The following is a 57671-nucleotide window of genomic DNA, read 5'->3' on the forward strand; positions in this document are numbered from 1 at the left end:
GTCCTGGTCCAGAGCGGCGAGGGTCTGGGCCAGCTCGCGCCAGGCGACCTCGTCGTAGAGCTGGAGGCTCACCATGGTCAGCAGCGTGTCACCGTTCACCGGCCAGCCCTGGACGATGGGCGGATCGGCGTCGAGCCGGTCGAGGAGGTCCCCCATCCGGGCGTCGGCGGTGGCCGCGTCGTCGAACGGGCAACTGGGGGCGTACCCGCACTCCTCCACGAACAGGTCCCATGCGCCCTGGAAGGCCACTGCCTGATCGGCGGCGACCTCCACGTTGGGGCGCTCGGTCTCCACCGCGCCGTCCAGGACCAGCGCGCGGGTGTTCTCCGGGTACGTCTCGGCGTACAGGGCACCGATGTAGGTGCCGTAGGAGAAGCCCGCGTAGGTCAGCCGCTCGTCACCCAGGGCGGCGCGGATCAGGTCGAGGTCGCGGACCACGTTGACGGTCCCCATGTTGGCGAGGAACTCCTCCCCCGCCGTCTCCGCGCACGCCTCGGCGTAGGCGCGGGCGGTGTCCGCCAGGGCGGAGAGTTCCGCGTCGGTGACGTTCTCGGGGTCGGCCACGGCGCGGCGGGCCTCGTCCATCGCGTACCAGTCGCCGCAGGCGAAGCCCTCGCTCTCGCCCACCCCGCGCGGGTCGAAGCCGACCAGGTCGAAGGCATCCTGGATCGGTGCGTCGAAGAGCGGGTGGTCGAGCATGTTCACCCCGGACTCTCCAGGGCCGCCGGGGTTGATCACCAGGGAGCCGATCCGCTCGTCTGCGGGGCCGCTGGCGGGCCGTCGGGCCAGGGCGAGGTCGACGGTGTCCCCGTCGGGGGCGGCGTGGTCGAGCGGCACGGTGAGGGTGCCGCACTCCAGCGTCTCCAGCCACTCCGGGTCGCCGTCCCAGTCCGGTGCGGCCTCCAGTTCCTCCTCACTCAGGCAGGGCGCCCAGTCGATGGTCCTCGGCGCCGACACGGGCGCGGCCTCGGCCTCCCCGTCGTCCTGCGCGGTGCACCCCGCGAGCAGGAGTACGAGCACGCCTCCCAGCGCGCCCGCCCGAACCCGACCACCAGTGATCCCCATGCCCTGTACGTCCCGCCGTCGCCACCCGCACGACCGGTCGGCCGCGACCCCATAGTGGAGCACCGGATGGGACGCCGCGAAACGGGCCCCGGTTCGGGAAGGGGACGTGGATCACCGCGGGGTCAGAGCCTGCTGACGTCCGTGGCCAGTGCCCCGGTCGGGTCCGTCACGCCCGCCGGATCCACTTCGAGGACCAGGGGGCACAGCGGCTCCCCGAACCGGAGTCCCGTGGCGGCGCCGCGTCCCGGGGCGGGCTGGGAGATCCAGTCCACCAGTTCACCGGCGCGGCTCACGTCCCGCCCCGGCCTGGTCAGGGCGACCACGGTGCCCGCCACGTCACAGCGCACGTTCAGGTGCGTGGTCGCCGCGAACACGCTCTGGGCCCAGGACCCCGGGCTCACGTCCCGCAGGGGCCCGTCCGGTGTGCGTCGGCGTTGGCGGGCCGGGGCCGCCAGCCCCACCGCGCGGTCGTCGAAGGTCAGGACCAGCCCGGGCCGTTCCTGCGCGGTGAGGAACCCCTCCGGGTCGGCGAGGGAGACGTCCCACCACACCCCGGTCGATCCCGAGGCGGCCGCGCTGAGCTCGGTCCTGGCGCGTTCCAGCAGTTCCACGTCCACCTGGTCGCGGGCAGCTCCGGTGACCACTTCCCCCAGTGGTGCGCTGAGGGGGGCGTACCCGGACAGCACCAGTGACCAGTCGATCCGGGCCCGGCCCTGGAGTTCGCGGCGGCCGTGCGTCAGGCACACCACGGCACGGTCCCGGGGCAGCTGGTAGGTGGCGCAGGCACCTCCGTGCCGTGCGGCCCTGGCCAGCCCGAGACTCATCGCCTTGGTACCGGTGGTGATGTCGACGACCACGGGTTGCCCGCCCTCGCGTTCGTGTTCGATCCAGCCCTGCACGGCCCGCTGGACCGCCGCGGAGTCGTAGCCGTCCACCGGGTCGGCGGCCAGCCGGACCCGGTCGCGGTAGCCCTCGGCGCGCAGGGTGGCGGCGTCGGCCGGGGGCGCGTCCGGCTGCTCGGCGGCGCGCAGGGCTCCGGCGGCGGCCTCCCGCACCCGGGCCCGCAGGCTCTGCCGGGAGGGCAGGACCAGCGCGCGGGCGGGACGGTGCGCGTGCAGGGCCGCGAGGGCGCCCAGGCGGCTGCCGCCCAGGGGTGTGACCAGGAGCGGACCGTCCCCCGGGCCGGGGTGCAGGGCTGGTGGCGTGGGACCGGGGATCGCACCACCAGCGGGGTCGGGTGTCACCTCGGACCGGGGGATGACGGCGGGGACGGCGGGCCGCGGGGAGTCGGCCAGGCTCGGGAAGAAGGCGTCCCGTGCGGCCGCGAAGGTGGTGACGCGCTCGGTCAGGGCCTCCAGGTTCCACACGTGGACGTGGCGGGCGGTCAGCGCCGGGTTGTACGCGGTGACCTGTTCGCGCAGGTTCTCGACGACGGGGCCGGAGTAGACGAACAGCACGAGGGTGGCCCCGCCGAAGACCCGGCGGGCCTTGGCCACGGTCCAGCCGGCGCGGGCCACCACGTCCTCGGCCCGCGTCTTGGCCTCCACGCACAGCACCCGGTGGCGATGGCGCACCAGGATGTCGAAGTCGGCCACGGACCCGCCCGGGCGGTAGGGGTCGGCGACACGGCGGGAGCCGAGGACCTCGGTGTCGGGCCGCCCGCCCAGCAGGCGGCGCAGGTGGGACAGAACCCGGGCCTCCGCCGCGATCCCGTTGCGTTCGCTCTCGGGCAGGTTCGGATGGGCCCTTGCCAGGGCGGTGTCCCCTCCGCTCAGGAAGCGGCGCACCGGCTCCGGGTCGCGGTCACTCAACCAGTGGGCGCCGTGGACCCCGGCCAGGGTGCGCAGGTCGACCCCCTGGCAGCTCACCGGGTGGTCCGGGCGCGCGGTGTCGGCGGTGCGCAGCAGGTCGCTGTGGGAGTCCAGGTAGAACCGCCAGGCGCGGGCGTGCGACGGCAGCGCCTGCTCGTGGTGCAGCGCGGCGGCCACGCTCATCACCTTGGTTCCGCCGGTGTAGTCGAGGTACCAGGGTTTCCCGCCGAGTGCGCGGCGGACGGTGTCCAGGAGCCCGGTGACGCTGGCGGGGTCGTGCGGGTCGGCGCCCACGCTGAGGACGCGCACGGAGCGCTCCCCCGCGATGCGGCCGACCGCCTCGGCGACGCGGCGCGCCACGGGCAGGGTTCCGTCGCTACAGACCAGGAGCAGTTGGTCGACCGGCAGGGTCAGCGACGTGAGGAGGGCGGGGGTGGGGTTCTGGCCCACGAGAACGACGGCGACTCGGGGTGCGTCCACGCTTTTCCTTTCCGGACGCACCGTTTTCGGACGTCTCCCGACTACAGGAACGGGACCACAGTACTCACCCGTTCCCGAAATGGATCAGGGAAGTGAGTTTCCCACCCGGCACGCGGGGCCGCACTGGTAACCGTGCGCGCGCACCGGAACGGAGGTGAGGACGAAGGAGCGGCATCCGGTGACCACCCCCTTGTCGTCCCGTACGAGGTCGGAGGGGACGAGCAGGTCGTCCCGTTCCGGATGCGCCGAACTCACCACGGAGGAGACGATGAACCAGACCCCCTCGGCGGGCGGCGGCAGGCGTGCCCTGGTGCGTTCCTCCGCCAGCAGCGGCACCCCCTCCACCTCGCTCAGCGGTACCCGTACCGCCTCGACTCTCGCTGGTTCAGTCGATCCGCGCCAGGTGCGGATCACCCGCGCGTGCTCGTCGACGACCGTCACCTCGTGCGGAGTCAGATTGACCACGGACATCCGGCGACCTCCCGTAACACTCGATCCATGTCGGCCGCCCTCCACTCCGGGACGGGCGCGACGCACCCCGATCCGAGGTCCTCAACGCCATCTCTCGGACACCTGCAAGTTCCCTGGCGAATACCTTCACGGCCCTTTCTGGGGCCACTGTTACTCGTGACCGTTTCAGAATGGCCCCCAAGCACTTCCTCCATTCGGATTCCCCGCCGACAATTGACAGCGCGCACCCGGTGGCCATATTTTGTTGTTTGACCTCCCGTTGACGCAGGAGTGTCACCACCAGTCTCACGTCTCGACAGCGCGTTTCCCCGGAAGGGCTGGGGGAGCGTCCCAGCCCCGGCACACCCGGGGAGAAGAGTTCGTGAGCAAGCATCACTGCTCCGCCGTGGAACTGTTCGGTTCGGCCGCCTTCCTGCGCGTGTTCACGCGTGTGTTGGGGTGTGGGCCCTGCTCCTCGGACGGAACAGCGCAGGGCTGCGCCGGTCACTCCGAGCAGTTCTTCGACTACGTCGACCTGTGCTTCGAGCACTGCCCGTGCCCGCGGCACCGGGGAGAGCCGACCAGCGTCATCGCCACACGCATGGCCAGCGTCTCGAACGGCGCGGCGGGTGGCCGCGGCGTCCTTCCGGACGCTGACGCGGTTGGTGCCAAGGCCATGCCCGGGAGCGGGCGCACGGCCGAAGGCGCCTTCGGCGTGCGCGCGGTCGCCTCCGTGGACCGCACCGCCGCCCACCGGCTGCGCGACGCCCTGGACGACGTCCGCCGTGACCGCTCGTACAAGAACCTGCGGCGCGTCTACCCGCAGCCCGCTCCCAACGGCAAGGTCCGCTGCGCCTTCTCCGAGCGCCCCCGGCGCTGGGCCCAGCGCCGCGACGTGGCCCGTGTCGCCACCGACATCGTGGAACAGGAGGCGCTCGCCCTGCTGGTCCTGACGGCCGGTTGGGGCAACCCCGCCGCCGACCTGCCCGAGGACGTCCATCCCGGGGAGTCGGTGTCGTTCACCGAGGACGGCAGCGCGGTCCCCGTCGCCGACCTGCACGGGCGCTCACTCACGGCGGTCAGGGAACCCCCGATGGTCTCCACTGCCACCGGCGACTACCTGCTGCGCAAACTCTCCGAACTGGCCGGAGGGCGCGACGCCGACGCGGGCCGCACCCCGGACCAGCGCCGCCGCCTGCACCTGCGCCGACTGCTGCCGAACCTGACCGGCGAGGACGTGGCCCGGCGGCTGACCGGCGTCCTGGGGCGGATGGCCGTCACCATGCCCGGCCACTTCGAGCTGGTGCAGCGCGCCCGGGGACGTGCCCGCAGCGCCCCCTACACCCCGGTCCCGGACCTGCCGGACGAGGAGGACGCCGACGCCTACGGAGACGGGGACCCGGACCCGTACGGACCCCGGCGCGACGTGCCCCGCCAGGCCGAGCGGGCGTGGCTGGGCTGGCTCGCCCGTGAGCTCGCCGCCGAGGCTCAGGCCCACCGGGCGGCCTTCGACGCCGACCCCCGTGGTTCCCTGGACGCCCTGCTGTGCCGTCTGCTGGAGGAGGGGCCCCGGGTGCCGGTGCCGTGGCGGGGAGCCCAGGACGACCCCGATCGCCGCGCGGACCTGCTGGAAGCCCTGGCGGACGCGGTCGACGACTGACGGCGCGGATGACGGCCCGTCGGCCCGATCAGCCCGCGCCCGCCGCCGCGAAGCGCTCGGTGAGCGGAGGCAGCACCGGATACTCGGCGAACTGGCGCAGGGACATCACCGCCGTCTCCTCCCACGGCAGGCGCCCCCGCCAACGGCTGGCCAGGAGCACGTCCACCACCTGGTCCACCCCGCGCCAGTCGTCGGCGGAGCGGTCGCGCGCGATGGCGGCGGAGAAGGCGTCCAGGAAGTCGCTGACCAGGCCCGGAGTGGCGCGGGTCACCCCGGAGGCCGGGTCCAGGGACAGGTCAGCGGCGCGGGCCCGGCGGTCCACCAGGTGGAGTTCGGGGCGCAGGTGCACGCTGCCCATCCCGAGGGACTTGCCCATGCCGACCTTGTGCGCGTGCTCGGGATCGTGGGGATCGCCGCCCTCCACGGGGTTGTCCAGGAGCAGGGCGCGCAGGAGGGCGCCGAGTTCGGCGTCGGTCAGGTTGGTGAAGGTGACGCGTGAGCGCAGGACGAGGCCGTCGCGCAGGGGCACGATGTCGCGCTGGGTGTCCTCGGGTGGCGGGACGCGGGCGCCCCGGGGCAGCACGGTGATCCCGAGGTCGGCCTGGGCGCGTTCGTCGTAGCGCACAGGTGAGCCCAGCCGGGAGTCGTGCCGGTGCAGGTAGGTCTTGTAGCCGCCCAGGCGGATTCGACCCTCGTGGGACCACGTGACGACGTCGGAGCGCTCCCCCGACACCTCGGAGCCCTGGACCAGGTAGTTGGCGAAGCAGCCGCGCTGCGGGGACAGGAGCCGTACGCGCAGGGCGGCGCCGTCCGGGTAGTCGAAATCGCCGTCCCCGCCCACGGCGTCGCCGAAGGACACCCGGCCCTTGAGCGCGCCGGCCTCCCCCGCGAACACGTCGGTGTCGCCGAACAGCGCGCGGCACACGTCCACGGTGCGGCCGGCCCGCTCCGTGCGGTCGGGGTCGCCGTGCTGCGGGCCGAGCACGTCGGCGGGGACGGCCCGGCGGATCGGATCGTCGTCGCTGACCGCGACCCGGTAGCCGCCGGAGCGGCCGAAGGACACCACCCGGCCCGAGGGGTCGAGGTCGAACCAGACGGGCTCCAGTCCCCGGCGGGGCAGCCCCCCGCCACCGGCTCCGGCCACCGGCGGGCGGGCGGGCCGGTCGTCCCCGGTGCCCAGGGTGTCGGGGAAGGCGGCCCGCTGGTATCCGGTGATCTGCGCCGCCGACTCGAACAGTTCCACCAGCGACTCCGGTACCGGGAGGCGACCGGTGCGCGGGTCCGGGGGCCGGGGGAACAGGTAGGCGTTGCGCCGCTCCTGCGCGGCGCTCCCGGTGAGCACCAGCAGGGCCGGGATCACGCCGCCGGAACCGTCGTGGGCGGCGAGGTAGGAGCGCGCCTCGGGTTCGTCGGGGGCCACGGCCGCGATGCCGCGCCGTCCCCTCAGGTGTACCGCGTACACCCAGCGGTGCTGGAGGTGGCCGTGCTGTTCGTGGACGGTGGGCACGTAGGTGCCGTCCCGGGGCGGGTCCGGGAAGTCGGACACCCCGAAGTCCCAGGTGCGCAGGCTCTTGCGGAGCACGTCGAAGGTCACCTTGAGGGCCCGTCCGGGTTCGGGTTCCAGGATGGTGGCGGGGACCTCCACGGCGTACCAGCCCCCGTCCCCGGAGTCGCGGTAGAGGAAGCCCTGTCGGGTGCGGTGGCCCGCGCGGCGTCTGCGGTAGTGGTCGTGTCGCCTGGCCATGACCCGTCGGGCGCGGGCCGAGGGGGAACCGTCGGCGGCCCCGGCGTCCACGCGCACGGGTGCGCGGAAGAACAGCATGGGCGTGTTGACCGGGCCGCTCTCACCGCTGGTGAGCATGCGCAGCGTGTTGCGGACCAGGCCGCGCAGGGTGGAGCCCGGGACCAGTGGGAGGGAGCGGTCACCGTGCGGGAGTCGGGCGGAGGAGCGCGTGCGGCCCCGTCCCGGTGTCTGGCCGACGAACGTGGGGGTGAGCGTGGTGAGGGCGAGGTCGATCCAGCCCGAGTGGGTGCCCTCCACGGTGCGGTCGTGCGAGCGGAGCAGGGACGCGGTGTCGTGGTCGGGGTGCAGGGCGGTGGCGGGGACGGGAGCCTCGGCCAACCGGACCAGGCCGTAGGGGGCCGTGGCGCGGTGCGGATCCGACATCAGAGCGCCCCGTCCCGGTCGCGGCCCCGGGGTTCGACCAAGGCCCCGGTGCCGACCTCGAACTCGGGTCCGGTCGGCTTGCGTCCGGACGCAAGCCCGGTCAGCCGGTGGAAGGCCACGCCCACGGCGCCGGTCACGGGGTCGGCGGCCCAGTACTCCCGCACCGTCAGCCAGGTCCCGGTGCTCTCCAGCGCGCCCCGCCCCGGCTCCGGCAGGGGGCGCACCCGGCCGGAGAAGTCGGTCCAGGCCACCGGGAGCACCGCCTCGGAGCCGGAGGGCTCCCGAGTGACGGAGAAGGCGACCGGCCCCTTCAGGGTGCGGCTGGCTTGGGGTCCGCTCCATCCCTGGAGCAGGAGGGAGCGGTCGCGGGGGCGCATCCAGTCCGGCGGGCGGCCGGGGGCGTCGGTGCTGATCCAGCCCGCCTCCGTGCCCTCGCCCAGACGAATCTGCGCGTGCGGGCCGAACACGAGCACCTCCAGGATGCGCCACCGGTCGGTGTCGGGGTCCACCGGCGCCGCCGACAGGTGTCCGGTCGGCGGTTCGTCCGACCTCCGCCACCGCGCGTGGGGGCACGAACCGGTGATTCGCCCGTCGCCGAGTTCGGCCAACAGCCACTGGGGGCCTCCGGGCGGGCCCGCCGCGTCGAGGGCGCGGCAGCGCCGTCCCCTGACGAAGACGTCGTCGAGGACCTCGTCGATGGTCCGCTCGGAGAGCCGCCGCACGTCGACGCCGACCGGGTCGGGGGGTTCGTGGGGATGCGGGTTCATGGGAGGTCCCCCTCGTCAGTCTGCCCGGGTTCCGGGGCCGGGGTGATCTGTCGGTGCAGTTCGGGAAGCCACTCGCGGGCGGTGGCGGCGTCCGGGCCGTCCGGCTCCGTGAGGGCGCGGAGCAGGTCGACCTCGCGGGGCGCGGACCCGTCCCCCTCGTGGCTGGTCAGGACGGCCCGGGTGGCCAGCAGTCGACCGCTGCCGGTGCCCGCCCCGGCCCCGAGGGTGTCCAGGGGGACCGTGGCCAGTTCGCGTACGACCAACGCGAGCAGCCCCCGCACGGCGTCGTCGGGCTCGGAGACGTCGAGGACGACCGTGGCCGAACCGCCGCAGTGGAGTTCGGTGGTGAACAGGTGACCGTCCACCTCGTCGCCGAACAGGGCGTCGACGGTCAGACGCGTGGTGGTCACCGGGGCGCCGCCGGTCAGGGTCGGGGTGGCGCGCAGGCGGACCCGGGAGGCGGCGGACCGGGCGTCGGGCCACCGGCCGGTGTCGTCGCCCCACCAGTGGCCGTGCCACTCCCGCCAGCGGGTCCCCTCCCCCGCCAGGTGTTCGGCCGCGTCCCGGACGAGGCGTCGACCGATCCGCTTGAACAGGGCGAACAGGGCGGTGTCACCGAGGACCGGGCGCAGCTCCACCTCGCCGTCCGCGGATCCGATGCCCGCGGGGCTTCTCCGGTGGGCGCGGTCGGCCGTGCCCGATCGGTCGTCCACCGGGGCGTCGCCGATCAGCAGGGTGGCGGGGCGCGGTTCCCGCTTCGAGGACGCGGGGTCCGAGTCCGTGCGCTCGGCCACGTGCAGCTCCATGCGCAGCTCGGCCCGGCGCCGCCGGTCCACGACCCCGGCCCCGTCTGACGGAAGCGCGAGGGTCGCGGCACCGCCGTGTTCTTCGAGGACGGAGCGCATGACCTCGACCAGGTCCGTCCCGGTGCGGGTCGCGGAGGGGTGCCGTTCGGCGCCTGGGGCCACGGCGGTCCACTCGTCGGCGCGGGGCGGGCCGACCCAAGCGGGAGTTGTGGGCGCGGCGGCCTTAGCGGGCACGGCGGGCTCAGGGGGCGCGGCGACCTTGGCGGGCGCGACGGGCTTGGCGGGTGCCGCGACATCAGCGGGCGCGACGGGCTCAGGGGGCGCGGCGACCTTGGCGGGCGCGACGGGCTCAGGGGGCGCGGCGACCTCGGCGGGCGCCGCGACATCCGCGGGCGCGGCGACCTCGGCGGGCTCAGCCGACTCCGCGCAGGATGGACCCGCGGGTCCGGTCTCGGCGGCGGACAGGGCCTGTTCGGCCTCCCGCCAGCGGGTCGGCCAGTCACGCGCGTGGTAGGCGAACCATCCCTCCTCGTCGGTGAGGTCGTGCCGGCGGGCGGACCAGCGGGTGGCCCGGACCGCTCCGTGGCCACGGCCCGTACGCCCGCCGATCCGGATGCCCGGCCCCTCGTCCGCCAGCCCACGGGCGGCCAGGGCCACCAGGGCGAGCAGGCGGGCCTCCTCGACGGGGTCAGCGGCCCTCAACCTCAGGTGCGCGGTGAACACGGTGCCCGCGGGCAGCACCTCCCACTGCCACATGCGGCCGGGGCGCACGCTGCCGGTGGCGGGATCCACGCGGGTCCCCACCCGGACCGGTACCGCTCCCCTCCCGGGGAGTACAGCGTGCGCGTCGTCCAGGTCCAGGGCGCTGGAGCGCGCCCCCGCCCCCGGTGTGTCCGCCGACCCCAACAGCGCTGCGGCGCTCTCCGGGTCCGCGGTGCGGGCGAGGAGTTCGTGGCGGAGCAGCCCGGCGAGGGTGGTGGCCCGCAGCCGGGGCGCCCCACCGAGCGGGTCCCGGTCCAGGCGCAGGTCCACGTCGCTCTCCGCGACGTGCCTGGGGGTGGCCCGGGCCGCCCCCACGTGAGCGTCGGTGAGAAGGCGGAGTCGGACCGCGAACTCCCAGACCAGACCGGTGGGGCCGGGCCCGTGCGGGTCGGCGTCGTCGTCGGACGCGGAATCGGCGGTCAAGTCTGGTCCTGTTCGGCGCGCAGTGTGCGGGCCGCCTCGGCCAACCAGGACGAGACCAGCAGGAGGGACAACCGTGCCGAAGCGCGGAGCTCCCAGTGTTCGGCTCGGGCGGAGAGCCCGCTCGCGCGGTTGCTGGGCGGCAGCCCGTCCGGGGCGGTCAGGTCCACGGCCGCCAGGGCCCGGGCGTAGGCGGGGTCGTGGGCGAACCGGGGCCGGTTCTCCTGCCACCAGACGGCGGGCCCGGCGGAGAGCCCGCTCAACCACGCGTGGACGGTGAGCGGGCGGCCCTGCCCCGGACGGACCAGCCGGGCGCGTCGCAGGGCGCGCACGGCCCTCTCCCGCAGCACCTTGTGGACCGGATCGCCCTCCTGGTCCGGCCCGTCGAGCGTGTGGCCGAGCGCGTCCAGGGCCGCGTCGGGGGTGTCGTGGGGGTGGGTGACCACCTCGCGGAGCCTCCCGAGCAGGCTGGGGGTGAGCGGGGCGAGCCTGCCCGTCGAGGCGAGGCCGCGCGCGTGGTCGCGAACGGAGGGCGCGGCCGCGTTCCACAGGAGTTCGTCGTAGAGGGTGTCCAGCTCCGCGTCCCGTCCGGGGTCGAGCGGTGTGGGGTCGGGCAGGACCCGGCCGTCGGACAGGGTCACGGTGCCCGCCGCGCGGGCGGGGAGCGGGGCGGACGGCGGCACCAGCGGGACGGGGACGCGCGGTGGCGGGTCGACCAGGACGAACTGGCCGTGGCCGTCCACAAGGCGTTCGCCCAGGGGGTGGGCCTCCAGGTCGCGGACGTGGGCGGTCGTGATCCCCCCTCCGAGGCACAGCCGCACCACCGACCCCGGGGCCGCGGCCCACCGCTGGGCCATCGGTCCCCGGTAGGCACGGTGGTAGGCACCGACCAGGACGGGTTCGACGTGCGCCGCGACCACTGAGAACGGTGTGTTCGGCAGGCGCCGGGCGAGGAGTTCGCGTACCGCCGGGACCAGGGCGTGCGGGCGGTCCTGCCCCTGTTCGCCCGTCAGGAGCGCCGGGGAGAGCAGGACCAGGTCCATCTCCTGGCCCGCGCGTCGGGACCGGTCCGGGCCCGGCCGCTCCACCCGGTCCGGGGACAGCAGACGGTCCGGGCGCACCGGTTCCACCGTGACCCCGCCGTGGGCGCGGGTGCCACCGGAGCCGAGAGTGAGCGTGCCCTCGGCGTCGGAGAGGACCTCGACGATCCGTTCCGCGAGCCCGCGCAGGAAGGCGTGGTCGGGGCCGCGCAGTTGCCAGCGGGCCTCGAAGACCTGGCCCGGGTCCATGCTGGTGGTGAAGAAGGGGGCACCCCGACCCAGGTAGCGCTCGGAGGTGGTGCGCACCGCGGCGCGCAGGGAACGGTCGGGGGTGAGCGGGTCCCGCACGGCGCGGTGAGGCGTCCCGGGCCGATCGACCCCCTCGGCGAACAGGTCCACGAGCGTGTCGCCGTCCTTGCCCGGTGAGTACAGGTACGCGGGCGGCGGATGGGCGACCACGGGGACGCCGGGGCGCGCGTGCTGCTCCAACCGGGGATGGGCGGCGGCGAAGCGGACCCGGTCACCGCGCGCGACCCAGGCGTGCAGTTCGTCCCGCAGGCCCGCGCGCTGGAGGACGGCGGCGAGCATGCCGCGCTGGGCTCGGCCGCTGACGGTGGTCTCCGTGTCGACGTGCAGGGGGTCGAAGGCGGTGCGCACGGCGAGGGAGTCGGTGAGCACGTACCGCAGTGGCAGGTAGGCGCTGACGGGCTCGGAGGGCGGGCTCGGCGCGGGGTTCATGTCCGGGTGTCCTCCTGCCCGGGCGCGGAGGGCCCCGGTTCCCGCCCGTTGGTCGTCGCGCGTTCCGGGGGTTCCTGGTGGGGGCGTCGTCCGGGTGGCCGCGCCAGGGCCAGTGTGGTGGCCCGGGGGTCGGGGTCGTCGGGGAGGGCCAGGTACACGTCCACCCGTCCCCGACCACGGGTGGAGCGCAGGCCGATCTGGTCCGTGGCCAGGCAGGCGCGGGCCAGGCAGCGCCAGTCCACAGCCCTTGGGGGAACCGACCAGGTCAACGGCGCGATGAGCACCAGACCGGGCAGGAGCGCCCGGTGGGTGCGCAGACGTCCGGGTTCGGGTGCGCCGTCGGGGCCGATCTCCACTCCCGACTCCAGTGTGGTGTGCGCGTCGGTGACCGCGCGGCGCAGCGTGGCGCGCGCGGGTTCGCCCCGGCCCGCGAGGGCGTGGGCGACGGCGGCGCGCACCGTGTCCGCGGGGCGGGCGTGCCCCACCCTCAGCGCGCGGTCGGCGTCGTGCGAGCGCTCCCGGCCGAACACCCACCGCACCGCCTCGGCCAGGTCCGGTGCGACCGTCGCCGCGCCGACCGCCGCCGCGCGCAACCGGGCGGCGAGCCGGTGCCGGGGCAGGTGGGGCAGCCCGTGCGCGTCGGTGACCACATCGGTGTCGGCGCCGGTGCCGTCCGCGCTGGCGCCCACGAACAGCGCCGGGGAGGCCAGGCGCACCACGATTCGGTCGGGCTCGCTCATCGGACTCCGCCCTCCGCCAGTCCGGGATCCAGGTACAGGTCACGCACGTCGACCGCGTCCAACAGTTCCCCGTGGGTCCATCGCTCGGGCAGGGTCACCGGGTGCCCGGTCGCGCGGGCACGGCGGTCCAGTTCGGGTCCGGGGTCGGCTCCGGACTCCAGCAGGGGGACCAGCGCCGAGACGAGCCACCCCCGGTGGCGGGCGTCCCCGTCCGAGAACAGGCCGCCGTCCGCGGACAGGTAGCGGTCCAGGAACCGGGTGAAGTTCGTACCGGTCATCGGCAGCGCCGTGCGCGGGGGCACGGCCGTTCGAGCGGACTCCATGCGGCTCAGGACACGGTCGACCCCGTCGAATCGGGTGGTCCAGGCCACGGCGTGCTCCTCTGCGGCGGTGGGGTCGGTGGCCACAGCCGAGCGCCGCCGTGCCTTGGCCAGTCCGCACATGGCCTCGCAGAGGTCGTAGCCGAGCGCGAGCGGGGCGCCCACCGGCTGCACCGCGATCCCCGCCCCCACCGTGGGCACGCGGGTGACGTGCGCACGGGCGTCGGCAGGGGTCACGGTACGGCCCGGGAGGCGGACCCGGGTCAGCGCACGGTGCAGGGCCACCCTGGGGTCGGCGGGGTCGCTGATCCGCGCCGGGTCGGCGTCCAGCCACTCCAGGGCGAACCGCACCAGGCTCAGCGCCAGCCGGGCGTCGCAGAGCACCGTGAGGTCGTCCCCGGCGACCACGATCGGCCGCAGCGGCAGCCGGATCGGGCCGGGCGGTTCGTGGTCCAGGGTGAGTTCCCCGCCCGCGCCGGCGGCCGGAACGAAGGGGGGCCGCCCCGGTTCGGTTCGGACCCGGGCGGCCACCGCGTGCACCAGGGCGCGGGCCAGCCCCTCGGTGAGCCCGGCGATGTGGGTGGACAGCTCCCGTTGGGCCAGCGCCCCGGAACCGGGCACACCGGGGGCCCCGGCCCGCTCGCGGTACTCCCCGAGCAGCTCCCCCAGACCGTTGACGTCGACGTGCACCACCGCGACCCTGCTCACGTCCCCGTGGTCGCGACCGAGCCGGTCCACCTCCATGGGCAGGGCCAGGCCCGCCTCCGGGCCCGAGAGCCAGGAGTCGCTGTGGGCGCGGTGCCAGCGCCGGCCGATCCCCCGTGCCCGGGCGACGTCGGCCGCCACCCGTTCGTGCACGCGTCGACCAGTCCCGGTGGGGTCCTCCAGGGGCCTGCTCCCGTCCACGGACTCGGCCGGGGCCCCGCTGACCGAGCACACGGCCGTGATCCCGTATCCCGGAGCGGGGGTGTGCAGCGCGGACATGTGGCGACGGGCACGGCGCAGCCGGACGGGCAGCTCGGCCAACGCCGCGTCCAGACCAGGCGCGACCGGTTCTCCGGGAACGGGGACGGCCCCGGGCCCGTAGGGGACGAACGCGACCACCGGTGTCAGTCCCCCGGCCCGGTCCCGCAGCCTGCGCGTGTACCGCCCGGTGAACAGCCGGGCCGCCGCGAGGTCGGCCAGGACCAGGGTCAGGGCTCCGCCCGCGTCCCGCAGGACGAGGCAGTCCTCGGGGACGAGGTCGGCCACCCCGTGGACGGGGTCGGAGGTGTCGGTGAGTTCGGCGACCAGTGCCGCGCGACCCACAGCGTCCAGGATCCGTCTGCCGCTGTAGACGAAGGCCTGGATTCCACGCAGGTCGACGCCGACCAGCACCCCGGTGGCCGGGGTGCGCGGGTCGTGACTGGGCGGGTGGGGCTCGGTCGGTCGGTGCTCGGAGGCCTGGGTCACCGCGACGGACTCCTCGTGGCCGGGGGACGGCGGGAACGGCGCGACGCGCCGCACGGGAACGGGTGTCCTTCAGACATCTCTCGGACGGTGACGCCGTCATCACCACCGATACCAGGAGCCGCCACCCCGCGTCACCCCCTTGGCCCCATCCGGTCACTCCTTCCCCCGCACGCACCCCGTGCCCGGAGGGCCCCGCGCCCTGTCCGAGAGAGCACAGTGCATGGACCGTCCCCCGCCCGACAGCAGAAAGGCCCTTCCATGGCGACGCCCAGCAGACACGACAGGCTCTCCCGATCCGAACGCGACCGCCCCTCAGGAGGCAAGCGGACCGGCCCCGCGCTGACCCCGGAGGACCTCGTGCCGCACCTGCTCGGGCTGGCCCGGACACTGCGGGAGGGCGACGGGCGAACCCCACCGGAGCCGATACCCCACCAACGGACGGCCTGACGCCCCGACCCGGGTGACCATCCGGGTCAGGGCGCGGGCGGGGACGAGAAGGGGCTCCCACCCCGTCCACCGGGTGGGAGCCGCGAAGGGCGGCCGTGGCGGCCGCCGGGGTGGGGCACCGGTCCCCGCCCGCCGTCCTCGGGCGGGAACCGGCGGTCTGTGGGTCAGTCGAACAGCGTGCCCCCGAACTCCTCCGCCTCGGCCACCGCGCGCGCACGCGTGTCGATCGGCCGGGGGCGGCTGTGCCGGATGCGGTGGGCGACCCGGCGGCCCGAACGCGGGGCGGGGACCCGCGACGCGAGCACGTTCCGGGTGACCGTGTCCACTCGCACCGAACCGAAGCCCTGCGCGGTGTACTTGCCGATCCCGACCAGTTCCAGGAGCTCCAGCAGGACCGCGAAGGTCGCGACGTCCCGGGGGTCTCCGTCGACCACCTCCAGGCGCAGGCCGCCCTGCCAGCCCAGCACGGAGCGCTTCTCCGCGTGCTGGTGCTCGGACAACCCCACCTCCTCGCCGGGCAGGTTCGAGCGCCGGACCCGGGCCAGACCGGCCAGGGCCTCCTCCAGCCAGGGTGCGGCGAGTTCGGCAGGCGCGAATCGGGCCACGGCTCCCACGGCTCCGCTTCCGCCGACGATCCCCCCACCGGAGCGGTGCACGGCGCCGAAGAGCCGCCGGGGGTTGGGCCACACGTGCGGAACGCGTTCGCCGGTGGAGTCACGCGTGGTGGTCACCACCGGGGTTCGGGTGCGTACCTCGGCCGCGCGCACGGCGGCGGGCCGGTGCGACCCGGTGAGCATCTCGGAGTAGGGGGTGTCGAAGGTGCGTGTGACGGAGAGGGGTTCGAGCAGGTGGTCGCCCACTCTCTGGACCCGGCCGAGCAACTCCCCCGGGTCCACGGGCGGCGGCGACTCGTCGTCCAGCCAGGTGAGCGTCCAGTGGTGCAGCCGATCGCCCAGGGGGGTCGGCCACCCGTTCATCGCCCAGCGCTTGGGCGCCGTGTGCTCGGACTCCGACTGCGGCCACCAACGGTTGAGCAGTCCGTGGCAGTCCTCGGGCCGGATCGGCCGCGCGGCGTCGGCCCGCTCCCTCAGGATCACGGTCCACCGTCTGGGCACCGCACACCACCCCTCCCCTGGTCGGGACGGCGTACTCCTCGCCGTCCTCGTTCCTCCCACGACTACTCTCGGACAGTCCCCCGAACCCCGGTCTCCGGGGGTCTCAGCCGCCCTCCGCCATCTCCACGAGGCGCAGCACGGTGCGCCAGTTGCGGGCGGTGACCTCCCCCGGACAGTTCCGGGCGACCACCGCGGGCAGGCGCGCCGCGCGCACGCCGAGTTCGTGGTGGGTGAAGACCTCGGTGGGGGTGACGGCGATGCGCTCGCGCGGGTGGGTGGCGGGATCGATCGCGGTGAGCGCTGCGGTGTCCACCGGTTCCGAGCAGAACAGCACCATGAACGCGGAGGGGTTCTCCACTGCCAGGGGGTTGGCGGCCACCGCCGCGCGGAGCTGATCCAGCGTGCGCGTCACCACCGCGACGTCGAGACCGAACCGCTCGAGCAACGCGGCGCGCACGGCGGCGCCCACCACCCCGGGGTCGGGTTCCGCCGAGGTCAGGACCGCGTTGCCGCTCTGGATGTAGGTGGACACGTCCGTGTACCCGAGGCCGGTGAGCAGCGCGCGCAGGTCGGCCATGGCCACCTTGCGGTGTCCGCCGACGTTGATGCCGCGCAGCAGCACGATGTGTCTGGTCATACCGGCCATGGTGCCCCAGGCCGACGACGGTTCGCCGGTTGTCCGTCCGGCGCGTGGGGACCACAATGGCCTGGCCAGTGTTGACCCACGTCGAAGCGGAGGGCCCATGCCCCTTCTGAGCCACACCCTCGCCCTCACGGCCCTGGGCCGGGAGGACCTCGCACGGACGGTGTCCTCGGCGTACGGGGTCCTGCACGGGGCGCGCTTCGGCGAGGACGGCCTGCTGCTCCTGCCCTCCGAGGAGGAGTCGCGGCGCCTTGAGCACAGGGCTCGGGAGCTGGGCCTCTTGCTCACGGAGGAGGAGAGGGCCGCGTACGGTCGTCGGGTGGGGGACCCGTTGGACGGGGCGAAGGTCACCGGGGACCCGGCGGGCTCCACCGAGCGGGAGGTGACCGCCCAGGACCTCGCGGACGAGGTCGTCGTGAGCGAGGCCGAGCTCTCCCTGCGCCTGCTGTCCGGCGAACACCTGGCCCCGGGCAGCACCTACCTGGCCACCGAGGTCGACCCTCAGGGGCGGCCGGTCTTCGCGCCGGACGGTGAGGGCTGGGTGGGCACCGACCTGACCGTGGCCTCCTGGGACGAGTCCGGGGTGTGCTCGGTCGACTTCGCCATGCGGGAGGACGCCGGGACCGGCGGCGCCACGGAGAACGGCGCGGAAGGCGGGGAGGGAGCCCCGTCCACCACCGGCACGGTGGTCCACGACCACGCGGAGGAGACGCTGACCCTCGAGGCGGACCTGCGCTTCCCCGTGGAGAGCGCCATGGCGCGCTGGGGTTCGCGCCTGTTGCGCGCCCGCGTGCGCGTCCGTGTGGACCTGCCGGGCTGGTTCGCGGCGGCTGACGGCACCGCGACCGCTCCCCCGGTGACCCTGGAGGTGGACCACCGGCTGGTCCGGGCGCGCGGGCAGGCCGTCCCCGCCCCGGGGCCGGACGGAACGTGGTCGGTCTCGGGCCAGCTGGACGTGCGCGGTGTCGGGTTGTCGCGCCCGATCGTGGCGGTGGCGGCGTGGGCGATGGGCCGTTCCCTGCGCCGCTCCGAGCAGTGGTCCGTGGAGTCGGGCACCGCACGGTTCCAGGAGGGCTGGGACGACGTCGCCCGCGCGCTCCCCTCGGTGCCGGGGTTTCTCGACGACGTGGCCCGGACCTGCGCCAGCGCCCGTCCGGACGACCGCCCCCGTACCCCGGACCTCTGATCCCAGCCGTCCCAAAACCCAGCCGTCCCGAACCCCGCGGGCCGGGTGTCCCGGCTCCCTGACGGGTCAGTCGCGTTCGGCGCCCCAACCCGTGAGCGACCGGACTCGCAGCTCCGTGAAGCGCGCGCTGTTGCGCTCCCGCGAGAGCAGACTGCCCACGATCGCGCAGGCGAAGCCGATCGGTACGGCGACCAGCGCCGGGTTCTCCATGGGAAAGACCTGGATGTCGATCCACGCGGGCAGCACGGACAGGTTCTGACCGGTGACGGGGTCGGTCTTGCCGGACATCACCGGTGAGAACAGCATCAGCAGCAGGGTCGCGGACAGCCCGCCGTAGATCCCCCACTCCACACCCCGGGTGTTGAAGCGGCGCCAGAACATGGTCAGGACGATGACGGGCAGGTTGGCGGCGGCCGCGATGGCGAAGGCCAGCCCGACCAGGAACGCCACGTTCTGGGCCTGCGCCTGCACCGCCAGTGCGATGGAGACCGCGCCGATCACGCACGCGGACAAACGGGCCACCCCCACCTCCTGGGACTCGCGCGGGCGCCCCCACATGAGGATGTGGCCGAACAGGTCGTGTGCGATCGAGGAGGACGAGGCCAGGGTGAGACTGGCGATCACCGCGAGGATGGTGGCCAGCGCCACCGCCGAGATCAGGGCGAGCAGCACGGCGGCGCCCACCGGCCCGGCGGTCTGACGGCCCACCTCCTCGGCGAGCAGTGGGACCGCGGAGTTGCCCGAGGGGTCCAGGGCCAGGATGCGCTCGGACCCCACCAGGGCGGCGGCGCCGAACCCCAGAGCGAGGGTCATCAGGTAGAAGGCGCCCACCATGGCGATGGTGTGGTTGACCGAGGAGCGGGCGGCCCGGCCGTCGGTCACCGTGTAGAAGCGGATCAGGATGTGCGGCAGGGCGACGGTGCCCAGGACCAGCGCCAGTCCCAGGCTGACCAGGTCCATCTTGTTGAAGAGGGTCCGTACCGGGTCTCCGGGGACCTCGGCGCCGAAACGCAGACCGGGCTCGAGGAAGGCCTGTCCGTGGCCGCTGGCCTCGGCCGCGCCGCTGAGCAGGGCGCGCGGGTCGAAGGAGAACAGGGCCAGCACCAGGACGGTGAGCACGCCGGTGGCGGTGAGCAACACCACGGTCTTGATGATCTGGAGCCAGGTGGCCGCCTTCATCCCGCCGAACATGACGTAGACGATCATCAGCACGCCCACGAGCACGATGGCGCCGGTGCGGGCCTGGGCGGCGTCCAACCCGAGGAGGGTACCGCCGTCGTGCAGGCCGAACAGGACCGAGACGAGGGCGCCCGCCCCCACCATCTGGGCCACCAGGTAGAAGAGGCACACGGTGACCGTGGACACCGTGCAGGCCAGGCGCACCCGCATCCGACGCATGCGGAAGGCTGGCAGGTCGGCCATGGTGAAGCGGCCGGTGTTGCGTGTGAGCTGGGCCATGGGCAGCACCAGCAGCCAGGCCACCAGGAAGCCGATGGAGTACAGGAAGCCGTCGTAGCCCTGGAGGGCGATCATCCCGGCGATGCCGAGGAAGGAGGCGGCGGACAGGTAGTCGCCGGTCAGCGCGAGGCCGTTCTGAGTTCCGGAGAAGCCGCGCCCACCGGCGTAGAAGTCGACGGTGCCCTTGGTGGCACGCCGGGCTCGGACGGTGATGGCCAGGGTGACCAGGACGAACACGGCGCACAGGCCGATGGTCCAGGCGTGCGCGGCCTCGATCGGACCGTCGGGGACGAGGGCGCTGGTGAACGGGGGCGGGGCCGTGGCGTCCATCAACCGACCACCCGTCCGTCGAGGGCGTCCTCGGCCCGCGCCCGCTCGCGGATCTCCTCGGCGAGGGGGTCGATGGAGCGGGCGGAGAGACGGCCGAAGGCCCAGGCGAGCACGAAGGTGAGCAGGAACTGGCCGATCCCCATCGCCAGAGCGACGTTGACGGGACCGATGATCCGCACACTCATGAAATCGCGCGCGAAGGCGGAAAGGAGAAGATAGGAAAGGTAACCCAGCAGGAAGGTGCCGACCAGGAACCCGGCCTGAAGTGCGAATCTCCTTCGGAGTTTCACGAATCGAGGATCGACGGACATGCGTTCACAGGCGTGCGCCATATCCGCCTCGGTCCGGCCGTGCGCCGATCCGGTCCCGCTGGCGCGGTACGGCTCCCCCGAGCCGCCGCCACGCCTTCTTGACGTGCCTTCCATGTACTCGACCACGGCCATCCCCCCGAACACGGAAAATCCCTCCCCGCGCACGCGGGGCCCTTGTGTGTGGCGCCGAATCCGCTCCCCCACGGGCTCGGCCTTTCCCTCGGCGCGCGCCGCCTCGGGCGCGTCGGCCGTTTCCCGGGGTGATCCGTCCTCTTCCTGGAACGGCCCCTCTCCCCCGTTGGGAACTCACACTAACCAGGGCCCGCGCGCCGTGTTCACCAAATACACAAATCGGCTGGAACATATGCCGACGACCGGAACGGGAAAGGGGGAGGAGCATTGTGGAACAGCGCGGAAGGACGCGACACTCCGTGACGGAGACCGGGATCACGAACCGTCACCCCGAATGGACCGCCTGGTCATCCGGGCCACACGCACCGCCGGACGGCGCGATGACCCCTCCGACTTCGCTAGGCTTCGGGGCGACCCCGACCCATCACGGAAACCGGTCTCATCACCCGTTTCCGCGTTCGTACACGTGTATGATTACAGGGGTCCGCACAGTTCACGCGATACCGAAGGGAAATCCCCGCCGTGGTCACCGAGGTCTTCACGCGCAAGTACTGCGATCCCCACGCCGTCCGCGAGGAGAAGGTCGAGGCGACTGAGGTCATCCAGTTCGCCTGGGAGGGCGCCGTCCGTGAGGTCGACGCCTGCGACGAGTGCTTCAAGGAGCACGAGACCCGCTACGAGCCCCTCGTCGACTACTCGCGTTCGGTGAAGAAGCGCCGCGTCACCAAGAAGGCCGCTTCCTCCACCACCGAGAAGCCCGAGGGCTCCGACAGCGACGCGGACAGCGACGACGACAACTAGGTCGTGCGAGCGCGCCGGGGGGCCACCCCCCGGACCACTCCCTAGGTTCACCCGGGCGGTCCCACGGGAACGCCCGGATCGACCTCATCGCGTCAACCGCGAAACGGGGGTCGGTGGGCACCACGGTGCCCGCCGGCCCCCGTTCGCGTGCGCCATCCGGGCCACCGCCCGCCCCGGATGGCGGCCGGGCGGCCGCGATGTCGGTCAAGGAGAGGGCGGCGTCGCTCTACTGCCACCGGAACACGGTGGTCAACCGCCTACAGGCCTTCCGTGAGGCGACCGGGCTGGACCTGGCCGTTCGCCGTGAGGGCGCGCTGGCCCTGGTCCTGTTCTCCGACCCCGACGGTGTCGACGGGCCCTGACGTGAGGTGGGCCCGTGAAAGCGCGTTCGTACCCTCCGGGAGGGGGTGCACCCTCCGCCGCGTCACGACGCTGGGCCGCGACGGAGGGACGCGCACCGACACACCTCCACTGTGGGGGCCGCGGGTTTCACCGAGGTGAGGTCCCCGTTGAGTTCCGGGTTCGTTTCGTTTCCCAGGGCCCCGGCGACGCGGGAGACGCCGGAGTGGCGCCACCCGCGTCGGCGCTCGGGGGATCAGGTACGGCCGGAGACCAGGGCGCCGTCCTTCCACACCGCCGCCACCTGGGGAACACCGGGTCGGTAGGCCAGGTAGAGGTGGTTCGGGGCGTCGAGCAGGGTCAGGTCGGCACGGGCTCCCGGGGAGAGACGGCCCACGTCGTCACGGCGCAGCGCCAGAGCGCCGCCCCTGGTCGCCGCCCACACCGCTTCGTCCGGGGTCATCCCCATGTCCCGCACACCCACGGCGATGCAGAAGGCCAGGCTGGACGTGAAGCACGAACCCGGGTTGCAGTCGCTGGCCAGGGCCACGACCGCGCCCGCGTCGATGAGGGAACGGGCGTTCGGGTACGGCTGGCGGGTGGAGAAGTCCACACCGGGCAGCAGCGTGGCCACCGTGGGTTCGGGGCGCTTCGCGGCCTGGGCGAGGGCGTCCACGTCCTCGCCGGACAGATACGTGCAGTGGTCGACCGAAGCGGCTCCCAGCTCCACGGCCAACCGGACCCCGGGCCCCTCGCCCAGCTGGTTCCCGTGCACACGGGGCAGCAGCCCCCGCTCCATCCCGGCGGTGAGCACCCGGCGGGAGGCCTCCTCGTCGAAGGCCCCGCGCTCACAGAAGACGTCCACCCAGCGGGCGTGCGGGGCGCAGGCGTCCAGCATCGGCCCGGTGACCAGGTCCACGTAGGCGGCCGGGTCGTCGGCGTACTCGGGGGCCACCACGTGGGCGCCGAGGAAGGTGACCTCGTCGGTGACCCGACCGGCGACCTCCAGGGAACGGAGCTCGTCCTCGACGGTGAGCCCGTACCCGGATTTGACCTCCAGGGTGGTGGTGCCCTGCGCGTGCGCCTCACGGACGAACCGCCGCGCGCCCGCCAGGAGTTCGGCGTCGCTGGCGGCACGGGTGGCCGCCACCGTGGTGCGGATGCCGCCCGCCGAGTACGGCGTGCCGCTCATCCGGGCGGCGAACTCGCGGCTGCGGTCACCGGCGAAGACGATGTGGGAGTGGCTGTCCACGAACCCGGGGATCACGCAGCGTCCGGCCGCGTCCACCCGGGCGTCGGCGGCGGGCGCCTGCGCGCGCGGCCCCGCCCAGGCCACGCGTCCGTCCTCGATCACCAGGGCGGCGTCACTGATCTCACCCAGCCGCCCCTCCCCCAGTTCGGGGTCGTTGGTGACCAGGGTGCCGATGGCGTCGACGAGGATCGTGCCGGGCGTCGCGGGCCCGTTCTCGGTCTCGGTTCCGGGGCCGGTCGGGGTCACAGCAGCTCCTTGATGGCGGCGTCGAGTTCTCGGGCGATGTTGGGCAGGCGGACGTGCACACCCTCGCGGACGGTCCAGCGCCCGTCCACCATCACGTGCCGCACGTCGGCGGCGGTGGCGGCGAAGACCACGGCGTCGGTGGCCCGCGCGGGATCGGCCCCGGCCAGGCGCACACCGTCCAGGGACACGTTGACCAGGTCGGCGCGGGCTCCGGGTGTGAGGGTCCCTGCGTCGTGCCAGCCGAGTCCGGCGTGACCGTCCGCGGTGGCGGCGCGCAGCAGTTCCCCGCTTCCCAGGGTGCCCCGGCGGTGGGTGCGCAGACGTTCGTGCAGCTCCACGGCGCGGGCCTCCTCGAACAGGTCCAGCTGGGCGTGCTGGTCGGTTCCCAGGCTGATCGGGACCCGACGCGGGGCGGCCACGAGGTCGCCGGTGCGTGGGAGGCCGTCCGCGAGGTCGCGCTCGGTGGTCGGGCACAGGCACACGGCGGACCCGTGGGCTCGGACCGTGTCCACGTCGGCGTCGGTGAGGTGGGTGGCGTGCACCAGGGTGGTGCGTTCGGTGAGCGCCCCCGCCTCGGCCAGCACGCGCACGGGGGTGGTCCCGTGCGCGGCCAGGCAGGCGGCGTTCTCTGCGGGCTGCTCGGAGACGTGGACGTGCAGCGGCAGCTCGCCCGCGTCCGCGAACCGGGCGACGGAGGGCAGGTCCCCGACGGGTACCGCGCGCACCGAGTGCGCGGCGGCGCCCACCCGGGCGTGCCTCCCCCGGGGGGCGAACTCACTCACCCTGGCGGCCCAGGCGTCGGCCGTGCCGTCGCCGAAGCGCAGCTGCGGTCCGGTCAGGGGCAGCTGGGACCCGTCCTCGCCGAGACCGCCGGAGAGGTAGCACACGTCCAGCAGGGTGATCCGTACCCCGGCGTCGGCGGCGGCCGCGACCAGGGCCTGACCCATGGCGTTGGGGTCGGCGTAGCGCTGGCCCTCCGGGCCGTGGTGCAGGTAGTGGAACTCTCCCACACACGTCACTCCGGCCAGAGCCATCTCGGCGTAGGCGGCCCGGGCCAGGCGGTGGTAGGAGTCCGGGTCGAGGCGATCGGCCGCCCGGTACATCACCTCGCGCCAGGTCCAGAAGGACCCGCCCCCGGCGTGGGTGCGGCCGCGCAGCGCCCGGTGGAAGGCGTGCGAGTGCGCGTTGGCCAGGCCGGGCAGGGTGAGTCCGGGCAGACGCTCGGCGCCGTCCGGGGCGGAGCCCGAGACCACCGAGGCCAGGCGTCCGGCCGCGTCGACGGTCAGGAGCACTCCGGGTTCGGGGGCCGCGCCGCCGAGCCACGCCCACTCGCACCAGTACCGGCCCTCCCCCGTCACGGTGTCCCCCCGGGGACCGCGAGCAGGTCGGCCAGGACGTCGGCCAGGGCGACGACCCCGGCATGGCAGTCCTCGGGACGGGCCCACTCCTGCGGTGAGTGGGAGATCCCGGTCGGGTTGCGCACGTACAGCATCGCCGTGGGCACATGCGCGGAGAGCACCCCGGCGTCGTGCCCGGCCCCGGTGGGCAGGACGGGGACCGGACCGGCGGACTCGGCGGCGCGGGTCCCCACGATCCCGGCGAGCCGGTCCCGGAGGTCGTGGGAGAACTCCACCAGCGGCGTGGTGGACTCGGCCGACACCGCGAGGGCGACCCCGTGGTCGCGGGCCGCCCGTTCGGCGGCCTCACGCACACCCCCGACCACTGAGGCCAGGGTGTCCTGGTCGGCGGCCCGGGCATCCAGCCAGGCGCTGACCAGCGAGGGGATCGCGTTGGTGCCGTTGGGGGTGATCAGGCCCTTGGCGACCGTGGCGCGGGCGTCGTGCCGCTCGGCCAGCGAGCGCGCGGCCAGGATCGTGTGGGCGAACGGGAGCATGGGGTCCGCCCGGTCCTCCATGCGGGTGGTGCCCGCGTGGTCGGCCCGGCCCCGGAAGTCCATCCGCCACCGGCCGTGCGGCCAGATCGCGCTGGCCACGCCCACGGCGTGGTGGGTGTCCTCCAGTACCCGTCCCTGCTCCACGTGCAGCTCGACGAACACGTCCAGCCAGGAGAGGAGTTCGGGGTCGGGTCCGATCGCCTCGGGGTCCAGTCCCACCCCCTCCATGGCCCGCTCCCAGGTGACGCCGGAGGCGTCGGTGAGGGACCGGGCGCGGTCGGGGTCGATCTCCCCGGTGCTCAGGCGGCTGCCCAGGCAGGGCACACCGAACCGGCCGCCCTCCTCCTCGACGAACACCCCCAGGACCAGGGGTCGCGCGGGGGTGAACCCCCGGGCTCGCAGCTCGTCCACGGCCGCCAGGGCGCTGGCCACTCCGAGGGGGCCGTCGAAGGCCCCGCCGTCGGGCACCGAGTCCAGGTGGGAGCCGGTGGCCACGGCTCCCGGGCCGGGCGTGCCCCACCAGGCCCACAGGTTGCCGTTGCGATCGGTGCGCACGTCCAGGCCCCGGGCGGCGGCCGCCTCGGTGAACCAGGCGCGGGCGTCGGTGTCGGCGCCCGCCCAGGAGTGACGGTGGTAGCCACCGCTGTCGGCCGAGCGCCCGACGGGGTCGAGGTCGGCCCAGAGCCGGTCGAAGCTCACTCGCCCTCCTTCATGGGCACGCGGATGCCGTGTGCCTCGGCGACCCGCTCGGCCTCCTCGTATCCGGCGTCCACGTGGCGGATGACGCCCATGGCGGGGTCGTTGGTGAGCACCCGCTGGAGCTTGGCCGCGGCCAGCTCGGTGCCGTCCGCCACGCTCACCTGACCGGCGTGGATGGAGCGGCCCATGCCGACCCCGCCACCGTGGTGGATGGACACCCAGGAGGCGCCGGAGGAGGTGTTGACCAGGGCGTTGAGCAGCGGCCAGTCCGCAATGGCGTCCGAGCCGTCCTTCATGGCCTCGGTCTCGCGGTAGGGCGAGGCCACCGAACCGGTGTCCAGGTGGTCGCGGCCGATCGCCAGCGGAGCGGTGATCTCTCCGGAGGCCACCAGCTCGTTGAAACGCTGACCGGCGGCGGCCCGCTCGCCCTGGCCCAGCCAGCAGATGCGGGCCGGCAGGCCCTGGAACGCGACCCGCTCCCTGGCCATGCGGATCCACCGGGCCAGGTGCTCGTTGTCGGGGAACAGGTCGAGGATGGCGTCGTCGGTGCGGGCGATGTCGGCGGGGTCGCCGGACAGCGCGGCCCACCGGAACGGCCCCTTGCCCTCGCAGAACAGGGGCCGGATGTAGGCGGGCACGAACCCCGGGAAGTCGAAGGCGCGGGTGAACCCGCCCTCGCGGGCCTCGTCGCGGATGGAGTTGCCGTAGTCGAAGACCTCCGCTCCCGCGTCGAGGAAGCCGACCATGGCCTCCACGTGCGCGGCCATGGACTCGCGGGCCCGGACGGTGAACTCCTCGGGCTTGGCCGCCGCCAGGGCCTTCCAGTCCTCGAAGGACACGCCCAGCGGCAGGTAGGCCAGCGGGTCGTGGGCCGAGGTCTGGTCGGTGACGATGTCGATCGGAGCACCACGGGAGAGGAGTTCGGGGAAGACCTCCGCCGCGTTGCCGAGGACGCCGATGGACAGCGGCCGGCGCTCGTCGCGGGCGCGTACGGCCAGGTCCAGGGCCTCGTCCAGGCTCTGCGCGCGCACGTCCAGGTAGCGGTGCTCGATACGCCGGTCGATCCGGCTGCCGTCGCACTCGACCACGATCGCCACGCCGTCGTTCATGGTGACGGCCAGGGGCTGGGCGCCGCCCATGCCGCCGAGTCCGGCGGTCAGGGTGATGGTCCCGGCGAGGGTGCCGCCGCTGTGCCCCCTCGAACCCAACTTCGCGGCCACGGCGGCGAAGGTCTCGTAGGTGCCCTGGAGGATGCCCTGCGTGCCGATGTAGATCCACGAACCGGCGGTCATCTGCCCGTACATGGTGAGGCCCTCGGCCTCCAGTCGGCGGAACTCGGGCCAGTTCGCCCAGTCCCCCACCAGGTTGCTGTTGGCCAGCAGCACGCGCGGCGCCCACTCGTGGGTGCGCATGATCCCCACGGGGCGGCCGGACTGCACGAGCAGCGTCTCGTCGTCCTCCAGGTCGCGCAGGGACGCGGTGATGCGGTCGAAGCTGCGCCAGTCCCGGGCGGCCTTTCCGGTGCCGCCGTAGACCACGAGGTCCTCGGGGTGCTCGGCCACCTCGGGGTCGAGGTTGTTGTGGAACATGCGCAGGGCCGCCTCCTGCTGCCAGCCCTTGGCCGACAGGGTGAGGCCTCGGGCCGCGCGGACGGTGCGTGGGTTGCTCATCGTGGTCTCCTCAGGGGGCTAGGCGAGCGGGGTGACGGTCTCTGCGGCCTCGACGATCGAACCGTCGGCGACCAGGGCGGCCACGGCGGCGATCTCGGGGGCCAGGTAGCGGTCGGGGCCGGGACCGGCGACCCTTTCGCGCACGGTGCGCAGGACCGCGCCGGTGGCGGGACCGGGCTCCAGCGGGGAGCGCAGGTCGAGGGCGCGTGCGGCGGTGAGCAGCTCCACCGCCAGCACGTTGGTGAGTCCGTCCACCGCGCGGCGCAGCTTGCGGGCGGCGGCCCAGCCCATGGACACGTGGTCCTCCTGCATGGCCGAGCTGGGGATGGAGTCGACGCTGGCGGGCACGGCCAGGCGCTTGAGCTCGGAGACGATGGCGGCCTGGGTGTACTGGGCGATCATGTGGCCCGAATCCACTCCGGGGTCGTCGGCGAGGAAGGCCGGAAGGCCGTGTGAGCGGGAGACGTCGAGCATGCGGTCCGTGCGGCGCTCGGCGATCGAGGCCGTGTCGGCCACGGCCACGGCCAGGAAGTCCAGCACGTAGGCGACCGGCGCCCCATGGAAGTTGCCGTTGGACTCCACCCGGCCGTCGTCGAGCACGACGGGGTTGTCGATGACGCTGTCCAGCTCGCGTCCTGCCACGAGCAGGGCGTGGGCGAGGGTGTCGCGGGCGGCTCCGGCCACCTGCGGGGCGCAGCGCAGCGAGTAGGCGTCCTGGACCCGGTTGCAGTCCGGGCCGCGGTGGGAGGCGACGATCGGCGAGTCCGCGAGCATCGCGCGCAGGTTCGAGGCCGAGGCTGCCTGGCCCGGGTGCGGACGCAGTCTCTGGAGCTCCTCGGAGAAGACCCGGTCGGTGCCGAGCAGGGCCTCGACGCTCATGGCGGCCGTGACGTCGGCGACCTTGAGCAGGCGCTCCAGGTCCATGCAGGCGATGGCCAGCATGCCGAGCATGCCGTCCGTGCCGTTGATGAGGGCCAGGCCCTCCTTGGCGCCGAGTTCCACGGGCGCGATGCCCGCCGCGGCCAGGGCGTCGGCGGCCTCCCGGAGCTCACCGTCGGCGTCACGGACCTGCCCCTCGCCCATCAGGGCCAGGGCGACGTGGGACAGCGGCGCCAGGTCGCCCGAGCAACCCAGGCTGCCGTACTCGTGGACGACGGGGGTGATCCCGGCGTTGAGCAGGGCGGCCAGGGTCTCGACGGTGGCGACCTCGACCCCGGTGTTGCCCGAGGCGAGCGTGCGCAGACGCAGCAGCATCAGCGAGCGCACGACCTCGCGCTCCACCTCGGGTCCGGCCCCGGCGGCGTGCGATCGGATGAGGGAGCGCTGGAGGCGGGCGCGCAGGTCGGGGGCGATGTGCCGGGTGGCCAGCGCACCGAACCCGGTGCTGACACCGTAGGCGGGGACCTCGCCCCGGGCGAGCGCCTCGACCCGCTCGCGGCCGTGGCTCACGGCCTTGCGGGTCTCCTCGGTGAGAACGACGTGGGCGCCCTCGCGGGCGACGGAGAGGACCTGGGCCGGGGTGAGCGGTGCACCGCCGACGGCAACGGAAGGAACGGCTGTGGACATGCCCCCATTCGACCGTGTCCGGAGGCCCGCCGAAAGCGCCAACACGACGGAACCGTCCGAGATCCCAGACACCCCACCCGGTGGCCTTTCCCTACCGGATCACCCGCACCTCACATCTGAGCCCCGGAGCGGCGGCGAGCCGCGCGTCCGCGGTGACCAGCGCACAGTTCAGCTCTTCAGCGACAGCGACATAGACCGCGTCATAGGCGCTCAGATTGTGCCGAAGCTCCCACGCCCGGTGGAAGATCGACCCGGTGGCGTCCACATAGCTGATGGCCTGCATCTCATAGAGCTTCAGTGCCGCTTCTGCATCAGCCTGGGGGAACTTCCTCCCCAGCACGAGGCCACGCATGGAACTGAGGAACTCGGCCGGTTGATGACTCGGCGCGTACCACTCCGGGTCACTGCCAAGGACTCTTTGGGCCACCCCGGCACCGTGACCGGTCACGCCAAGGTAGAGGTCGACCAGCGCCGACGTGTCAACAACGATCACGCGACTTCACTTTCCGGCTTGTCACCACCATCGCCTCGGGCCTCACGCACCACGGCAACGATTTCTTCCACAGTCAGCTTCGCCCCCGGCAAGGGGGTCTGCGCAACGATCTCCCGGTTGCGCGCGAACCGTGCCTCCTTCTCCAAGAGACCCAGTAGATAGGCCTGGAGGGATTTGCCCGACCTCTTGGCCTCCGCCGCCAGGGTATCTCTGACCTCGTCCGGCACGTCCTTGATCTGAATAGCAGCCATGACCCCATCGTACCTACAATTTCCCGCAATTGTGTGCACTTTGGCGCCAGAACATATGCATTCTAGCACCACATAAGGTAGAACCGCATGCCGTGGGACCATCGGGGCATGAGTGTTGTTCCGGCTGCCACGCGCGCGCTGCGGCTGCTGCGCTTCCTGGCCTCGCGGCCGGGGCCGGTGTCGGCCACGGCGATCGCCACCGGGCTCGGCCTGCCCCGCTCCAGCGTCTACCAGCTGTTGGAGGCGATGGCCGAGGAGGGGTTCGTGACCCACCTGCCCGAGGAGCGGAGGTGGGGTCTGGGGGTCGCGGCCTTCGAGATCGGCTCGGCCTACCTGCGCCACGACGGGATCGAGCGGCTGGCCCGGCCCCTCCTGCACCAGCTGACCGAGACCACCGGGGCCACCGCGCACCTGGGCGTGCTCCACGGCGCGGACACGCTGTACCTGCTCAAGGAACAGCCGCCGCACGCGCCCACGCTGATCACCGGGGTCGGGGTGCGCCTGCCCGCTCACCTGACGGCGTCGGGGCGGGCGATGCTGGCCCGGCTCCCCCGCGCCCAGGTCCGGGCGCTCTACCCGGACACGGCGGCCTTCACCGACCGCACCGGGCACGGGCCCACCACTCCGGGGGAACTGCGGGAGCTCCTCACCGAGGAGCGCCAACAGGGGTGGTCGATCGAGAGCGGCCAGGTCACCGAGGGGTTCCTCTCGGTGGCGGCGGCCGCCTCGGACCACAACGGGCGCCCGGCGGCGGCGATCAGCCTGACCGTTCCGATCGCGCGGCCGGTCACCCCGAGGGCCCTGGCCGGGCGGGTGCGGGACGCCGCGGGTGAACTCACCCGCAGGCTCAGCGGGCGCTCCGGCTAGCGCGGCGCTCACGCAGCGGCGGCGTCCGCTCCACGATCGACGGCAGGGGCGCGGTGCGCTCCACCATCTTCAGGATGTGCTCCTTGCGGTCGCGCGGCACCTGCACGTAGAACTGCGTGGCGGCCCCGGCGTCGACCTCCAGGTCCAGGCTCTCGGGGGTCTCGGCCCAGCTGGGCAGTTCGGGGTCGGTGCGGTGGGTGTCCAGCGCGAACTCGATGAAGTAGGTGACCCTGCGCCCTCCGGTGTGCACCTCGCGGATGCGGCGGATCTCCGACCAGGCGATGAAGGTGCCCTCGCCGGGGAACCACCACTTGCGTTCCTGGAGCACGGTGACGCCGTCGCTGTCGGCACTGATTCCCTGGCGGGTGATGCGCTGGGGCAGCCCGCGCACGAGGAAGACATTGCTGCCGGGGCCGATGAAGAACATGACCAGTGCCGCGAACGCCCACAGCGACACGGAGCTGACCGTGGTCTCCTCCCGCATGACGTGCCAGAGCATGGAGCCCACCACCACCACGAACCCCAGGGTGAGACCGCCGGAGAAGTAGGCCGCCGTCATCCACATGCGGGTGTTGGGGCCGCGCAGACTGACGTAGCGGCGCAGGTGGGACACGCTCGCGGGCGACTGGGTCAGGTCCGAGGGGACACCCCGTGTCTCAGGGGGGACGTCCGGTGGTTCGGGGGAGGCCATGCCCCCATTCTTCCAAGCTTCCGGGGTGCTTGGGGCGGTGCCTCACCCCGCTTTCCCGTCCATGTGCGGCCAATCCCGGCGAACGCCTGATGTCCGCCCCTCCCCGGCACTACAGTCCTGTCCCATGAGGCGGAGCACACGAGAGTACGAGACCGCACTCCTGGTGGACGGGGAGGTCCTGGTCATCGAGGGGGTCGTCTACCGGGGGCGGACCATGCTCGACGAGGAGGGGACCGAGCGGTTCGCGCCGTTGGAGCGTTGGGCCACGACCGTGGCCGAGAGCCTTGGGGGGCCGGTGACCTGGAGGGCCGAGGCCAAGAACGAGCCCGAGGCTCGTGGCACCGTGTGGCCCGGGGAGGTCCTTCAGAACCGCCTGGCGCTCTGAGCTCCGCACTTGGCGCACTGGAACTTGCGGTCGTCGCCGAGAATCCAGTCGTGGTCTCCGCCGGTGGGGCACGCTGACATCGACACCAACTCCTCAGGAAGGGGGCTTCGGGGGTGTGTGTCGGTATCGTAATTCCCACCAGCCACATCAGTCTCCGGAATGAGAAGATATGTCATTCCCTCATGTCTGAAGGTGCTCCTGACATACGTCGGGGCCCGCGACCGGTCTGTGACCGGTGGCGGGCCCCGACGGAACCTGCGCGGCTGGGACACGGCCAGCCGAGGAACTCTAGTTCTGGGAGGCCTTCATGTGGGCCTCGACCGCGGCGCGGTCGGCACGGAGCTTGGCCAGCGCCTCGTCGAGGATGAGCTTGCCCTCCTCCTCGCTGCGCCGCTCCTTCACGTACGCCAGGTGGGTCTTGTACGGCTCGGTGCGCGGCGGCGACGGCGGGTTGGCCTTGTCCTTGCCCGCGGGGAAACCGCAGCGCGGGCAGTCCCACTCGTCGGGAACGGCGGCCTCGCTGGCGAAGCTGGGAATGACCTCGTGCAGGTTCGCACAGTAGAACGGGACCCGGACGCGGGGAGCGGCCTCGCCCCGCTCCGCCTCGCCCATAGGGCCAGCTCCGACTCGGCTGCCACGGATGGCGCTGCCACTACCCACGAAAAACTCCTTCAGCGAACTCGCTGCCTGACTTGGGCGAGATTGTCTTGGACGAGGGGTCTGCGGCCGGTCGGCGCGCTACATTCCCCGGTTGATCAGCAGACCGAGGATGACGATCGTCACGATCCACGTGATCCCGATCCCGATGGTCATCCGGTCGAGGTTGCGCTCGACCACGGACGAACCGCCGAGCGAGGACGTGACACCGCCGCCGAACATGTCGGACAGGCCACCGCCCTTCCCCTTGTGCATCAGCACGAGGAGGACCAGCAGCACACTGAGAAGCATCACGAAGATGGACAGACCGAGGATCACACGCTCACCCGTAGCTCGACCCCGCAGCAGGGGGGAATGGACACCTCGATCCCCCTTTTCCCGCCCGGACCAGGACCGACGGGAGGCGTCGGTCCGGAGCGGGTCACGGAAGGAGGAGACCGGGGACGTTTTCGGATTTTACCGTGCCGGTGTCGGCACGGGTGGGGAAACCTCAGGACAGGGGGATCCCCACAGCGAAGTCTAGCCCGAACAGGGCACCCGTCGGGCACCCGGCCCGTCACCCCTGGACGTCGGAGAGTGACGGGCCCGGTCCACGAGACGTTTGGTCAGCCGTTCTCGCCGAAACGGATCACCTTGGCGAATTCGTCGGCCTTCAGGCAGGCACCGCCGACCAGGGCGCCGTCGACGTCGGCCTTGGCCATGATGCCGGGGGCGTTGTCGCCCTTGACCGAACCCCCGTAGAGCACGCGGACGGCGTCGGCCAGCTCGGCGGAGTACAGCTCGGCCAGGCGGACGCGGATCGCGGCGCACACCTCCTGGGCGTCCTCGGGGGTGGCGACCTCGCCGGTGCCGATGGCCCAGACGGGCTCGTAGGCGATGACGATCCGCTCGGCCTGCTCGGCCGGGATCTCCTTGAGGGCGCCGTCCAGCTGGGCGAGGACGTGCTCGACCTGCTGACCCGCCTTGCGCACCTCGAGGCCCTCGCCCACGCACAGGAGCGGAACGATGTCGTTCTTGTAGGCGGCCTTCACCTTGGCGTTCACCAGGGCGTCGTCCTCGTTGTGGTACTCGCGGCGCTCGGAGTGGCCCACCAGCACGTAGGAGCACTCCAGCTTGGCGAGCATCGAACCGGAGATCTCACCGGTGTAGGCGCCCTTGTCGTGGGCGGAGATGTCCTGCGCGCCGAACCGGATGCGCAGCTTGTCCCCGTCCACCAGCGTCTGCACGCTGCGGATGTCGGTGAACGGCGGCAGGACGACGACCTCGGCGTTGTCGTAGTCCTTGTCGTTCAGGGCGAAGGCCAGCTTCTGGACGAGCGCGATCGCCTCGAAGTGGTTGTTGTTCATCTTCCAGTTGCCCGCGATGAGCGGCTGGCGCTTGGTCATCCTTGACTCACTTCACAATCGTCGGAGAGGGCTTGTGTGTGCGCCGCCGCAGCCGGGCGGAGGCGCGAGGGGTCTTCGTTCGGGCGCCGAGAGGGTTCCTGCCTCTCCGGGCGCCCGAACACGCGCCACAGCGAAGCGGAGGCGCAGGGCGATCACTCCACTCAGGCGAGGGCGTCGATGCCGGGGAGGTCCTTGCCCTCCAGGTACTCCAGGCTGGCGCCGCCACCGGTGGAGATGTGACCGAAGGCCGCCTCGTCGAAGCCCAGGGAGCGCACGGCGGCGGCGGAGTCGCCGCCACCGACGACGGTGAGGGCGTCCGAGTCGACGAGGGCCTGGGCCAGGGCCCGCGTTCCGCCCGCGTAAGGGGCCATCTCGAAGACGCCCATCGGGCCGTTCCAGAACACGGTCCTGGCGTCGGCCAGCTTCGCGGCGAACAGTTCCTGGCTCTTCGGGCCGATGTCCAGACCCATCCGGTCGGCCGGGATGGCGTCGACGTCCACGTCGGCGTGCGGAGCGTCGGCGGCGAACTTCTCTGCGGCCACGACGTCCACGGGCAGGACGATCTCCACGCCCTCGCGCTCGGCTCGCTCCAGGTAGCCGCGCACGGTGTCGAGCTGGTCGGTCTCCAGCAGGCTGGAGCCGACCTCGTAGCCCTTGGCCTTGAGGAAGGTGAACACCATGCCGCCGCCGATGAGCAGGCGGTCGGCGGTGCCCAGGAGGTTGTCGATCACGGCGAGCTTGTCGGAGACCTTGGAGCCGCCCAGCGCCACCACGTAGGGGCGCTCGGGGTTCTCGGTGAGCCGCTTGAGCACCTCGACCTCGGTCAGCACGAGGCCGCCGACGGCGTGCGGGAGCTTGCCGGGCAGGTCGTAGACGCTGGCGTGCCTGCGGTGCACGGCGCCGAAGGCGTCGCCCACGTACAGGTCGGCGAGCTCGGCGAAGCGGTCGGCGAGTTCGCCGCGCTCGGCGTCGTCCTTGCTGGTCTCTCCGGGCTCGAAGCGCACGTTCTCCAGCAGCGCGACGTCTCCGTCCCCGAGGGCGGCGGAGGTGGCGCGGGCGGACTCGCCGGCGGTGTCGGCGGCGAAGGCCACCTCCGTGCCGAGCAGCTCGCCGAGCCGGGCGGCGACGGGGCGCAGGGAGTACTGGGGGTCCGGGGCGCCCTTGGGGCGGCCCAGGTGGGCGGCGACGATGACGCGGGCGCCGCGCTCACGAAGCTTCTCGATGGTCGGCAGGGCCGCGCGGATGCGCCCGTCGTCGGTGATGCGGTCACCGTCCAGGGGCACGTTCAGGTCGGCCCGGACGAACACGCGCTTGCCGGAGACGTCGAGGTCGTCGATCGTCCGCATGCTGGTCTCCTCGTTGGGGTGTCGAAGTCTGGGGCTGGAGGGGTGCGCACGCGACGGCACCCCCACCGCGCCTGGGCGGAAGGGGTGCCGGGTCACGCGTGCGCGGCCACGGGTCAGGACCCGTTGGTCACAGGTTGGAGCCGACCAGCTTGGCCAGGTCGACCAGGCGGTTGGAGTAACCCCACTCGTTGTCGTACCAGCCCAGGATCTTGACCTGGTTGCCGGCGACCATGGTCATCCCGGCGTCCAGGGTGCAGGAGGGCGAGGTGCCGACGATGTCGGAGGAGACGATCTCGTCCTCGGTGTAGACCAGGACGTTCTTGAGCGGACCCTCGGCCGCGGCCTTGAACGCGGCGTTGACCTCGTCCTTGGTGACCTCACGGTCCACGGTGACGACCAGGTCGGTGGCGGAGCCGTCCGGCACGGGGACGCGCATGGCCATGCCGTCCAGCTTGCCCGCGAGCTCGGGGATGACCAGGGCGGTGGCCTTGGCGGCGCCCGTGCTGGTCGGGATGATGTTCTGGGCGGCGGCGCGGGCGCGACGCAGGTCCTTGTGCGGGAAGTCCAGGATGACCTGGTCGTTCGTGTACGCGTGGACCGTGGTCATGAAGCCCTGCTGGACACCGAAGTTGTCCTTGAGCACCTTCGCCATGGGCGCCACACAGTTGGTGGTGCAGGAGGCGTTGGAGATGATGTCGTGGTTGGCGGCGTCGTACTTGTCGTCGTTGACGCCCATCACGATGGTGATGTCCTCGCCCTTGGCCGGGGCGGAGATGATGACCTTCTTGGCACCGGCACTGATGTGCTTGCGGGCGTCCTCGGCCTTGGTGAAGATACCGGTGGACTCGACGACGACGTCGACGTTCAGCTCGCCCCAGGGCAGCTGGGCCGGGTCGCGCTGGGCGAGGACCTTGATGTTCTTGTCGCCGACGCGGATGAAGTCGTCACCGACCTCGACGTCGCCCTCGAGGGTGCCGAGCACGGTGTCGTACTTGAGCAGGTGCGCGAGCGTCTTGGTGTCGGTGAGGTCGTTGACCGCGACGATTTCGATGTCGCTGCCGCCAGCGGCGACCGCGCGCCAGAAGTTGCGGCCGATCCGACCGAAGCCGTTGACGCCTACACGGATGGTCACGGAACCAATCTCCTCATATGTCGCACAGCAGTTTCACCCGAGCGTGTGGCTGTTCCGGGGCACCGGACCTGTGGGGCCGGCGCGACCGTGTTGAACAGCGTGAACGCGTAACAGGTGTTCACAAAGAGCCTATCGGAGTGTCGGCGGGGAGCCGTTCTCACCCCCGTCCGGCGACCCGTCGTCCCCTCGCGGATTCGCGACCATCCTGGCACCGCAAAGCTGAGAGGTCTATACCATTTTCGGAAGTTATCCGGGAGTTTTCCCAGTTAACAAAGCCGAACATCGGTGTGACGGTCGTGTTCCGGCGTGGTTGTGCCCCACAACCGGTCAGGGAACCAGCATGTCGGGAGTGAGGTTCGCCTCCGTGCCCTCGATGCCCAGGTCACTGGCCCGCTTGTCGGCCATCGCCAGCAGCCTGCGTATGCGCCCGGCGATGGCGTCCTTGGTCAGTGGCGGAACCGAGAGCTGTCCCAGCTCCTCCAGGGAGGCCTGCTTGTGGGCCAGCCGCAGCTGACCGGCGGCCACCAGGTGCTTGGGGGCGTCCTCCCCCAGGATCTCCAGGGCCCGCTCCACCCGCGCCCCCGCGGCGACCGCCGCCCGGGCGCTGCGCCGCAGGTTGGCGTCGTCGAAGTTGGCGAGCCGGTTCGCGGTGGCCCGCACCTCCCGGCGCATCCGGCGCTCCTCCCAGGCCAGGACGCTCTGGTGGGCGCCCAGCAGGGTCAGCAGCGCGCCGATGGAGTCACCGTCGCGCACCACCACGCGGTCCACACCGCGCACCTCACGGGCCTTGGCGTGCACCTTGAGCCGACGGGCCGCGCCGACCAGGGCCAGCGCCGCCTCCGGACCGGGGCAGGTGACCTCCAGCGACATGGACCGGCCCGGCTCGGTCAGGGAGCCGTGCGCGATGAAGGCGCCGCGCCACGCGGACTCGGAGTCGCAGGCCCCGCCCGCCACCACGTGACGGGGCAGGCCGCGCACCGGGCGGCCGTTGTTGTCGACCAGACCTGTCTGGCGGGCCAGGGACTCACCGTCCTTGATCACCCGCACCACGTACCGGTTGCCCTTGCGCAGTCCGCTCGGGGAGAGCACGACCACCTCGGACTCGTGTCCGAAGACCTCCGAGATGTCCTTGCGCAGCCGCCGCGCGGCCGCGCCCGTGTCGAGTTCGGCCTCGATCACGATCCGGCCGCCCACGAGGTGCAGGCCACCGGTGAACCGCAGGATGGTGGACACCTCCGCCTTGCGGCAGCATGGCTTGAGGATCGCCAGTCGGCTCAGCTCATCCTTCACCACGCCGGTCATCGCCATCGCTGCGATCCTCCCCTTGAACTGGCAGAACACCGGCGCCGCACACCCGGGCGCCGGGGCGCCGCCCAGGGTCACCCCCGGGCGGCTTTCTCGGTGCAGACTACGTGACGCGCGCCTTTACGCCGACCCCCGCACGGCGTGTCGCACTTCCTCAAGCCCAGCTCACAGGCGGCGTGTCGCCCTTCGTGACGGTGTGCGGTCAATTGCTCCCCGACCCCGAGGAGGGGTCCAGGAGCGACTCCAGGTGGTCCCTCAGGACGACGGCGTGGTTGTGCTCGGTGTCCTTGGCCGCGTACAGGAGTGTGACGGGCCCCTTCCGGGCCGCGTCGAGGAGGGGTTCCAGGACCTCCGGGTGGGCCTCCAGTTCGGCCCGGTAGCGGCGGGCGAACTCCTCGAAACGGCTCGGGTCGTGCCCGAACCAGGTGCGCAGGTGCGGACTGGGCGCGGCGTCCTTGACCCACTCGTCCCCGGCGACCGCGCTCTTGCTCACCCCTCGGGGCCAGAGGCGGTCCACGAGGAACCGCGGCCCGGGCGGGGGTTCCTCCCCCTGCCCGGGGTGCTCCTCGGCGCGGACCTCGTCGTAGACGCGTTCCAGGTGGATGCGGTGATCAGCCATGCGACCACCCTTCCCCGTCCCCGGTCACGGGGACCCCAGCACGGCACCAACAACACGGGCGGCCGTACTCCGCGCGTGCGGGTCAGACCTCCAGGACGCGTTCCAGGGCGGCGGCCAGCTTCTCGGCGTCGTGGCGCGGGGAGCCGTCCCCCCGGCTCAGGTCGGCCAGTTCGAGCCGCCCGCCCAGCTGGTGGGCGGCGGACAGGAGCGGGCCGACCTCCTCCACCGTTCCGGTGTCGGCCAGGACCACGTCCACCCCCAGCTTGGGCGCGTGCTCGTTCAGCACCTCAAGGTAGGTCTCGGGACGGAAGTCGTCGGTCTCCCCTTGCTGGGGCGACAGGTTGAGCACGACCAGCCGCTTGGCCCGAGTGGTGACCAGGGCGTGGGCCAGTTCCGGGACCAGCAGGTGCGGCAGCACGCTGGTGAACCAGGAACCGGGGCCGAAGACCACCCAGTCGGCCTCCCGCACGGCCTTGACCGCCTGCGGGCTGGCCGGGGGGTCCTCGGGGATCAACGAGATCGAGCGCACCCGGCCGCTGGTGCTGGCGCACGCCACCTGCCCGCGCACCGTGGTGAGCGCGTCGGGCTTGTCCGGGTCGATCCCGGACACCTCCGCGGAGATCTCCAGCGGGACCGACGACATCGGCAGTACCCGGCCGTGGGCGCCCAGCAGCTGCCCCACCCAGTCCAGACCCGCCACCGAGTCACCGAGCAGTTCCCACAGGGCGACGATCAGCAGGTTGCCGACCGCGTGGCCGTGCAGGTCCCCCTCCGAACGGAAGCGGTGCTGGAGCACCTGGCTCCAGGTGTGCCCCCACTCGTCGTCCCCGCACAGCGCGGCCAGGGCCATTCTCAGGTCCCCGGGCGGCAGCACGCCCAGTTCCTCGCGCAGACGGCCGCTGGAGCCGCCGTCGTCGGCGACCGTCACGATGGCGGTGACATCCGTGGTCACCCTGCGCAGCGCCGACAGGGAGGCGTGCAGGCCGTGCCCGCCCCCCAGCGCGACCACCCGGGGCGGCCGCGAGGCGTCGTCCCCGTCCGGAGCGGTGCTGTTCGACATGCCTTTGGCCTGCCCCCTCGTCCCGTGTCCGGCGGACGCGTCGGCCCGCCCCGGAGTGGAGGCGTGCGAACGGCCGGCCCACGCCCCCGGCCCGCCGTGTCCCGGCCCCTTCGCGGACCGGCACCAACAATGACCGGGCCAATGTAAGGGAAGACGCCATTATTGGCGATTCGGTTCACCCGGGGGCCGGGCGCGTGTCAGTGGGGACCAGGATGTCAGCGGGACGCGCGTCCAGCCGTGAGCGGCCGGAGCACGAGCGTGTCGGAGGCGTGGGTCACATGGGATCGGTGCCCTGGGCTCCCCGTGCGTTCGGGAGACGTCCGGGTGGAGGGCTCCCCCGGGGATCCGATCAGCCCAGGAGCCGGGCCCGGATCCGGTCCAGGTCCTCCTCGTCGGTGCCCGCCTCCAGGAGACGGGCCCGCACGTCCAGGCCCCGCAGGACGTCGAGGACGCTGCCGCGCGGCGTCAGTCCGCGGTCGGCCAGCAGGGACGCGATCACCGGCCCCTGGTCTTCCTGGCCCATCGCGGCGAAGAGGGGCACGAGAGCGGCGGTGGAGAGTTCGTAGTCGTCGGCTATCGCGTCGGCCTCGACCTCCGCCAGGGAGAGCAGCAGCAGGGCGACCAGCCCGGCGCGGTCGCGTCCGGCCCCGCAGTGGAACAGGACGCCGCCGGGTGCGGACCGTGCCAGGGCGGTGACGACCGCGGCACACCGTTCGGCCTTGCGGGCGAGGAAGGGCCGGAAGTAGAGGGGGCTCCCGTTCAGCTTCCTGCGGTTGACGTCCTTCCAGAACTCCACGTCGTCGACATCGTCCAGGGGCACCTCCAGACGCCCCATCCCCTCGGGGAGGGGCGTCCGGGCCGACACCGCGGGGAACGCGGCGGACCCTCCCCGACGTGTCGGGCCCTCACCCGGGGTCGGCCGAATCTCGTCCGGGTTGCGCAGGTCCACGACGGTGCGCACACCGGCGTCGTGGGCGGCCCGCCATCCCTCGGCGGTGACGAAACGCGGGTCGGCGGATCTGACGAAGGCCCCGGACCGAGTGGTCCGGCCGTGGCGGGTGGGAAGGCCGCCGAGGTCACGGGTGTTGAAGAACCCCTGCCACGTGATCCGTCTACTGTCGCTCATGGACGCCAGGGATACCCGCACTCGCCGGGAAGGAAAAGTTCCTTGGTCCCGATCCGGTCAGTACGACGGTCCGACGGTCCGCTGACGGCCGGGGTCGCTGGGGTCGCTCTCCCCCTGCCGGGGCCCGGCCCACAGCCACACCGCACGGAGGCTCGGGCCCGGGGGCGCGAACCCCCGGGTGCCGCCTCGAACGCGCGTCACTCCCGGCCCACGTCCCGGTGGACCACGTGCACGTCCACGCCCTGCGCGCGCAGCCGGTCGCCGAACTGCTCCGCCATGGCCACGCTGCGGTGCTTGCCACCGGTACAGCCCACCGCGAGGGTCATGTAGTGCTTGCCCTCGCGCTGGTAACCGGCGATGGTCAGCTTCAGGACCTCCGAGTACGCCTCCAACATCTCCTGGGCGCCGTCCTGCGAGAGGACGTAGTCCCGGACCGGCTCGTCGCGGCCGTTCATCGGCCTGAGCTCGGGCACCCAGTGGGGGTTGGGCAGGAAACGGCAGTCCAGGACGAGGTCGGCGTCGACCGGGAGGCCGTGCTTGAAGCCGAAGGAGACCACGTTGGCACGCGGGCGCACCTCGTCGCTCTCTCCGAAGAACCCGATCACCCGCGCCTTGAGCTGGTGCACGTTGAGCTGCGAGGTGTCGATGACCAGGTCGGCCTCGCCCCGGATGGCGCGCAGGGTCTCGCGCTCACGGGCGATGCCGTCGGTCAGTCGGCCGTCACCCTGGAGGGGGTGGGGTCGGCGGACCCCCTCGAAGCGGCGCACCAGGGCGTCGTCCCCGGCCTCCAGGTAGAGCACCCGCGCGGTGATGTCGCGCTTGCGCAGCTCCTCCACCGTGGACAGCAGGTCCTCTGTGAAAGCGAGTGAACGCACGTCCACCACCACCGCGACCCGGGGGACCGCCCCGTGGGTGCGGCCGGCGAGCTCGATCATCGTCGGCAGCAGGCCCGGTGGCAGGTTGTCCACCACGAACCAGTCCAGGTCCTCCAGGGCCCTGGCCGCCGTGCTGCGACCCGCACCGGACATCCCGGTGACGATGACCACCTCGGGCGGAAGCTCCCCACCCAGTTCGACCGTCATGTGTCTCCTCCCCCGTCTGTGCCTTGCCTTGCCGTCGCCCCGTCACCCTCCCCATCCCTCCGGCCGGGGCCACCGGACAGATGTGCGTGCACGGACTCGGCCAGTTTGGGACCGATCCCGGGTACCTCCGCGATCTCCTCGACGCTCGCCGAGGCGAGTCTGCGTACCGAACCGAACTCCTTGATGAGGGCGGTCCTGCGCGCCGGGCCCAGCCCCGGGAGTTCGTCCAGACTGCTCCCGGTGAGCGCCTTGGCGCGCTTTTGCCGGTGGTACTGGATGGCGAAGCGGTGGGCCTCGTCGCGGACGCGCTGGAGGAGGTAGAGCCCCTCGCCGGTGCGCGGGAGGATCACCGGATCCTCGTCGTCGGGCAGCCACACCTCTTCCAGGCGCTTGGCCAGACCGCAGACCGCCACGTCCTCGATGCCGAGTTCGTCCAGCGCGCGCCGCGCGGCCTCCGCCTGCGGGCGGGCACCGTCCACCACCACCAGGTTAGGCGGATAGGCGAACTTGCCGGGCGCGGGCTCCTCGGAGGCACCGCTGCCGCCCGTCACCTCGTGCACCTCGGGACCGTTCTCCGCCGCGTGGTCCTCGGGTCCTCCCATGCGGGCCACCTCACCGGTGCGCGAGCTCTCCTCCAGGTAGCGGCGGAACCGGCGTTTGACCACCTCGTACATGGCGGCCACGTCGTGCTGCTCCGCTCCCCCGGCCCCGCTGCCGCGCACGGAGAAGCGCCGGTACTCGGACTTGCGGGCCAGGCCGTCCTCGAAGACCACCATCGACGCCACCACGTGCTCGCCCTGGAGGTTGGAGATGTCGAAGCACTCGATGCGCAGCGGTGCCTCGGACAGGTCCAGCGCCTCCTGGATCTCGTTGAGGGCGCGGCCCCGGGTGCTCAGGTCACCGGCGCGGTGGGTCTTGTGCCGGGCCAGCGCCTCGCGGGCGTTCTTGTCCACGGTCTCCATGAGGGACTTCTTGTCTCCGCGCTGGGGCACGCGCAGGTCCACCGCCGAGCCCCGGTGCTCCGACAGCCAGCTCGCCACGGCGTCGGGGTCGTCGGGCTCGTGGGAGACCAGGACCTCGCGCGGGATCGACGTACCGGTTCCCTCGGTCTCCTCAGCGCCGTCCAGCGCGCCGTAGAGCTGGCGCAGGAAGGTCTGCATGAGCTCCCCGGGACTGGCGTCGGTCACCTTGTCCACCACGTACCCGCGCTGACCGCGGATCCGGCCGCCCCGGACGTGGAAGATCTGGACCGCCGCCTCCAGGGGGTCGTCGGCCATCGCGATGACGTCGCAGTCGGTGGAGTCGGGCAGCACCACCGCCTGCTTCTCCAGGGCGGCGCGCAGGGCCTCGATGTCGTCACGGATGCGCGCGGCCCGCTCGTACTCCATCTCCTGGGCGGCCTCGGTCATGCGGCCCTCCAGTTGGCGGATGAAGCGACCGGTGTCCCCGGCCAGGAACGAGCAGAAGTCCTCCGCCAGTTCGCGGTGCTCCTCGGGGCTGGCGCGGCCCACGCAGGGCGCCACGCACTTGCCGATGTAGCCGAGCAGGCAGGGGCGGCCGCTGTTGCGGGCCCCCCGGAAGACCCCGGCCGAGCAGGTGCGCACCGGGAAGACCCGCAACAGAAGGTCGACGGTCTCGCGGATGGCCCAGGCGTGCGAGTAGGGGCCGAAGTAGCGCACGCCCCGGCGCTTGGCCCCCCGCATCACCTGTACCCGGGGGAACTCCTCGTTGAGGGTCACCGCCAGGTAGGGGTAGCTCTTGTCGTCGCGGTACTTGACGTTGAATCGCGGGTCGTACTGCTTGATCCAGGAGTACTCCAGCTGGAGGGCCTCGACCTCGGTGCCGACGATCGTCCAGTCGACGTCGGCGGCGGTGGAGACCATCTGCTGGGTACGGGGGTGCAGTCCGGCGAAGTCCCGGAAGTAGGAGGACAGCCGCGATCGCAGGTTCTTGGCCTTGCCCACGTAGATGACCCGGCCGGAGGCGTCCCGGAATCGGTAGACACCGGGCTCGGTCGGGATGGAACCGGGGGCGGGGCGCAGGTGAGGAGTCGCAGCCATACCCCCATTCTGGTCGCTCCCGGGGACAGACGGCCACCTGTCCGTGCGGAGCGCCTCCGTGGAGCGGGTCACTCCGGCACGATCAGTCCAAGCAAACGTCACGATTGGATATCTGCATGGTCTAGGTTGGGCGAGTACAGCCGAACTTCCCGACATGAACGACAGGGGGGCACTTCGTCGTGAATCCGTCCCAATGGATCGCGATCGGCGTCACCGTCGCGGTCTCGATGGCCCTGGTCTTCGTACTCCAGTGGCTGCTCAACCACAAGTTGGGCAAGGTCTGGCCGATGGCCCGCTACGTGGTCTCGCGCTCGGCGGTCACCGCGTACACCGCGGCGGCGGTCGTCGGTGCCAACCTGGCGCTCCCCAGCCGGGGGGACGTGCCCTGGAGCACGTTCCAGACCATCGACCACGCGATGACGATCCTGATGATCGGTACCCTGACCGCTCTGGGGATCAGCCTGGCCTACGCGGCCACGGACATGGTCCTGGAGCGGCTCTCGGTGCGCAACGGCGACGCTGACCGCCGGGCCCGCCGCCTCCAGACCCAGGTGCGCCTCCTGCGCCGGGTGATCACCTCGGTCATCGTGATCCTCGCCATCGCATCGATCCTGTTCACCTTCCCCGAGGTCCAGGCGCTCGGAGCCGGGCTCCTGGCGTCGGCCGGTGTGATCGGCATCGTCGCCGGTGTCGCCGCCCAGTCGACCCTGGGCAATCTCTTCGCCGGGCTCCAGTTGGCCTTCAGCGACGCCCTGCGCATCGGCGACGTCGTGGTGGTCGAGGGCGAGTGGGGCCGCGTCGAGGAGCTCAGCCTCGTCAACGTCACCATCAAGATCTGGGACGAGCGCCGCCTCGTGGTCCCCGTCGCCAACTTCACCACCACCAGCTTCGAGAACTGGACCAAGGCCGGGACCAACATCACCGCGAAGGTCCAGCTCCCCCTGGACTGGGAGGTGCCCATCGGCGACCTGCGCGAGGAGACCGGCCGCCTGATCACCGCGAGCAGGTTCTGGGACGGGCGCAGCTGGTCCTGCCAGGTCGTGGACATCACCGAAACCGGTGAGGTCATGGTCCGGGTGGTCGCCACCGCCTCCGACACCGGCAACCAGTGGAACATCGCCTGCGAGATCCGCGAGCACCTGATCACCTGGCTGGCCACCAACTACCCCGAGTCCCTGCCGCGCAAGCGGACGGAGTTCGTCGGTGGCGCGGACGACGAGTCCGACTACGCCGCGCGGTTCCCGACCTCCGCCTTCCGTCGCACGGCCGCCGCCTCCGGCGCCGTCCACGACAGCGGCAACGGTTCGGCGCAGTCCGGCAACCCCGAAGAGGTCTGACCCGCCGAGCACACGACGGAGCCCCACCGGACGCTGTCCGGTGGGGCTCCGTCGTGTGTGACCCCGGTCAGTCGAGGACGATGTCGGTCCCGTCGATGGTGACGGTGAACTTCTCCAGGGGCTCCTGGGCCGGTCCCGTCACGACCTCACCCGAGGCGATGTCGAACTCGCTGCCGTGGCACAGGCAGCGGATGAGCTCGTCCTCCACCTCCTGGACCGTGCAGCCGCCGTGGGTGCAGGCCGCGCTGAAGGCCCTGTACTCGCCCTCCTCGGGCTGGGTCACCACCAGCTTGCTGTGGCTGAACACCGCCCCGCCGCCCTCGGGGACGTCGGTGGTCTGACCGACCACGTGCCCTCGGCGCACCTCCTGTGGGCTGGGAGGCTCACCGCAGGCGCTCACGGCGGTCACGGCGGCGGCCGCCCCCGCCGTTCCGAGCAGACGACGCCTGCTCAACCCGCACCCGCATGTCCTCGTTCCAGCCACGACCGAACGCTCCTCACCTGCGCCTGAATTCCACTACGAATCGTAGTAGGCCGGGTCGGGTGCCGCGCACCGCCCCCTACTCGGAAGCGCCGGGGGTGCTCCCCCGGCGGCGGGCCCTCCCACGGGCGGGGTCCTGTGGAAGCAGGTGCGGTGCAGAGGAACGTCGCCCTCGCATGCTCGTGAGGACAAGACGGCGAAGCGGGTTCGGCTCAGTGAGCTGACCGCCGCACGCGGTTCGGGCGAAGCTCACTCCGGGTGGGACGGCCGTGATGAACCGTCCGGGCGCTCGCGCGGGAAGGGCCACCCGCCCGCTGGCGGCCTGCGGTCACGCCGTGAACTCCAGGCAGAACGGGTGGCCGGCGGGGTCGGCGTAGACCCGGTACATGTTGTCGGGGTTTTCTTCGGAGACGGCCAGCGGACGCGCGCCCAGGGCCAGGACCCGCTCGTGGGCGGCGTCGATGTCCGCGACCACGATCTCGAAGTGCATCTGCTGGGGCCGCTCGGGGTCGGGCCAGGCCGGGGCCCGGTGGTCGTCCACCCGTTGGAAGTCGACCACGGGCCAGGTCCCGTCGCCGATCCCGGCCCAGTCGTGGTCACGACGGGTGACGGGCAGCCCCAGGAGCTCCGAGTAGAAGTCGGCGAGGGCCCCGGGGTCGGGGCAGTCGATGGTCACTGCGCGCAGTCGTCCGATCATGGGCAACAGCCTGCCAGACGAACGGTGGGGGCGGGCCTCACCGCGACCCGACGTCGAGGACCACCGTTCCCGCGATCCTGTCGTGCAGCCCCTGCCGGTTCGGCCTGTCCCAGGCGGCCATCCCGCCGATCAGCAGCGCCATCACGGCGATGAACACGAACCAGAGCCCGCGTGTGAAGAACAGCAGGATCGGCAGGCCGTACAGGGCCGCGCGGACGGTGACGGCGGAGAGGCGGATCGGGCCGAGCCCTCCCTGGGCGGCCAGCGGGGCCACCTTCAGCCCCATCCTGCGCTTGCCGTAGGTCTGCTGCCAGCGGGAGACGGCGTAGGTCTCGTAGGCGGTGTGGAGGACGAACATGACCGGCCAGAGGATGAACCAGAAGCGGTGGTCCAGGTCCTGGGTGGAACCGCCCAGGACCACCTGCGCCCCGGCCCAGGTGAGCGCGAGGACCAGGCTGATCAGGAGCGCCGGAAGCGCGATCACGACCGCGTCGATGCAGCGGGCCGCCGCCCGCGCCCACCAGGACGCCAGCGGGTGGACGACCCCGGCCGCCGGTGGCACGGGCCCCGCCGCCGAACCGCCCTCGGGTCCGGGTGTCCCGGCCGGTCCCGGTGCGGGCGGACCGTCCTGCGGCGGTCGCGTCCCCCACTGGTGACCGTTCGGGTGCGGTGAGGCGTTCATGGGAGAGGTCGACCTCCGGAGTGACGGGGGATGCGGGCCTGGCACCCCCGACTGTACCGACCGCCGCGCACGCCCCGCCCGGCGTCTCGGGGCCTTCCACGACGCGGCCCCCGCACGGTGCCGTGCGGGGGCCGGTGGTGGATCGTCGGGGATCCGGTCAGAGCATCTTGGCGAGGAACTGTCCGGTGTAGGACTCCGCGACCGAGGCGACCTCCTCGGGGGTGCCCTCGGCCACGACCGTGCCACCGCCGGACCCTCCCTCGGGGCCCATGTCGATGACGTGGTCGGCCGTCTTGATGACGTCGAGGTTGTGCTCGATGACGATCACCGAGTTCCCCGTGTCGGTCAGCCGGTTGAGGACCCCCAGCAGCTTGCGGATGTCCTCGAAGTGCAGACCGGTGGTGGGCTCGTCGAGCACGTACACGGTCCTGCCGGTGGAGCGGCGCTGGAGCTCGGCGGCGAGCTTCACCCGCTGGGCCTCCCCTCCGGAGAGCGTGGTGGCGGGCTGACCCAACCGCACGTAGCCCAGACCGACGTCGGCCAGCGTCTGGAGGTGGCGGCGGATCGCGTTCACCGGCTCGAAGAACTCCAAGGCCTCCGAGATCGGCATGTCCAGCACCTCGGCGATGTTCTTGCCCTTGTACTTCACCTGGAGGGTCTCGCGGTTGTACCGGGCGCCGTGGCAGACCTCGCAGGGCACGTACACGTCCGGCAGGAACTGCATCTCGATCCTGAGCGTTCCGTCACCCGAGCAGGCCTCGCAGCGGCCGCCCTTGACGTTGAACGAGAACCGGCCGGGCTGGTAGCCGCGCGTCTTGGCGTCGGTGGTCTGCGCGAACAGTTTGCGCACGTGGTCGAAGACCCCGGAGTAGGTGGCCGGGTTGGAGCGCGGCGTGCGGCCGATCGGGCTCTGGTCGACGTGCACCACCTTGTCGACCTTGTTCATCCCGTTGACCCGCAGGTGGCGGCCGGGCACGTCGCGCGCCCCGTTGAGCTCCTTGGCCAGGGCCTTGTACAGGATCTCGTTGACCAGCGTGGACTTGCCCGAACCGGACACCCCGGTGATGGCGGTGAACACGCCCAGCGGGAAGGAGACGTCGATGCCGTGCAGGTTGTTCTCGCGGGCGCCGCGGACCACCAGCTCGTGCCCCTTGGTCAGCGGGCGCCGTGTGGCGGGCAGCTCGATGGCGCGTCGTCCGGCCAGGTAGTCGCCGGTGAGCGAGTCGGCCGAGGTGAGGAGTTCGTCCACGATGCCCGAGACCACCACGTGCCCGCCGTGCTCGCCGGCACCGGGGCCGATGTCCACGACCCAGTCGGCCGCGCGGATGGTGTCCTCGTCGTGCTCGACCACGATGAGCATGTTGCCGATGTCGCGCAGCCGCTGGAGGGTCTCCAGCAGCCGGGCGTTGTCGCGCTGGTGCAGGCCGATGGAGGGCTCGTCCAGGACGTACAGCACGCCCACCAGGCCGGAGCCGATCTGGGTGGCCAGCCGGATGCGCTGGGCCTCGCCGCCGGAGAGCGAGCCGGAGGAGCGGGCCAGGCTCAGGTAGTCCAGGCCCACGTCCAGCAGGAAGCCGAGCCGGGCGTTGATCTCCTTGAGCACCTGGGCGGCGATGACCATGTCGCGGTCGGAGAGCCGGAGCCCGGCCAGGAAGGCGGCGCTGTCGCCGAGCGCCATGGAGGCCACCTCGGCGATGGACTTGCCGCCCACCGTCACCGCGAGGACGACCGGCTTGAGCCGGGTGCCGTCACAGGTGGGGCAGGGCACCGAGCGCATGTAGCCCTCGAGGCGCTCACGGGTGTGGTCGCTCTCCACCTCGGAGTGGCGGCGCTTCACCCAGGGGATCACGCCCTCGAACTCGGTGTAGTAGGAGCGGTTGCGCCCGTACCGGTTGCGGTAGCTGACGTGCACCTGGGTGTCGTGGCCCTCCAGGATCGCCTTGCGCGCGCGGCGCGGCAGCCGCTCCCAGGAAGTGTCGGTGTCGAACCCCACGGCCTCGCCGAGCGCCTTGAGGATCCGCTCCCAGTAGCCGCCGTTGGGACCGCCGGACCAGGGGGCGATGGCGCCCTCGGCCAGGGTCCTCTCGGGGTCGGGGACCAGCAGGTCCGCGTCGACCTCCATGCGGGTGCCCAGACCGGAGCAGTCGGGGCAGGCGCCGTAGGGCGCGTTGAAGGAGAAGGAGCGCGGTTCGAGCTGCTCGAAGGAGAGGTCGTCGTAGGGGCAGTAGAGGTGTTCGGAGAAGACCTTCTCCCGCTCGGGGTCGTCGGCCTCCAAGTCCACGAAGTCCAGGACGATGGTGCCGCCAGCCAGCTTGAGCGCCGTCTCCACCGAGTCGGTGAGCCGCCCGTTGGCTCCGGGCTTGACGCTGAGCCGGTCCACGACCACGGCGATGTCGTGCTTGTCGTAGCGGCCGAGCTTGGGCGCCTCGTCCAGCCGGACCGACTGGCCGTCGACGACGGCGCGGGTGTAGCCCTTGGACTGGAGGTCCTTGAAGAGCTCGATGTACTCGCCCTTGCGTCCGCGCACGACCGGTGCGAGCACCTGGAAGCGGGTACCCTCGGTCATCTCCATGACCCGGTCGACGATCTGCTGCGGCGTCTGCCGGGCGATCTCGCGGTGGCACTCCGGACAGTGCGGAACGCCCACGCGGGCCCAGAGCAGGCGCAGGTAGTCGTAGACCTCGGTGATGGTGCCCACCGTGGACCGCGGGTTGCGGCTGGTCGACTTCTGGTCGATGGAGACCGCCGGGGACAGGCCCTCGATGAAGTCCACGTCGGGCTTGTCCATCTGGCCCAGGAACTGGCGGGCGTACGCCGAGAGGGACTCGACGTAGCGGCGTTGGCCCTCGGCGAAGATCGTGTCGAAGGCGAGCGAGGACTTGCCCGAACCTGACAGGCCGGTGAACACGATCATGGAGTCGCGGGGCAGGTCCAGCGACACGTCCTTGAGGTTGTGCTCCCGTGCTCCACGGACCACGAGTTGTTCGACCATCGAGTGAGACATCCTTCGGCTCTGACGCACAGGCGCGGACCACGTCGGAGAGACGTCGGTGGACCCGTGTATGGCTTCGCGTTGAGGCGGTCGCGGACCCCTCGGGGCCGCCGCGGCTCCGGAATCGGGCCGCTCAGGAGATGTCGGGGAGTGGTGAGGCGACTCCCCGTTCGACAAGACTAACGATCACCCGGGGCCGTTTCTTCCGCCGCGCGAAAATGGTGGCGCCCCGACGCGTGAGCGCCGGGACACCACCACTATAAACGAACAACCGTTCGAACGATGCTGGTTTCCACAGTTCCCGGGACCGGGTCGCGGGAACGTCCGCGGACGGAGTGGTCCGGGGTCAGGAGCGGTCGGCCGTGTCCCGGCCCTGGCCCTCGACCTCGGCCCGGCGGCGCTGGTCGATACCGGACTTGACCAGGCTGCCGACGATGGTGACGGTCATGATGCCCAGGATGACGGTGAGCGAGGTACCGATGCCGATGTCCACGACGTGCACACCGTTCTCGTGCAGGGCGTGCAGGATCATCTTCACGCCGATGAACACCATGATCGCGGACAGGCCCCAGCTGATGTAGGCCAGGCGGTCCATCAGTCCGGCCAGCAGGAAGTACAGCTGGCGCAGCCCCATCAGGGCGAAGGCGTTGGCGGTGAAGACGATGTAGGCGTCCTGCGTGAGGCCGAAGATGGCCGGGATGGAGTCGACGGCGAAGACGAGGTCGATGACGCCGATCGCGACGATCACCAGCAGCATCGGGGTCACGTGGCGGCGGCCGTCGAGCTTCACGGTGAGCTTGGCGCCGTGGTAGTCCTTCGTCACGGGCCAGAAGCGCTTCACCAGGCGCACGACCGGCGTCTGCGTGAAGTCCTTCTCCTCGTCGTCGCCCTTGACGTGGTCGCGGACGATCTTGTAGCCGGTGTAGATGAGGAAGACGCCGAAGAGGTAGAAGACCTCACTCCAGGCGTTGATGACCTGCGCGCCCAGCACGATGAAGAAGCCGCGCATGATGATCGCGATGACGATGCCGACGAGCAGGACCTCGTGCTGGTACTTCTTCGGGACCGCGAACGCGGTCATCAGAAGGTAGAACACGAAGAGGTTGTCGATGCTCAGGCTCTTCTCGGTGACGAACCCGGCAAAGTACTCGGCGCCCGCCGTCGGGTTGCCGAAGTACATGACCCCGAACCCGAACACGATGGCGATGCCGATGTAGAAGACGGCCCACCAGGAGGCCTGCTTGATCCCGAACTCCTTGGGACCCTTGGTCTTGCTCCACGGGTGGTCGACGATCACGAGATCCAGGGCGAGGATCAGCACCATGGCCGCGATGGTGGCGGCCCACACCCACAAGGGAACGTTCACGGACGGATTCTCCTCCGGTTGGTGCGCGCGAGCGTTTTGCACGCACGGCGAATAACCGGAGGTCTCTCCCGCTCACGTCCGAAGAACGTGAACCGACGGAACCGGGAGAACGTCGTTGTACTCCGTGATGACGGCACCGCCGCGACAGGGATACTCCCCTCACGTGGTGAAGCAGGCGCGTAGAGCGCACCAGAACAGGTTACGCCATCCGAGCCGGTTCTCAGCATGACATCAAATTCCTCTCTGAGGAAGTCACCCGCGCGGCGGTACCCGTCACTCCCCGGAGACACATCATCCGCACCCGCCGGACATCCGGTGCCACGTGTGACCGCGCTGTCCCGCGGGCACCGGTCCCCCGGCGCACCGCGACGCGTTCGAGGGCCCGGCGCGCCGCGACGGTCACCAGGACGCCACCGACTTGTACACCGCGCACGCCGCCTCCACCGCGTCCTCCTCCGAGGGCAGCCTCCGCGCCGCCTCCCGGGAGCGGGCCCGCAGGTCGGCGGCCAGGTCCGGGTCGTCCAGCACCCGGCCGACCGCCGCCGCGAAGGCCGCGGGATCGCCGGGCGGCACCATCAGCACAGTCCCCGCGTAGAGGTCGGGGATGCCGCCCACCCTGGTGGAGACCACCGGCAGCCCGGCTCGCAGGGCCTCCATGATGACCAGCGACGGGCCCTCCCAGTGACTCGTCAGGCAGAAGACGTCCGCCGCGGCCAGCAGGTCCGCCACGTCGCCCCGGTGTCCGAGCATGCGCACGTCCACCCGCATCTCCGCGGCGGCGTCGTGCAGTTCCCCCCACAGCGGCCCGTCCCCCGCGATGGCCACCACGGGTTCGGGGACCCGGTTCGAGATCGCCGGGGTCGCTGCCAACAGGGTGTCCAGCCCCTTCTGCTCAGCGAGCCGGGCCACCGTCATCAGCAGCGGACGGCCCGGCTCCACCGCCAGGTCCGCCCGGGTCTCCTCACGCCCCTTCAACGGCGTGCCCGTCTCCGGGGCCGCCACCACGGCCATCCGGGCGTCCTTCGCCCCCGCGGCCGAGAGCCTGCGCACGAGGTCCCCGGAGACCCCCAGGACCACCTCCGCGCGGTGGGCCACGATCCGCTCGAGAACGGGATAGACCGTGCCCAGGACTCCCCCGACCACGGGCGGCGCGTTGTGCGCGGTGACCACCAACGGCCGCACCCCCGCGAGCGCGCACAGGGCTCCGGCCCGCAGTCCGTGCGCGTGCACCACGTCCGCCCCGCGCAACAACGAGTGCAGGCGCAGCACCACCCCGGGGTCGCCCGGGGAGGGTGAGGGCCCGATCGGCACCGGGGCGAAGCGCATGCCCAGCGACGAGAACCCGAACTCCCGGTCGGCCGAGGGCGGTCCGACCACCGCCACACGGAACCCCCGGTTCATCAGCCCCTCACCCAGCGAGCGCACGTGGCGGCCCACCCCGCCGCTGACCGTCCCCACGACCAACGCGATCCTGCCGTTCACCGTGTTGCCCTCCCTCGTTCGCGAATGTTCCGAGCACGGTCCGCCACCGTGCGCAGCGCGGAGCGGTCCACCAGGACCGCCACCGCCCCGAAGACCGCCATCGCCGCGCATCCCGCGGCGACGGCCACGAGCGCCGTCCACCAGATCCCGCCCCCCACGGACCCCGCCAGCGCCGTGGCCGTCCATCGCCCGACCAGCCATCCCGCCACGCCGGCGACCAGCGCCGCGCACAGGGACCGGACCAGGCCGGACAGGGAGACGGTGCCGTGGACCCGCGTCACCCCTCCGCACAGCAGGACGGCGGCCAGGCTGAGTCCGGTGGTGCTCGCCGCGCCCAGCCCGGCGATGGACCACCCCGGTGGCAGCGCCCACACCAGCCCCACGGCGCACGCCATCACCACCAGCCAGCCCACGACCTGCGCGGTGGCCGCGGAACGGCCGTGGTGGGAGGCGTACAGCGCCCGGCTGAGCAGCGCCACCAGGGCGAAACCCACCACCCCGGGGGCGTAGGTCAACAGCGCGCGTTCCAACGGGGCGGGCTCCACTTGGGCGAAGACCGCCGCCAGCGGTGCGGCCGCCGCAGCCAGGGCCGTGCCCACCCCCGCGGTGATCACCACGCAGGCCCGCGCGCTGCCCGAGAGCAGCCGGGCGAAGCCGTCCCGGTCCTCCTCGGCGTGGGCCACCGCCAGCGAGGTGAACGCGCTGGTCGCGATGGGAACGGCGATCACCCCGTAGGGCAGGGTGAACAGCGCCCACGCGTAGCTGTAGAGCACGGAGGCGCCCGCTCCCCCGCCCCAGTTGGCCAGTGCCACCGAGAGCAGCAGGCTCACCTGCATGGCCACCAGCGGCAGCAGCGAGGCCAGAGCCAGGGAACGCACGCGCGCACCCACACCCGGGGGGAAGGTCAGGCGGGGGCGCGACCGCAGCCGCAGCCCCCCGGCCGGTCCCAGCACCGTGAGGAAGAGCGCCACCACCCCTGCGGTCGTGCCCAGGGAGAGCACGAGTTCGGCGGAGACCGGCAGGGCGTCGAGGTCCTGCCGGTGGTCGGCGCCCAGGGGCACGAACACCAGGTAGGCGGCGATGACCACCAGGCTGGACACCAGGGGCGCCAGGGCCGGGGCCAGGAAACGGCGGTGGGACTGGAGGACGCCGTAGAGGACCGCCGCGAGCCCGTAGAAGACGATCTGCGGAGCGAACACCACCAGCATGCGGGCGGCCAGGCCGACCAGGGCGGCGCGGTCGCAGCCGGCCCCCGCGCCCAGCAGCAGGGTCATCGCCGGGACCGAGGCCAGCGCCAGCAGCACGGCCAACGGCAGGGAGAGCAGCAGCACCCAGGTGACCAGCGCGGAGGCGGTGTGCCGGACCTGGTCGTCGTCGCCGCGTTGGACCGAGGCGGCCAGGACGGGGACGACCATGGCGGTCAGGGCTCCGCCGATGACGATCTCGAACAGCACCGCAGGGAGCTGGTTCGCGGTGACGTAGGCGGTGCCCAGGCAGGTGTCGCCGACGGTCTGGGAGAAGACGACGGTGCGGCCGAACCCGGCCAGACGGGCGCCCACGGTGACCACCGCGATGAGCGCCGCCGCCGTGGCGACCCCGCGCGTCACCCCGGGGCCGGTGAGGCGGCGGAGCGCCGTGCCCGCGGTACGCGCTCCGGCCCGTCCTGGGCCGCCCCCCGCCGGCGTCCCGTTCCGCCCGACGAAGGAGCCCCGGACGGAGTGCGGTCGGCCGTTCGCCGATCGGGCCCGGCGGCACCGGCGTCCGCGCGCCCCCACCGGTCCAGCCGGTTCAACAGCGGCACGCGCTCGATCACCTGGGAGAAGCTGACCCGCTCGCTGGCCAGGGTCAGGCCGACCACCCCGCCGAGCAGGGCCAGGCGGACCGGTCGCGGTGCGCGGGCCGCCGCGGCCACGCCCAGGGCGGCGCCGAGCGCGTTGGCCCCGGCGTCGCCGAGCATCGAGCGTTCGGCCAGGTCGTCGGGGAGCAGGGCGGCCGAGGCGCCCAGCACCGGACCCACCAACGGTGCGGCCGGGGAGGCGAGCGCGGGGGCCGAGGCCAGCAGCGCGAACTTCACGGCCCGGCCGGGGCGCAGGTCGAGGAGGTTGACCAGGTTGGCGCTGGCCGCGATCAGGGCTCCGTCCACCAGGGTGTCCAGCGGCCCCCTGCGCAGCAGGGAGGCGGCGGCCAGCCCCGTGGCTCCGATCCCCGCCATCTTGACCGTCCCGGTGGTGACCTCCCCGTGGGCGAGCGCGCCCAGGTGGCCGCGCAACCCCTTGGCTCGGGTGTTCCCGGCGAGGTCGTCGTAGGCGCCGAAGGCCGCCGAGGCCGCCGCGGCCAGGGAGGTGGCCGCGCGCACGCGCGGGGTGAGTCCGGGGGCGAGCACGCAGGCGGCACAGATCCCCGAGGCGAGGGCCGGGCCCTCCTTGAGGGTGACAGTGCGGCCCCGGAAGTTGACGCGCTGCCAACTCGGGGAGCGGTCGCCGTCCCGGTCGAGCATCCGGTAGGCGGATCGGGCGGCGAGGGCTCCGAGCACGGCCCCGGTCAGGCCTCGGGCCGCCTGCGACACCACGGAGGTGCGCGGCGCGGCCGCCCGGGGCGTGCGCGCGGGCCTCACTCTCCGCTCCGGGGCGCCCTGCGGCGGGCCTCGTCCTCGTTGCCGGACTCGGCCACCGCCTCGGCTTCGGCGTCGGCTTCGGTCTCGGCGGTCTCGACCGGTCCGGGCAGCGGGTCGGGCAGGAAGCCGACCACACCCTCACCGATGCCGTAGGCGGAGCCGGAGCCGTCGAGGGAGTCGGCCAGGGCGAGGACGGCGACCACGTTCCCGGTGGAGCGCCCCACCACGTCCACGGTGGCGTGGGACGGTTCCTGGTCGCGCGCGAGGGCCACCAACCCGCCAGGGCGGCCCGAGTCGGTTCCCCCGGCCAGGACCGTGGGTCCGACCTGCCGGTGCAGCGCCGCGGTGAGGCTGCTCAGTGCGGTGTTGACGCGTTCGGCGTCCTCTTCGGGGGCGTTGCTGGCGGGGGCCACCACGATCAGGGCGTCGGCCGACGCCGCCGGAGAACCCTCGACCGTGAGCAGGCCGCCCTCAGAGAAGGCCGACAGCACGGCGCTGGCGTCGTGGCCGGTGTCCGGAGCGTCCGTGGCCCCGGTGTCGGCCTCGCCGTCGGCCTCGGTGTCGTCGTTGTCCCTGTCACGGCCCTCGGTCGCCTCGGCGTCCTCGGTCTCCGCGGATTCCTCGAGGCCCTCCTCGTCCGGGACCGCCAGCGCGTGACCCAGCGCGGTTCCGGCCTTGTCGTAGGGGTTGCCGGAGAGGTCGCCCGGATCGGCGGCGACCTGAAGGGCGAGTTCGTCGACGAAGGTGGAGCTGCCGCTGTCCAGGAACGACTCCTCGAACAGCACTCGGCCCGCGACCGAACCGCCGGCCTCCTCCACGCGGCCGCCCAGGGCCTGCACGACCTCCTCGTCCGCCCCGGGCGCCGCGACCAGGACCACCTCGCGGTCGAGCAGGCGCTCCTCCAGGACGTCGGCGGCGACGGCGTCGGTGAACTGGTCCGCCCCGGTGTTGAGCAGTTCGGAGTCGTCGCGCTCGGCGCGCAGCTCCTCGCTCTGCCCGCGCAGGTCGGCCGTCTCGGACTGGAGGGTGTTGAGCAGCGGGTCCTGGAGCATCGTGGTGCCCAGGACCAGACCAACGGTGAGTGCGAGGAACACCGCGATGATGGACACGAGGTGATAGCGGAAGTCGATCACGTGAACAGCCCCGTCATCCAGTAGACGAACGCGTCCCAGCGCGCCGCGAGAAAGGTGAGATAGACCTGCCCGGCCGGTGAGCTGTAGGCGGCGACCAGGATGGTGAGTAGGCACGCGGCCACCAGGCCGAGCAGTGCCCACGGTGAGATGCGGGATCGGTAGAGGCGGCTCACGCCCTTGGCGTCCACCAGCTTCCCGCCGACCCGGAGCCGGGTGAGGAAGGTGCTGGCCATCCCCGACCGGCCCTTGTCGAGGAACTCCTCCAGGGTGGCGTGGGTGCCCACCGCGACGATGAGGCTGGCACCCGAGCCGTCGGCGAGCATCATCGCCACGTCCTCGCTGGTGCCGGTGGCCGGGAAGACCACCGCCTCGTGGCCCAGGTCGGTGAGCCGTTGGAGTCCGGGGGCGCGGCCGTCGCGGTAGGCGTGCACCACGAGTTCGGCGCCGCTGGTCAGGGCCTGGTCGGAGACGGAGTCGAAGTCCCCGACGATGATGTCCGGACGGTACCCGGCCTCCATCACGGCGTCGGCTCCCCCGTCCACCGCGATGATCACCGGGCGGAACTCGCGGATGTAGGGCCGCAGCGCGACGATGTCCTCGCGGTAGTGGTAGCCCCGCACGACGATCAGGACGTGGCGCCCCTCCATGGAGGTGCCGATCACGGGGATGCCGATGCCGTCCAGCAGGAGGTCGCGCTCGCGTTGGAGGTAGGCCATGGTGTTGGCCGCGAAGGCCTCCAGCTGGGTGGCGAGCCCGGCGCGCGCCCCGGCCATGGCGTCGGCCACGCTCTCCTTGTCCTGACAGACCCCCCGGGCGACGACCTCGTCGCCCCGGTAGAGGACAGCGCCCTCCAACCGCAGCCGTTCCCCGTCACGGACGCGGGTCAGGATCTCCGGGTCGACGTCGTCCACCAGGGGGATACCGGCGGCCACGATCATCTCGGGCCCCTGGTTGGGGTAGCGCCCGCTGATACTGCGGGCGACGTTGAGCACCGCCGAGACCCCGCAGCCCACCAGGGCCTCGGCGCTGACCCGGTCAAGGTCGACGTGGTCGATCACGGCGATGTCGCCGGGTCGCAGCCGCTTGGTCAGGTTCTTGGTGCGGCGGTCCGAACGGACGGGCGCAACCAGCCCGAAGGGGGCTTCCGCTCGCGAACGGCGGAATCGCATTGTGGCTCTGAGCGCATCCGATACCTTCATCGGTGGCATACTGTCAGAACTCGAACACGGTAAGTTACTACAGTCGACTGGCGGGCGTTTTCTGGGCAAACCACCCAGGCCGTGACGCCAGCGGTGGCCGCACCCAAGGGGCACGGCCACCTCCGCGACTCAGTCCTCGCAACCGGGGTCAGCCAGCCGGGTAGGCGCGCTCCGGATCGGCGTTGTTCATCAGCTCTTCCGCGTGGGCCCGACCCAGCTCGGAATCCTCCAGCCCCGCGAGCATCCGTGAGAGCTCACGCACCCGCCCGTCCCGGTCCAGCCGGACCACGCCGCTCTCCGTCACCAGGCCCTCGGTGGACTTCTCCACCACCAGGTGGGCGTCGGCGAAGGCCGCCACCTGCGGCAGGTGCGTGACCACGATCACCTGCGCCAACCGGGCCAGACGGGCCAGACGCCGGCCGATCTCCACCGCGGCCTTGCCGCCGACACCGGCGTCCACCT

Annotated in this window: 51 protein-coding genes (2 of these 51 only partly in view); 8 read left to right on the forward strand and 43 right to left on the reverse strand. The window is 72.4% G+C overall.

Going from position 1 to position 57671, the window contains the following annotated elements:
• The 3 genes from BDW27_RS22805 to BDW27_RS22815 all read right to left on the reverse strand — a co-directional run.
• Positions 1-1065 carry the 5' portion of an alpha/beta hydrolase gene (locus BDW27_RS22805; protein WP_370446541.1) on the reverse strand. The gene continues 525 nt to the left of window position 1, outside the view, so only the first 1065 of its 1590 coding nucleotides appear in the window; its start codon is at positions 1063-1065; its stop codon lies off the left edge, out of view.
• A gap of 122 nt (positions 1066-1187) precedes the next feature.
• A complete protein-coding gene (locus BDW27_RS22810; protein ID WP_110051607.1) occupies positions 1188-3356 on the reverse strand; it encodes a CRISPR-associated protein in 2169 nt (722 codons plus the stop codon).
• Positions 3357-3440: 84 nt separating this feature from the next.
• The gene (locus BDW27_RS22815; protein WP_017545132.1) at positions 3441-3827 is read right to left on the reverse strand and encodes a hypothetical protein; all 387 of its coding nucleotides are present in this window, start codon (positions 3825-3827) and stop codon (positions 3441-3443) included.
• 361 nt (positions 3828-4188) lie between these two features.
• On the opposite strand from BDW27_RS22815, the gene BDW27_RS22820 reads away from it, so the two are divergent.
• Positions 4189-5466: a hypothetical protein gene (locus tag BDW27_RS22820; RefSeq protein WP_110051609.1), complete on the forward strand. Its 1278-nt coding sequence runs from the start codon at positions 4189-4191 to the stop codon at positions 5464-5466.
• 28 nt (positions 5467-5494) lie between these two features.
• On the opposite strand, the gene BDW27_RS22825 is transcribed toward BDW27_RS22820, so the two are convergent.
• From BDW27_RS22825 to BDW27_RS22850, 6 genes are read right to left on the reverse strand one after another with little or no spacing between them, the layout of a single operon-like run.
• Entirely contained in the window at positions 5495-7633 is a 2139-nt protein-coding gene (locus BDW27_RS22825; protein WP_110051610.1) for a TIGR03986 family CRISPR-associated RAMP protein, read from the reverse strand.
• Entirely contained in the window at positions 7633-8400 is a 768-nt protein-coding gene (locus tag BDW27_RS22830; RefSeq protein WP_110051612.1) for a hypothetical protein, read from the reverse strand. The genes BDW27_RS22825 and BDW27_RS22830 overlap by 1 nt, the downstream gene beginning before the upstream one ends.
• Positions 8397-10391 (reverse strand): RAMP superfamily CRISPR-associated protein, encoded by a 1995-nt coding sequence (locus tag BDW27_RS22835; RefSeq protein WP_110051614.1) that lies wholly within the window; start codon positions 10389-10391, stop codon positions 8397-8399. Before BDW27_RS22835 ends, BDW27_RS22830 begins: the two co-directional genes overlap by 4 nt.
• Complete coding sequence (locus BDW27_RS22840; protein WP_110051616.1) at positions 10388-12166, reverse strand: hypothetical protein; 1779 nt, start codon at positions 12164-12166, stop codon at positions 10388-10390. Before BDW27_RS22840 ends, BDW27_RS22835 begins: the two co-directional genes overlap by 4 nt.
• A complete protein-coding gene (locus BDW27_RS22845; RefSeq protein ID WP_110051618.1) occupies positions 12163-12906 on the reverse strand; it encodes a hypothetical protein in 744 nt (247 codons plus the stop codon). The genes BDW27_RS22840 and BDW27_RS22845 overlap by 4 nt, the downstream gene beginning before the upstream one ends.
• Positions 12903-14732: a hypothetical protein gene (locus tag BDW27_RS22850; protein WP_110051620.1), complete on the reverse strand. Its 1830-nt coding sequence runs from the start codon at positions 14730-14732 to the stop codon at positions 12903-12905. The genes BDW27_RS22845 and BDW27_RS22850 overlap by 4 nt, the downstream gene beginning before the upstream one ends.
• A gap of 204 nt (positions 14733-14936) precedes the next feature.
• Here BDW27_RS22850 and BDW27_RS22855 point away from each other — a divergent pair, with 204 nt between their 5' ends.
• Complete coding sequence (locus tag BDW27_RS22855) at positions 14937-15125, forward strand: hypothetical protein (RefSeq protein WP_083927536.1); 189 nt, start codon at positions 14937-14939, stop codon at positions 15123-15125.
• A 164-nt stretch (positions 15126-15289) separates the two neighbouring features.
• On the opposite strand, the gene cas6 is transcribed toward BDW27_RS22855, so the two are convergent.
• Entirely contained in the window at positions 15290-16240 is a 951-nt protein-coding gene (gene cas6, locus BDW27_RS22860; RefSeq protein ID WP_110051622.1) for a CRISPR system precrRNA processing endoribonuclease RAMP protein Cas6, read from the reverse strand.
• Between the two features lie 103 nt (positions 16241-16343).
• Positions 16344-16886, reverse strand: a complete 543-nt coding sequence (locus BDW27_RS22865) for a DUF1697 domain-containing protein (protein WP_017545141.1) — start codon at positions 16884-16886, stop codon at positions 16344-16346.
• 97 nt (positions 16887-16983) lie between these two features.
• On the opposite strand from BDW27_RS22865, the gene BDW27_RS22870 reads away from it, so the two are divergent.
• Positions 16984-18069: a hypothetical protein gene (locus tag BDW27_RS22870; protein WP_110051623.1), complete on the forward strand. Its 1086-nt coding sequence runs from the start codon at positions 16984-16986 to the stop codon at positions 18067-18069.
• A 66-nt stretch (positions 18070-18135) separates the two neighbouring features.
• Here the strand turns inward: BDW27_RS22870 and BDW27_RS22875 are convergent, their stop codons facing one another.
• Together BDW27_RS22875 and BDW27_RS22880 are read right to left on the reverse strand one after the other, a co-directional pair.
• Positions 18136-19857 carry a cation acetate symporter gene (locus BDW27_RS22875; RefSeq protein WP_110051625.1) on the reverse strand — a complete coding sequence of 574 codons (1722 nt, stop codon included), beginning with the start codon at positions 19855-19857 and terminating at the stop codon, positions 18136-18138.
• A complete protein-coding gene (locus tag BDW27_RS22880; RefSeq protein WP_110051677.1) occupies positions 19857-20294 on the reverse strand; it encodes a DUF485 domain-containing protein in 438 nt (145 codons plus the stop codon). Before BDW27_RS22880 ends, BDW27_RS22875 begins: the two co-directional genes overlap by 1 nt.
• Positions 20295-20822: 528 nt before the next feature.
• On the opposite strand from BDW27_RS22880, the gene BDW27_RS22885 reads away from it, so the two are divergent.
• Both BDW27_RS22885 and BDW27_RS22890 read left to right on the forward strand, forming a co-directional pair.
• Positions 20823-21101, forward strand: a complete 279-nt coding sequence (locus BDW27_RS22885) for a hypothetical protein (protein ID WP_110051627.1) — start codon at positions 20823-20825, stop codon at positions 21099-21101.
• A gap of 197 nt (positions 21102-21298) precedes the next feature.
• On the forward strand, positions 21299-21463 hold the full coding sequence (locus BDW27_RS22890) for a helix-turn-helix domain-containing protein (protein ID WP_370446542.1): 165 nt from the start codon (positions 21299-21301) through the stop codon (positions 21461-21463).
• 233 nt (positions 21464-21696) lie between these two features.
• On the opposite strand, the gene hutI is transcribed toward BDW27_RS22890, so the two are convergent.
• The 7 genes from hutI to BDW27_RS22925 all read right to left on the reverse strand — a co-directional run bounded on the left by hutI (position 21697) and on the right by BDW27_RS22925 (position 29511).
• A complete protein-coding gene (hutI, locus tag BDW27_RS22895) occupies positions 21697-22881 on the reverse strand; it encodes an imidazolonepropionase (protein WP_370446544.1) in 1185 nt (394 codons plus the stop codon).
• A gap of 53 nt (positions 22882-22934) precedes the next feature.
• Positions 22935-24296, reverse strand: a complete 1362-nt coding sequence (locus tag BDW27_RS22900) for a formimidoylglutamate deiminase (protein ID WP_110051631.1) — start codon at positions 24294-24296, stop codon at positions 22935-22937.
• Entirely contained in the window at positions 24293-25531 is a 1239-nt protein-coding gene (locus tag BDW27_RS22905) for an allantoate amidohydrolase (protein ID WP_110051632.1), read from the reverse strand. The genes BDW27_RS22900 and BDW27_RS22905 overlap by 4 nt, the downstream gene beginning before the upstream one ends.
• On the reverse strand, positions 25528-27201 hold the full coding sequence (hutU, locus tag BDW27_RS22910) for a urocanate hydratase (RefSeq protein ID WP_110051634.1): 1674 nt from the start codon (positions 27199-27201) through the stop codon (positions 25528-25530). The genes BDW27_RS22905 and hutU overlap by 4 nt, the downstream gene beginning before the upstream one ends.
• Positions 27202-27219: 18 nt before the next feature.
• Positions 27220-28767 carry a histidine ammonia-lyase gene (hutH, locus tag BDW27_RS22915; RefSeq protein ID WP_110051636.1) on the reverse strand — a complete coding sequence of 516 codons (1548 nt, stop codon included), beginning with the start codon at positions 28765-28767 and terminating at the stop codon, positions 27220-27222.
• A 91-nt stretch (positions 28768-28858) separates the two neighbouring features.
• Positions 28859-29260 carry a type II toxin-antitoxin system VapC family toxin gene (locus BDW27_RS22920; protein ID WP_110051638.1) on the reverse strand — a complete coding sequence of 134 codons (402 nt, stop codon included), beginning with the start codon at positions 29258-29260 and terminating at the stop codon, positions 28859-28861.
• On the reverse strand, positions 29257-29511 hold the full coding sequence (locus BDW27_RS22925) for a hypothetical protein (protein ID WP_017547272.1): 255 nt from the start codon (positions 29509-29511) through the stop codon (positions 29257-29259). The genes BDW27_RS22920 and BDW27_RS22925 overlap by 4 nt, the downstream gene beginning before the upstream one ends.
• Before the next feature lie 108 nt (positions 29512-29619).
• Between BDW27_RS22925 and BDW27_RS22930 the strand changes: the two genes are divergently transcribed.
• Positions 29620-30378 (forward strand): IclR family transcriptional regulator, encoded by a 759-nt coding sequence (locus tag BDW27_RS22930; protein WP_017547273.1) that lies wholly within the window; start codon positions 29620-29622, stop codon positions 30376-30378.
• Here BDW27_RS22930 and BDW27_RS22935 read toward each other — a convergent pair.
• Positions 30359-31069 (reverse strand): hypothetical protein, encoded by a 711-nt coding sequence (locus BDW27_RS22935; protein WP_017547274.1) that lies wholly within the window; start codon positions 31067-31069, stop codon positions 30359-30361. The two genes, BDW27_RS22930 and BDW27_RS22935, sit on opposite strands and share 20 nt — an antisense overlap.
• A 124-nt stretch (positions 31070-31193) precedes the next feature.
• Between BDW27_RS22935 and BDW27_RS22940 the strand changes: the two genes are divergently transcribed.
• Positions 31194-31454 (forward strand): hypothetical protein, encoded by a 261-nt coding sequence (locus tag BDW27_RS22940; RefSeq protein WP_110051639.1) that lies wholly within the window; start codon positions 31194-31196, stop codon positions 31452-31454.
• 288 nt (positions 31455-31742) lie between these two features.
• Here the strand turns inward: BDW27_RS22940 and BDW27_RS22945 are convergent, their stop codons facing one another.
• From BDW27_RS22945 to uvrC, 11 genes are all read right to left on the reverse strand, one after another.
• Entirely contained in the window at positions 31743-32114 is a 372-nt protein-coding gene (locus BDW27_RS22945; RefSeq protein ID WP_083927594.1) for an RNA polymerase-binding protein RbpA, read from the reverse strand.
• Between the two features lie 78 nt (positions 32115-32192).
• Entirely contained in the window at positions 32193-32429 is a 237-nt protein-coding gene (gene secG / locus BDW27_RS22950) for a preprotein translocase subunit SecG (RefSeq protein WP_017546450.1), read from the reverse strand.
• A 287-nt stretch (positions 32430-32716) separates the two neighbouring features.
• Positions 32717-33496: a triose-phosphate isomerase gene (tpiA, locus tag BDW27_RS22955; RefSeq protein WP_017546451.1), complete on the reverse strand. Its 780-nt coding sequence runs from the start codon at positions 33494-33496 to the stop codon at positions 32717-32719.
• A gap of 161 nt (positions 33497-33657) precedes the next feature.
• Positions 33658-34842 (reverse strand): phosphoglycerate kinase, encoded by a 1185-nt coding sequence (locus BDW27_RS22960; protein ID WP_017546452.1) that lies wholly within the window; start codon positions 34840-34842, stop codon positions 33658-33660.
• A gap of 127 nt (positions 34843-34969) precedes the next feature.
• Positions 34970-35974, reverse strand: a complete 1005-nt coding sequence (gene gap / locus BDW27_RS22965; RefSeq protein ID WP_017546453.1) for a type I glyceraldehyde-3-phosphate dehydrogenase — start codon at positions 35972-35974, stop codon at positions 34970-34972.
• Between the two features lie 327 nt (positions 35975-36301).
• Positions 36302-37282 carry a DNA-binding protein WhiA gene (whiA, locus tag BDW27_RS22970; RefSeq protein WP_017546454.1) on the reverse strand — a complete coding sequence of 327 codons (981 nt, stop codon included), beginning with the start codon at positions 37280-37282 and terminating at the stop codon, positions 36302-36304.
• Positions 37283-37481: 199 nt separating this feature from the next.
• A complete protein-coding gene (locus BDW27_RS22975) occupies positions 37482-37898 on the reverse strand; it encodes a DUF488 domain-containing protein (RefSeq protein ID WP_017546455.1) in 417 nt (138 codons plus the stop codon).
• A gap of 82 nt (positions 37899-37980) precedes the next feature.
• Positions 37981-38958 (reverse strand): uridine diphosphate-N-acetylglucosamine-binding protein YvcK, encoded by a 978-nt coding sequence (gene yvcK, locus BDW27_RS22980; protein ID WP_017546456.1) that lies wholly within the window; start codon positions 38956-38958, stop codon positions 37981-37983.
• 349 nt (positions 38959-39307) lie between these two features.
• Positions 39308-40084, reverse strand: coding sequence for a tyrosine-protein phosphatase (locus tag BDW27_RS22985; protein ID WP_110051641.1), 777 nt, complete (start codon positions 40082-40084; stop codon positions 39308-39310).
• 197 nt (positions 40085-40281) lie between these two features.
• Complete coding sequence (rapZ, locus tag BDW27_RS22990) at positions 40282-41166, reverse strand: RNase adapter RapZ (RefSeq protein ID WP_017546458.1); 885 nt, start codon at positions 41164-41166, stop codon at positions 40282-40284.
• Positions 41163-43226, reverse strand: coding sequence for an excinuclease ABC subunit UvrC (uvrC, locus tag BDW27_RS22995; protein ID WP_110051643.1), 2064 nt, complete (start codon positions 43224-43226; stop codon positions 41163-41165). Before uvrC ends, rapZ begins: the two co-directional genes overlap by 4 nt.
• Before the next feature lie 227 nt (positions 43227-43453).
• Here uvrC and BDW27_RS23000 point away from each other — a divergent pair, with 227 nt between their 5' ends.
• Positions 43454-44563: a mechanosensitive ion channel domain-containing protein gene (locus BDW27_RS23000; protein WP_083927597.1), complete on the forward strand. Its 1110-nt coding sequence runs from the start codon at positions 43454-43456 to the stop codon at positions 44561-44563.
• Positions 44564-44630: 67 nt separating this feature from the next.
• Here the strand turns inward: BDW27_RS23000 and BDW27_RS23005 are convergent, their stop codons facing one another.
• From BDW27_RS23005 to recN, 11 genes are all read right to left on the reverse strand, one after another.
• Positions 44631-45017, reverse strand: coding sequence for a Rieske (2Fe-2S) protein (locus BDW27_RS23005; protein ID WP_110051645.1), 387 nt, complete (start codon positions 45015-45017; stop codon positions 44631-44633).
• Positions 45018-45372: 355 nt separating this feature from the next.
• Positions 45373-45741: a VOC family protein gene (locus tag BDW27_RS23010; RefSeq protein WP_110051679.1), complete on the reverse strand. Its 369-nt coding sequence runs from the start codon at positions 45739-45741 to the stop codon at positions 45373-45375.
• Positions 45742-45778: 37 nt separating this feature from the next.
• Complete coding sequence (locus BDW27_RS23015; protein ID WP_017546463.1) at positions 45779-46423, reverse strand: RDD family protein; 645 nt, start codon at positions 46421-46423, stop codon at positions 45779-45781.
• 157 nt (positions 46424-46580) lie between these two features.
• Positions 46581-49415, reverse strand: coding sequence for an excinuclease ABC subunit UvrA (gene uvrA, locus BDW27_RS23020; RefSeq protein WP_110051646.1), 2835 nt, complete (start codon positions 49413-49415; stop codon positions 46581-46583).
• Positions 49416-49761: 346 nt separating this feature from the next.
• The gene (locus BDW27_RS23025) at positions 49762-50781 is read right to left on the reverse strand and encodes a TerC family protein (protein ID WP_017546465.1); all 1020 of its coding nucleotides are present in this window, start codon (positions 50779-50781) and stop codon (positions 49762-49764) included.
• Between the two features lie 399 nt (positions 50782-51180).
• Complete coding sequence (locus BDW27_RS23030; protein WP_110051648.1) at positions 51181-52263, reverse strand: glycosyltransferase family 4 protein; 1083 nt, start codon at positions 52261-52263, stop codon at positions 51181-51183.
• Positions 52260-53870, reverse strand: coding sequence for a murein biosynthesis integral membrane protein MurJ (gene murJ / locus BDW27_RS23035; protein WP_110051680.1), 1611 nt, complete (start codon positions 53868-53870; stop codon positions 52260-52262). Before murJ ends, BDW27_RS23030 begins: the two co-directional genes overlap by 4 nt.
• The gene (locus BDW27_RS23040) at positions 53867-54877 is read right to left on the reverse strand and encodes a hypothetical protein (protein ID WP_110051655.1); all 1011 of its coding nucleotides are present in this window, start codon (positions 54875-54877) and stop codon (positions 53867-53869) included. The genes murJ and BDW27_RS23040 overlap by 4 nt, the downstream gene beginning before the upstream one ends.
• Complete coding sequence (locus BDW27_RS23045; protein WP_110051657.1) at positions 54874-56010, reverse strand: copper transporter; 1137 nt, start codon at positions 56008-56010, stop codon at positions 54874-54876. The genes BDW27_RS23040 and BDW27_RS23045 overlap by 4 nt, the downstream gene beginning before the upstream one ends.
• Entirely contained in the window at positions 56007-57179 is a 1173-nt protein-coding gene (steA, locus tag BDW27_RS23050; protein WP_110051659.1) for a putative cytokinetic ring protein SteA, read from the reverse strand. Before steA ends, BDW27_RS23045 begins: the two co-directional genes overlap by 4 nt.
• Before the next feature lie 178 nt (positions 57180-57357).
• Positions 57358-57671, reverse strand: partial view of a DNA repair protein RecN gene (gene recN, locus BDW27_RS23055; RefSeq protein WP_110051660.1) — the final stretch only. 1399 nt of this gene lie beyond the right edge of the window; only the last 314 of its 1713 coding nucleotides appear in the window; its start codon lies beyond the right edge, outside the window; its stop codon occupies positions 57358-57360.

This window comes from Nocardiopsis sp. L17-MgMaSL7 (assembly GCF_003182025.1).
In the GTDB taxonomy this organism is placed as follows: Bacteria; Actinomycetota; Actinomycetes; order Streptosporangiales; family Streptosporangiaceae; genus Nocardiopsis; species Nocardiopsis prasina.

Coding starts and splice junctions, on each gene's coding strand:
- BDW27_RS22930 (WP_017547273.1), top strand. CDS start 29,620: ATGAGTGTTGTTCCGGCTGCCACGCGCGCGCTGCGGCTGCTGCGCTTC.
- whiA (WP_017546454.1), bottom strand. CDS start 37,282: ATGGCGATGACCGGCGTGGTGAAGGATGAGCTGAGCCGACTGGCGATC.
- BDW27_RS22840 (WP_110051616.1), bottom strand. CDS start 12,166: ATGAACCCCGCGCCGAGCCCGCCCTCCGAGCCCGTCAGCGCCTACCTG.
- BDW27_RS22935 (WP_017547274.1), bottom strand. CDS start 31,069: ATGGCCTCCCCCGAACCACCGGACGTCCCCCCTGAGACACGGGGTGTC.
- uvrC (WP_110051643.1), bottom strand. CDS start 43,226: ATGGCTGCGACTCCTCACCTGCGCCCCGCCCCCGGTTCCATCCCGACC.
- BDW27_RS23010 (WP_110051679.1), bottom strand. CDS start 45,741: ATGATCGGACGACTGCGCGCAGTGACCATCGACTGCCCCGACCCCGGG.
- BDW27_RS22875 (WP_110051625.1), bottom strand. CDS start 19,857: ATGGACGCCACGGCCCCGCCCCCGTTCACCAGCGCCCTCGTCCCCGAC.
- BDW27_RS22925 (WP_017547272.1), bottom strand. CDS start 29,511: ATGGCTGCTATTCAGATCAAGGACGTGCCGGACGAGGTCAGAGATACC.
- BDW27_RS22940 (WP_110051639.1), top strand. CDS start 31,194: ATGAGGCGGAGCACACGAGAGTACGAGACCGCACTCCTGGTGGACGGG.
- BDW27_RS22960 (WP_017546452.1), bottom strand. CDS start 34,842: ATGCGGACGATCGACGACCTCGACGTCTCCGGCAAGCGCGTGTTCGTC.
- BDW27_RS23000 (WP_083927597.1), top strand. CDS start 43,454: ATGGCCCTGGTCTTCGTACTCCAGTGGCTGCTCAACCACAAGTTGGGC.
- BDW27_RS22975 (WP_017546455.1), bottom strand. CDS start 37,898: ATGGCTGATCACCGCATCCACCTGGAACGCGTCTACGACGAGGTCCGC.
- BDW27_RS22830 (WP_110051612.1), bottom strand. CDS start 8,400: ATGAACCCGCATCCCCACGAACCCCCCGACCCGGTCGGCGTCGACGTG.
- BDW27_RS23015 (WP_017546463.1), bottom strand. CDS start 46,423: ATGAACGCCTCACCGCACCCGAACGGTCACCAGTGGGGGACGCGACCG.
- BDW27_RS22855 (WP_083927536.1), top strand. CDS start 14,937: ATGGCGACGCCCAGCAGACACGACAGGCTCTCCCGATCCGAACGCGAC.
- steA (WP_110051659.1), bottom strand. CDS start 57,179: ATGCGATTCCGCCGTTCGCGAGCGGAAGCCCCCTTCGGGCTGGTTGCG.
- BDW27_RS22985 (WP_110051641.1), bottom strand. CDS start 40,084: ATGAGCGACAGTAGACGGATCACGTGGCAGGGGTTCTTCAACACCCGT.
- tpiA (WP_017546451.1), bottom strand. CDS start 33,496: ATGACCAAGCGCCAGCCGCTCATCGCGGGCAACTGGAAGATGAACAAC.
- BDW27_RS22825 (WP_110051610.1), bottom strand. CDS start 7,633: ATGTCGGATCCGCACCGCGCCACGGCCCCCTACGGCCTGGTCCGGTTG.
- BDW27_RS22890 (WP_370446542.1), top strand. CDS start 21,299: ATGTCGGTCAAGGAGAGGGCGGCGTCGCTCTACTGCCACCGGAACACG.
- hutU (WP_110051634.1), bottom strand. CDS start 27,201: ATGAGCAACCCACGCACCGTCCGCGCGGCCCGAGGCCTCACCCTGTCG.
- BDW27_RS22845 (WP_110051618.1), bottom strand. CDS start 12,906: ATGAGCGAGCCCGACCGAATCGTGGTGCGCCTGGCCTCCCCGGCGCTG.
- BDW27_RS22865 (WP_017545141.1), bottom strand. CDS start 16,886: ATGGCCGGTATGACCAGACACATCGTGCTGCTGCGCGGCATCAACGTC.
- yvcK (WP_017546456.1), bottom strand. CDS start 38,958: ATGTCGAACAGCACCGCTCCGGACGGGGACGACGCCTCGCGGCCGCCC.
- uvrA (WP_110051646.1), bottom strand. CDS start 49,415: ATGGTCGAACAACTCGTGGTCCGTGGAGCACGGGAGCACAACCTCAAG.
- BDW27_RS22870 (WP_110051623.1), top strand. CDS start 16,984: ATGCCCCTTCTGAGCCACACCCTCGCCCTCACGGCCCTGGGCCGGGAG.
- rapZ (WP_017546458.1), bottom strand. CDS start 41,166: ATGACGGTCGAACTGGGTGGGGAGCTTCCGCCCGAGGTGGTCATCGTC.
- hutH (WP_110051636.1), bottom strand. CDS start 28,767: ATGTCCACAGCCGTTCCTTCCGTTGCCGTCGGCGGTGCACCGCTCACC.
- BDW27_RS22815 (WP_017545132.1), bottom strand. CDS start 3,827: ATGTCCGTGGTCAATCTGACTCCGCACGAGGTGACGGTCGTCGACGAG.